General features: G+C 64.5%; 44 protein-coding genes (1 of these 44 running past the window's edge). 13 read left to right on the top strand and 31 right to left on the bottom strand.

The annotated features are described in order from the left end of the window. Together LPN03_RS06915 and LPN03_RS06910 are read left to right on the top strand one after the other, a co-directional pair. On the top strand, positions 1-444 hold the 3' portion of the coding sequence (locus tag LPN03_RS06915) for a putative transposase (RefSeq protein WP_262453673.1). The gene continues 825 nt to the left of window position 1, outside the view; only the last 444 of its 1,269 coding nucleotides appear in the window; its start codon lies beyond the left edge, outside the window; its stop codon occupies positions 442-444. Further along, the gene (locus LPN03_RS06910) at positions 438-1,406 is read left to right on the top strand and encodes a putative transposase (RefSeq protein ID WP_262453672.1); all 969 of its coding nucleotides are present in this window, start codon (positions 438-440) and stop codon (positions 1,404-1,406) included. Before LPN03_RS06915 ends, LPN03_RS06910 begins: the two co-directional genes overlap by 7 nt. A 76-nt stretch (positions 1,407-1,482) precedes the next feature. Here the strand turns inward: LPN03_RS06910 and LPN03_RS06905 are convergent, their stop codons facing one another. The 7 genes from LPN03_RS06905 to LPN03_RS06875 form a co-directional block, all read right to left on the bottom strand. Further along, on the bottom strand, positions 1,483-2,631 hold the full coding sequence (locus LPN03_RS06905) for a glycosyltransferase family 1 protein (protein ID WP_262453671.1): 1,149 nt from the start codon (positions 2,629-2,631) through the stop codon (positions 1,483-1,485). 60 nt (positions 2,632-2,691) lie between these two features. Further along, complete coding sequence (locus tag LPN03_RS06900; RefSeq protein WP_262453675.1) at positions 2,692-3,771, bottom strand: glycosyltransferase family A protein; 1,080 nt, start codon at positions 3,769-3,771, stop codon at positions 2,692-2,694. A 39-nt stretch (positions 3,772-3,810) separates the two neighbouring features. After that, positions 3,811-5,598 (bottom strand): ABC transporter ATP-binding protein, encoded by a 1,788-nt coding sequence (locus tag LPN03_RS06895; RefSeq protein WP_262453670.1) that lies wholly within the window; start codon positions 5,596-5,598, stop codon positions 3,811-3,813. A 174-nt stretch (positions 5,599-5,772) separates the two neighbouring features. Further along, positions 5,773-6,873, bottom strand: coding sequence for a glycosyltransferase family A protein (locus tag LPN03_RS06890; RefSeq protein WP_262453669.1), 1,101 nt, complete (start codon positions 6,871-6,873; stop codon positions 5,773-5,775). A 35-nt stretch (positions 6,874-6,908) separates the two neighbouring features. Beyond that, positions 6,909-7,712: a glycosyltransferase gene (locus tag LPN03_RS06885; RefSeq protein WP_262453668.1), complete on the bottom strand. Its 804-nt coding sequence runs from the start codon at positions 7,710-7,712 to the stop codon at positions 6,909-6,911. Between the two features lie 208 nt (positions 7,713-7,920). Then, positions 7,921-8,292, bottom strand: coding sequence for a DUF2304 domain-containing protein (locus tag LPN03_RS06880; protein ID WP_262453667.1), 372 nt, complete (start codon positions 8,290-8,292; stop codon positions 7,921-7,923). A gap of 4 nt (positions 8,293-8,296) precedes the next feature. After that, positions 8,297-8,935, bottom strand: a complete 639-nt coding sequence (locus LPN03_RS06875) for a glycosyltransferase family 2 protein (protein ID WP_262453666.1) — start codon at positions 8,933-8,935, stop codon at positions 8,297-8,299. Between the two features lie 130 nt (positions 8,936-9,065). On the opposite strand from LPN03_RS06875, the gene wecB reads away from it, so the two are divergent. Further along, on the top strand, positions 9,066-10,130 hold the full coding sequence (wecB, locus tag LPN03_RS06870; RefSeq protein ID WP_262453665.1) for a non-hydrolyzing UDP-N-acetylglucosamine 2-epimerase: 1,065 nt from the start codon (positions 9,066-9,068) through the stop codon (positions 10,128-10,130). 158 nt (positions 10,131-10,288) lie between these two features. Here wecB and LPN03_RS06865 read toward each other — a convergent pair whose 3' ends face one another. The 11 genes from LPN03_RS06865 to glf form a co-directional block, all read right to left on the bottom strand. After that, a complete protein-coding gene (locus LPN03_RS06865; protein WP_262453664.1) occupies positions 10,289-11,332 on the bottom strand; it encodes a D-glucuronyl C5-epimerase family protein in 1,044 nt (347 codons plus the stop codon). After that, positions 11,329-12,501 (bottom strand): glycosyltransferase family 4 protein, encoded by a 1,173-nt coding sequence (locus LPN03_RS06860; RefSeq protein ID WP_262453663.1) that lies wholly within the window; start codon positions 12,499-12,501, stop codon positions 11,329-11,331. The genes LPN03_RS06865 and LPN03_RS06860 overlap by 4 nt, the downstream gene beginning before the upstream one ends. After that, on the bottom strand, positions 12,501-13,493 hold the full coding sequence (locus LPN03_RS06855) for a Gfo/Idh/MocA family protein (RefSeq protein ID WP_262453662.1): 993 nt from the start codon (positions 13,491-13,493) through the stop codon (positions 12,501-12,503). Before LPN03_RS06855 ends, LPN03_RS06860 begins: the two co-directional genes overlap by 1 nt. 1 nt (position 13,494) lies before the next feature. Beyond that, positions 13,495-14,586 (bottom strand): DegT/DnrJ/EryC1/StrS family aminotransferase, encoded by a 1,092-nt coding sequence (locus LPN03_RS06850; RefSeq protein WP_262453661.1) that lies wholly within the window; start codon positions 14,584-14,586, stop codon positions 13,495-13,497. Continuing rightward, positions 14,583-15,179, bottom strand: coding sequence for an acyltransferase (locus LPN03_RS06845; RefSeq protein WP_262453660.1), 597 nt, complete (start codon positions 15,177-15,179; stop codon positions 14,583-14,585). The genes LPN03_RS06850 and LPN03_RS06845 overlap by 4 nt, the downstream gene beginning before the upstream one ends. Positions 15,180-15,221: 42 nt before the next feature. Beyond that, positions 15,222-16,511 carry a nucleotide sugar dehydrogenase gene (locus LPN03_RS06840; protein ID WP_262453659.1) on the bottom strand — a complete coding sequence of 430 codons (1,290 nt, stop codon included), beginning with the start codon at positions 16,509-16,511 and terminating at the stop codon, positions 15,222-15,224. A 145-nt stretch (positions 16,512-16,656) separates the two neighbouring features. After that, positions 16,657-18,756 (bottom strand): acyltransferase family protein, encoded by a 2,100-nt coding sequence (locus LPN03_RS06835; protein WP_262453658.1) that lies wholly within the window; start codon positions 18,754-18,756, stop codon positions 16,657-16,659. 9 nt (positions 18,757-18,765) lie between these two features. Further along, positions 18,766-19,494, bottom strand: coding sequence for an ABC transporter ATP-binding protein (locus LPN03_RS06830; protein ID WP_262453657.1), 729 nt, complete (start codon positions 19,492-19,494; stop codon positions 18,766-18,768). A gap of 1 nt (position 19,495) precedes the next feature. Beyond that, a complete protein-coding gene (locus LPN03_RS06825) occupies positions 19,496-20,428 on the bottom strand; it encodes an ABC transporter permease (protein WP_262453656.1) in 933 nt (310 codons plus the stop codon). Continuing rightward, a complete protein-coding gene (locus LPN03_RS06820) occupies positions 20,379-22,391 on the bottom strand; it encodes a glycosyltransferase (RefSeq protein ID WP_262453655.1) in 2,013 nt (670 codons plus the stop codon). Before LPN03_RS06820 ends, LPN03_RS06825 begins: the two co-directional genes overlap by 50 nt. Further along, positions 22,388-23,572: a UDP-galactopyranose mutase gene (glf, locus tag LPN03_RS06815; RefSeq protein ID WP_262453654.1), complete on the bottom strand. Its 1,185-nt coding sequence runs from the start codon at positions 23,570-23,572 to the stop codon at positions 22,388-22,390. Before glf ends, LPN03_RS06820 begins: the two co-directional genes overlap by 4 nt. Before the next feature lie 316 nt (positions 23,573-23,888). Here glf and LPN03_RS06810 point away from each other — a divergent pair, with 316 nt between their 5' ends. Next, positions 23,889-28,412, top strand: coding sequence for an FtsK/SpoIIIE domain-containing protein (locus LPN03_RS06810; protein ID WP_262453653.1), 4,524 nt, complete (start codon positions 23,889-23,891; stop codon positions 28,410-28,412). Between the two features lie 15 nt (positions 28,413-28,427). Here LPN03_RS06810 and LPN03_RS06805 read toward each other — a convergent pair whose 3' ends face one another. Next, the gene (locus LPN03_RS06805; RefSeq protein ID WP_262453652.1) at positions 28,428-28,850 is read right to left on the bottom strand and encodes a hypothetical protein; all 423 of its coding nucleotides are present in this window, start codon (positions 28,848-28,850) and stop codon (positions 28,428-28,430) included. A gap of 326 nt (positions 28,851-29,176) precedes the next feature. Between LPN03_RS06805 and LPN03_RS06800 the strand changes: the two genes are divergently transcribed. Next, positions 29,177-29,425 (top strand): WhiB family transcriptional regulator, encoded by a 249-nt coding sequence (locus LPN03_RS06800; protein WP_038469266.1) that lies wholly within the window; start codon positions 29,177-29,179, stop codon positions 29,423-29,425. A gap of 96 nt (positions 29,426-29,521) precedes the next feature. Here the strand turns inward: LPN03_RS06800 and LPN03_RS06795 are convergent, their stop codons facing one another. From LPN03_RS06795 to LPN03_RS06780, 4 genes are all read right to left on the bottom strand, one after another. After that, complete coding sequence (locus LPN03_RS06795; RefSeq protein ID WP_262453651.1) at positions 29,522-30,997, bottom strand: sensor histidine kinase; 1,476 nt, start codon at positions 30,995-30,997, stop codon at positions 29,522-29,524. A 71-nt stretch (positions 30,998-31,068) separates the two neighbouring features. After that, positions 31,069-35,949 carry an NAD-glutamate dehydrogenase gene (locus tag LPN03_RS06790; protein ID WP_262453650.1) on the bottom strand — a complete coding sequence of 1,627 codons (4,881 nt, stop codon included), beginning with the start codon at positions 35,947-35,949 and terminating at the stop codon, positions 31,069-31,071. 92 nt (positions 35,950-36,041) lie between these two features. Continuing rightward, positions 36,042-37,724 carry a CpaE family protein gene (locus LPN03_RS06785; RefSeq protein ID WP_262453649.1) on the bottom strand — a complete coding sequence of 561 codons (1,683 nt, stop codon included), beginning with the start codon at positions 37,722-37,724 and terminating at the stop codon, positions 36,042-36,044. Further along, complete coding sequence (locus LPN03_RS06780) at positions 37,721-38,362, bottom strand: hypothetical protein (protein ID WP_262453648.1); 642 nt, start codon at positions 38,360-38,362, stop codon at positions 37,721-37,723. The genes LPN03_RS06785 and LPN03_RS06780 overlap by 4 nt, the downstream gene beginning before the upstream one ends. A 250-nt stretch (positions 38,363-38,612) precedes the next feature. Here LPN03_RS06780 and LPN03_RS06775 point away from each other — a divergent pair, with 250 nt between their 5' ends. Further along, a complete protein-coding gene (locus LPN03_RS06775) occupies positions 38,613-38,846 on the top strand; it encodes a helix-turn-helix domain-containing protein (protein ID WP_165182133.1) in 234 nt (77 codons plus the stop codon). On the opposite strand, the gene LPN03_RS06770 is transcribed toward LPN03_RS06775, so the two are convergent. Beyond that, the gene (locus tag LPN03_RS06770; RefSeq protein WP_262453647.1) at positions 38,843-39,403 is read right to left on the bottom strand and encodes a hypothetical protein; all 561 of its coding nucleotides are present in this window, start codon (positions 39,401-39,403) and stop codon (positions 38,843-38,845) included. The two genes, LPN03_RS06775 and LPN03_RS06770, sit on opposite strands and share 4 nt — an antisense overlap. Positions 39,404-39,562: 159 nt before the next feature. Here LPN03_RS06770 and LPN03_RS06765 point away from each other — a divergent pair, with 159 nt between their 5' ends. Further along, positions 39,563-40,381: a LysM peptidoglycan-binding domain-containing protein gene (locus LPN03_RS06765; RefSeq protein ID WP_262453646.1), complete on the top strand. Its 819-nt coding sequence runs from the start codon at positions 39,563-39,565 to the stop codon at positions 40,379-40,381. Between the two features lie 116 nt (positions 40,382-40,497). Beyond that, positions 40,498-41,214, top strand: a complete 717-nt coding sequence (locus LPN03_RS06760) for an Rv3235 family protein (RefSeq protein WP_262453645.1) — start codon at positions 40,498-40,500, stop codon at positions 41,212-41,214. Here the strand turns inward: LPN03_RS06760 and secA are convergent. The 7 genes from secA to mtrA all read right to left on the bottom strand — a co-directional run bounded on the left by secA (position 41,211) and on the right by mtrA (position 51,647). Continuing rightward, on the bottom strand, positions 41,211-43,997 hold the full coding sequence (gene secA, locus LPN03_RS06755; RefSeq protein WP_262453644.1) for a preprotein translocase subunit SecA: 2,787 nt from the start codon (positions 43,995-43,997) through the stop codon (positions 41,211-41,213). The two genes, LPN03_RS06760 and secA, sit on opposite strands and share 4 nt — an antisense overlap. Before the next feature lie 115 nt (positions 43,998-44,112). Beyond that, entirely contained in the window at positions 44,113-45,354 is a 1,242-nt protein-coding gene (locus LPN03_RS06750) for a winged helix-turn-helix domain-containing protein (protein WP_262453643.1), read from the bottom strand. 66 nt (positions 45,355-45,420) lie between these two features. After that, positions 45,421-46,125, bottom strand: coding sequence for a ribosome hibernation-promoting factor, HPF/YfiA family (gene hpf / locus LPN03_RS06745; protein ID WP_262453642.1), 705 nt, complete (start codon positions 46,123-46,125; stop codon positions 45,421-45,423). Positions 46,126-46,252: 127 nt separating this feature from the next. Beyond that, the gene (locus tag LPN03_RS06740) at positions 46,253-47,164 is read right to left on the bottom strand and encodes a ComF family protein (RefSeq protein WP_262453641.1); all 912 of its coding nucleotides are present in this window, start codon (positions 47,162-47,164) and stop codon (positions 46,253-46,255) included. Positions 47,165-47,254: 90 nt separating this feature from the next. Beyond that, positions 47,255-49,000, bottom strand: a complete 1,746-nt coding sequence (locus tag LPN03_RS06735; protein WP_262453640.1) for an LpqB family beta-propeller domain-containing protein — start codon at positions 48,998-49,000, stop codon at positions 47,255-47,257. Next, positions 48,997-50,925: an MtrAB system histidine kinase MtrB gene (gene mtrB / locus LPN03_RS06730; protein WP_262453639.1), complete on the bottom strand. Its 1,929-nt coding sequence runs from the start codon at positions 50,923-50,925 to the stop codon at positions 48,997-48,999. Before mtrB ends, LPN03_RS06735 begins: the two co-directional genes overlap by 4 nt. Before the next feature lie 47 nt (positions 50,926-50,972). Continuing rightward, complete coding sequence (gene mtrA / locus LPN03_RS06725) at positions 50,973-51,647, bottom strand: MtrAB system response regulator MtrA (RefSeq protein ID WP_165182142.1); 675 nt, start codon at positions 51,645-51,647, stop codon at positions 50,973-50,975. 329 nt (positions 51,648-51,976) lie between these two features. Between mtrA and LPN03_RS06720 the strand changes: the two genes are divergently transcribed. The 5 genes from LPN03_RS06720 to LPN03_RS06700 form a co-directional block, all read left to right on the top strand. Continuing rightward, positions 51,977-53,620, top strand: a complete 1,644-nt coding sequence (locus LPN03_RS06720; protein WP_262453638.1) for a hypothetical protein — start codon at positions 51,977-51,979, stop codon at positions 53,618-53,620. A gap of 11 nt (positions 53,621-53,631) precedes the next feature. Next, on the top strand, positions 53,632-54,300 hold the full coding sequence (locus LPN03_RS06715; protein ID WP_262453637.1) for a DUF4129 domain-containing protein: 669 nt from the start codon (positions 53,632-53,634) through the stop codon (positions 54,298-54,300). After that, positions 54,297-55,562, top strand: a complete 1,266-nt coding sequence (locus tag LPN03_RS06710; protein ID WP_262453636.1) for a DUF4350 domain-containing protein — start codon at positions 54,297-54,299, stop codon at positions 55,560-55,562. The genes LPN03_RS06715 and LPN03_RS06710 overlap by 4 nt, the downstream gene beginning before the upstream one ends. Continuing rightward, complete coding sequence (locus LPN03_RS06705; protein ID WP_262453635.1) at positions 55,559-56,653, top strand: AAA family ATPase; 1,095 nt, start codon at positions 55,559-55,561, stop codon at positions 56,651-56,653. The genes LPN03_RS06710 and LPN03_RS06705 overlap by 4 nt, the downstream gene beginning before the upstream one ends. A gap of 3 nt (positions 56,654-56,656) precedes the next feature. Then, positions 56,657-57,671: DUF58 domain-containing protein (locus LPN03_RS06700; protein ID WP_262453634.1), on the top strand; the 1,015-nt coding region annotated here is incomplete at its 3' end.

Below are 57,671 nucleotides of genomic sequence, written 5' to 3'. Positions count from 1 at the left end.
GACCGGGCCCCGAAAGTCAAGACGATCCGCCGGAAGATCAGCCAGCTCGCGCAGGCCGGCAAAGCCGGCGAGCTTGTCGCGGCCCTGGCCAAACACCACCTCACATCCACCGGTCCGGGTGAGGAGGACCTGGCCGCGGTTCTTTATGTTGACGGGCATGTGCGCGCTTACCAGGGAGGCAGGAAGATCGGGAAGATCTACTCGACCCGGTTGAAGTTCCCGGTCCCGGCGACCGAGGAGACCTGGGTCACCGACACCCACGGATCCCCCGTTTTTGTCGTCATGGCCGAACCCGCCGCGTCCCTCGCTTCCGAGCTGCGCCGCCGCCTGCCGGAACTGCGCACAGCCGTCGGGGACGGGCGGCGCGTCCTCGTTGGTTTCGATAGGGGCGGCTGGTCACCGGATCTGTTCCAGCACATGGCAGAAAGGGGTTCGACGTGCTGACCTGGCGCAAAGGCGCCAGCAAAGACGTGGCAGAAAAGCTGTTCACGGAGGCCACCCACACCGACGAGCACGGGCAGGAGCGGAAATGGTCGGTCGCTGACACGGTCGTTGAGCTGCCCCTGGCCGCGACGAAGACGACCGGGGAAGTGTTCAACATCCGACAGGTCAGCCGGATCGTTGCGGCGACCGGTGGTGGCACACGGCAAATCCACATCCTCACCACCGACCGCGCCATGAGCGCCGGTGAGGCGGTGTACCGGATGGGGGCCAAGTGGCGGCAGGAAAACCAGTTCCGCCAATCCCTCCTGCACGCCGGGCCCGGTTCCCACGACAGCTATGCCAGCCGCATGGATGATGAGGACAGGATGGTGAAGAACCCGGCGAAAGCCAAGGCCTACCAACTCGTCGTCGCTGCCCGTGCCCGGCATGCGGAAGCCGCAGCCGTGGCCGATGCGAACCTGCTGGCCCTGAAAACCCCGCCGGAAGGTGCGGGTGAAGTCACGGTCACCAGCACCACGCACAACCACGTCATGGCACCGGTCTGGGAAGCAGAAAATGCTTTGATCGCCGCTGAGAAGACCCACAAAGCCATTCCCGCCAAGCTCCGCCTCGGGGACCCGAACCCGGGCCAGCAAGTCTTGGACACCGAGACGAAACTGATCCACCATGGCATCCGGATGGCCGCTTACAACACGGCGATGAGCATCGCGCGGGAAATCCGCACCAACACCGGCTACCGGCGCGCCACCCAGGAGGCCCACGCCCTCATGCGCCAGGCCCTCAACCAAACCGGCGACATCGACACGACCGAACCCGGCTACCTCACGATCACCCTCGAACCGCTACCAACCCCAACCAAAACCGCCGCCATCGCCGATCTGTGCGACCACGTCACCACCACCAAAACCCACTACCCAGGCACCGACCTCATCCTTCGCTACAAAATCAAGAACCACGCCTAACAACCCACTGCAATTACCTCACCACGTCCGGAGCCCTGGGGACATAATCGCTGATTACTGCGTCCCGGGCTGACTCTCAAGAGGCCCCAGGATCCAGTCCGGAAGCCACGATGGCGGCAATTGACGTATCCCAAAGCTTCACCTGCTGTTCGGCCGAAAGGGCTTGCGCGGCGGCGTCGGCAGCCAGCTTCCAGCGATCCACTAATTCAGGGGTCAATGACCGGATAGTCGCGGAGAGGGCTTCGCTTGAAAAATCGGCAGTCACCGTCCCGAATTTGTATTCACTCACCAGTGCCATCATGGCCGGTGATGGTCCGACTATGACACCCAGCCGGGCCTGGACGGCCTCAAAGAACTTATTGGGCAGTGCGTTGGCCAAATTGAAATTGGTGGGTGGCAGGAACACCAGGGACACGTCATAAGTCTGCAGGACTTCAATCAACTCCGAATACGGCACAGGTTCCCGGAATGAAACGCCCTTGATGCCGCGGGCGAGCTCCTTGAGCTCTGCAACGTAATCCGGTTCGTTCGGCATGACGATCATGTCCAAAGCGAGCCATTCAGGGGCGTCGCGCATTGCTTCGATAAGGTTTTCCAGCTTCCGGTAGCGCTGCCCGGCAGCACTGTGAATCATCCGGATGGAACCATCAACCTTGGTCGGACTGGCCTGCAGGTAGGGCGCGGCGTTGGTGACGACACCCGTCGGGACGCCAAAGTCACTGGTGTATTGGGCCGCTATTCCGGCCGACACTGTCGTCACAGACTTGGCGAGGGGAAGGTAAGTCTTGCAAAGCCAGCGCATGAAGGGCGCAACAAAAGTCCGCCACTTGAAATCGTCGTCCTTCTCCCTCGGGGCGAATTCGTGGAGGTCCGCGTGAACGCCAAGCCGCGGCTTCAGGTCGAGTGCCAGAGGCAAGGAATTGAGGTCATTTGCGAGGATCACATCAAATGTGCCGACGGGCAGGATCTTACGGGCCGCCTGAACGGCAGGAAGCCCTTCATAGACTCTCCTGAACTGCCGTGTGGCCAATCCCACCCTGTCCGTGGTCCATGCGCGACAGTCCTCGGGCAGGGCATAATGTTCGGCGGAACCCTCAGGGGCGTGACCATAACCGCAGGTGACCACGTGGTAGCTGTCCTTGAACAAGGTAACTTCCTTCAACACCCTGGGGTCGGAAGGGATCGCCGAAAAGGACAATATCAATAGCGACGGCTTCGAATGCATGGATTCATCTTTCAGGAACGAACTACAGGGACAGGGAAAAGGGTAATGTCCGCCTGGACGCTACGGAGTGGACCGAGCTCGAGCCACCAGGGCATGGAATTTCAGACGCAGTTGGTGGCGGAGGGCGCTGTCCCGCTTTGCGTTGTCAAGAATTCCGGGAGCAAGCAGTTTATGCCAGTAACTCGCAGCTGCGAATTCCTCCACGGCATTCTGAAAGCTTCCAGCATCAGCGCCGGGGGCGGAAACGGCCGCAATGAGGGACTGCTCCGCCATGGTCAACGGCCCGGCAAACGCAGGGGAAATCGCAACCACCTTGTCCATGAATTCCCTCACGGCAAGTCGGTCAGATTCGGGCCATCCCCATCCCGGACCACGCCGAACCAGCGCTCCTGCCAAGTGGATACGTACCAGCTTGGTGGCAATTGACTGCCGCTGGTCGGCTGAAAGTGCCTCAAGCCAGGCCTGCTGCAGCCCAGCCACAGCCTGAAACTCCTCCATGAGTGGCAGGAACTCCGCTGTGACGCGGTCCGAGGCATCTTCCCCCAACACATAATGAGGACCATCGGCGGGAAATTCAAGGCGTGCTCCGGAAAACCACAATGCCAGCCCGGGTGCCAGGTCCTCAGCGGTACGCAGGCCCTGCGTATAGGAAAATTCCATGGACCTGAGCAACTCGGTGGACCACAGCCCTCGCGGAGCCGTGGCATACGCCAATTGGTCCTTAACTGCGTCCAGCGAATGCCGTCTGAAAACGCGCGCCCTCGGTGTCCGCACGACGTCGCCGGTTTGCAGCTTGAGTGGTGCAATTACGCCGTCGGCTGCCGTGCCCTTGATGACGTCGAGCCAATGCTCCAGGGCGCCAGCTTCCAGATAGTCGTCAGAATCCAGCACTAAGACGTAGGGGGTCTTGCACTGGGCCAACCCCAAATTCTTCGGCCCCGACGGAGATGCCAGTCCGTCATCGAGCTGGAGGAAGGTAATGCTTCCGTCGGGCACGCCAAGTACATTGCTCCTAATGTCCTCGACCCCCACGTTGTGGCATACAACCACCACATGGACCAGTCCTTCCGTGGCCGGGCTCCAGCACGAACTCACGGCGCGCCCCAACGGCCGTTGGACATTGTGCACCGCGATGACCACTGTGACAACCGGGCTAGCCGGAGCAGCCGCTTGCGCCACTTAGTTGACCAATCCCGCCAGCGAGGCCTGCTCTGCGAAGTCCGGCACGGCGCTAATGAGTTCATCAAATGTTCCACTGGCTTGAACCTGCCCATTGGCCAGGAAGAATATTTGGTCCGCGTGGCGGATGGTGGAAAGCCTGTGGGCGACCAAAATGACGGTCACCTTGCCATGGAGATCCTGAATCGACTGGCTTATTGCTGCTTCTGTCGCTGAATCGAGGGCGCTGGTTGCCTCGTCCATGACCAACACTACGGGTTCGGCGTACAGTGCGCGGGCAATTCCCAGCCTCTGCCTTTGTCCACCCGACAGTGACAGGCCGCGTTCTCCCACCCGACGATCCACCCCGCCGTCGCGACTCTCCACAACATCGAGCATTTGAGCTTTTGCAAGCGAACTCTTGACCAATGCGCGATCGAATTCATTGGTCCAGGTCAGGGCAACATTCTGTGCCACTGTGGCATCAAACAGCGCCACCTCCTGTGGAACGTAGCCAACTCGGGACCGCCAGTCGCTCGCCATGGCTTCCAGGGGGACCCCCCCAATGCTGGCTACCCCTGCCGTTGGCTCGACCAAACCAAGAATCAGGTCAACCAGCGTGGATTTTCCAGCGCCTGAAGACCCAACAAACGCGACGGTCGACCCAAACGGGATGCTCAGCGTTACCCCCTTCAAGGCGTCTTCACCTTCGGGGGAATAGCGAAAGCTCACATTGTTCAAATCAAGACTCGCAGCGCCGGCGGGCAGCTTTTCCCCTGATCGGTCCGTGGTGTGCCGACCAGCAAACTTCTCCACGGATTTGATGTCCTTCACAACGACCTCAGCAAAGGGTGCACTCGAGGATGTCTGGGAAATAATGGACTGGAAGCGCTGGAGGGACGGAGCCATGCGGAAGCCCGCCAGAGCAAAGAGCGCAACGGACATCTCGGCCTGTGTCGCTCCGCCGGCCAAGTATCCAACCGCACCCACGACGGCGAATCCGCCGATCAGGGCTGCTTCCAGCACGTAACGGGGAACGATGCCCAAAAATTGGATGTTTGCCCGGGCCCGGGAAGTGTGGATGCGGTTTTCATGGACTACGTCAGCGACCTCGCCTGACTTGTTCCGCAACGTCACTTCCTTGAGTGCCGTCACCATTTCGGTGAGGAGTTGCGCCACCTTGAACGAGTAGTCGCGATTGACCCGTCCCGCGACAACCGACCTGCGTGAGACCGAAAAGTACAGCAGCAGGGCCACGAGACCCAAATAGATGATGGCGACTGCCGCGGTAAGTGGCTGCGCCACAGCAAGCACCACGACAACAACAACAAACGTAAGCACCTCTCCCGTGATGGTCAAGGCGGGCAAGAGGAATCCAGCGATGGTGTTGGCAATGCCAACGTCGGCGATTCGGACCAGGTCGGAGGAGTTCCGCCGGAGTCTTTCCACCCAGGGCGCCGCGAGATAGGCGTCAAATAGCTTGTCTCCCAGTTCCAGCTCAATCCGTGCGAGCTTGCGGGTGGCCCACCACTGCAGCACCAATGCAAAAACGCCCTTGAGCACAATGACGCCACAGACGACACCTACAACTACAAAGAGTCCCGTCCCGCTGATTTCCACCCCAATGACAGGAACGCGCCATGGTGATCCCGTCATCATGGGCGACAGCACCAATGCAAGGAGTCCCATGGCAAAAGCGTCAAAAAGGGCCAGGACGGCCACCAGGATCGAGTACAGCCGCAGGAAACCCCTGCTGGATTCCGGAAGAATGGTCAGAACGGTCTTGAAGGTCCCCCAAAGCGCCTTCATCGGCTGGCCCAAAATCCGGCGACCAGCCAGTCCGACTCAACAACGACTATTGACATTCCATCAAACCATTGAATGTTAATCACCCTTGCATTCTACCGGGAAGGCACAGCGTCCACTCGCCGGCGCCGCGGCCCTCACCTGCGATGTAGAACACTTCACGCTTCCGGCGGTACCTTATAACAGCGCTGAAGCTACCATGAAGCGTAGCGGCGATTCCGGTTTGAATTGTGAGCGCCTGTTGGAAGCCAGTAGTGTGGCCGGCGTTCCGAATTTCCTTCTCTGCCGCGCCAATTCCATCAACTCGCCGCCGCTGGCCGTTGAGCTCGTGATGGCTGCAAGCAGCCTGGAATCGGCCAACGACAGCGGCAGCACGGAATGTGGGGCCACGGCCACAAGGACCTTCACGACACCCGCCAAGGCCGTGTGATCCGCCTCCGTCCACGACTCCGCGTTCCGTGAGGCGGCAGCTGAAAATACATGGACCCTCAGCAATTTCGTGACCAGGGCAGACTGTGATGCGTCAGGAAGGCCTCCGAACCAGTCGGATGCCACGAGCTCGGTGGCAAAGGTAAAGTCATCCTCGAGGGGGCGAACTTCGCTTGTCACGCGATCGATTGCGTCGGCCCCCACCACGTAGTGGCCAGCCCTGCGTGCGTAGTCAATCCGTCCACCGCCAAAATACAGCTTGGCCGAGAACGCCTGATCCTCGCCCGTCCTGTACCCAGCAGTGAACCTGAGACCCAGACGCCGAATCTCCGCGACTTGCACCAGGCCCAGGGGCGCCGTGCGATAGCTGAGACGATCCTTGACCGGATCGAGTTTGCGGCTGCGCCCCACCCGGACCGGAGGAGTGCGCACCTTGGCCCCGTTGGCGTGGCGTTGTGGCGCCAAGACCGCCGCGGAATCATGGCGAAGGGCGATCTCAAGCCATTGGCGCAGCGCACCTGGCTCCAACATGTCGTCGCTGCCCATGACGCTGACGTAGGGCGCTGAGGCGGCGTCCAGCCCCGCGTTGAAGGGCCCTGCCGGGCTTGGAATGCCGTCACGGCAGCTCAAGTACCTGACCTGGTCCCGCAGGGGCTCCCGGATCTGCGCACGAATCTGACTCTCATCAATGTTGTGGCATACGACGTTGATCCGCACACCCCCAGCGGCGTTGAGGCCAAGGCCGGCTTGGGCCACCGACTGGATAGCGCGGTCGATGGGGCGCGAAACGCTATGGACCGCGATGATCAGGTCAACGGCGGGCTGGATGGACTCGAGAGGCAGGATCACCCCTGCAGGCTATCATCGACCATGTTGCCCGGGAGTTAGACGGCCGATCTATACAGCCCTTGCAGCACGGGTATCCACTTCTCGGCCGTATGGTTTTCCAAGACCCAGGCCCGGGCATTTTGCTTTTGGGAAGCTTCCCGGGGGTCCGCGAGCACATCGGCGACCTGCTGAACAATCTCGTCCACAGAACCCTGAAGGACCGGCGGGCGTCCGGCCGGCCCCTCCACTTGCGTCCCGGGGCAAACCACGACGGGTCCGATGGCCATCGCCTCAAGTTCGCTGATGCCCAGAAGCCCCGTTGCCTGGCCAACGACGACATCCGCACTAGCCAGCAGCTTGACGTATTCGTTGTGCGTCAGCCGGCCTCGCAGGCTGACTCCGGCATCGGCTGCCAGGGACGCTCCCGGCCCCCAATCCAGACCGACCAGCTCCACCTTGTCACCTTGGGCACGGTGCAGCGCCTCGGCTACGGCCACCTGCTGCTCGACGCCCTTGGATTCGTCCCAACGGGAGGCAAATAGCACGCGGCTGGTGGGCGCGTTGACGTTTGTGGGCGTCCAGGCTGGCAAGATGTCGGGGCGCAGGAGCGCCGCCATGTACTTCGCATCCGCCCTGGCAGCAAGGGCGTTCTCCGCTGTGTCGAGGTTTGTATAGAAGACGGCTTCAGCGCCGTCAATGGCCTTCTGGATTTGATTTCTGAACGTCGGCTCGAGCCACTGTTGGCGGATGTCGGTTCCATGAAGGTGAAGCAGGTATGGCCGTTTAGGCAGATACGAATGCTCCAGCAGAGCCACGGAGGTGGCGTAATGGACGTGGACGACGTCGCTGCGTACCAGCATGGCCAAGTGGCGGGCTACAAAGGGCGCCTGGCGCAACCTAGCCTGCAGGGAACCGCCAATGCCCCCTTCTGGACGGACTCGCTCCGGCGGCACGTAGCCCCACTCGAGCCCCTGTCGTTTGGCCTCAGCGACCAGGGTTTGGGCAACGTGGGCACAGTCGTTGAAGTGAGTGACCCTCGGTTCCGTCCCGGCCAATACCGGCGTCCGGCTATTTCCCGGGGCCATCGTGCTCGGCGGGAACGGCCCATGTCCTCGGCGCCTCATCCAACGCGATCCTCCGCGCCAACATGGTGAGGTCGTTTTCCATGTGGCGGAACCGTTGGTACGTCGTGGCCATGAAGACCAGGAAGCTGACAATCAGCGCGTACAGCACCAGGTCTGTCCCACGCCCAATTCCCAGCAGCCTGGCCAAGTGCGTCAGCGCAGCGGGGAAGAAAATGGAGAATGCCGCAACGCAGGCAAACAGCACCAGCATGATGCGCCGAATGGCCAGGTGCCGTGCATTGGAGCCACCTCGCATCAAGGCAACTGAAACAAGGATGACGGCGAGGACAAGAACTATTTGAACCAGAATCTGCACTTGCTCACCTAAAAAAGAGATCCGCAACGATGTTGACGGAGTTGAGTAGGGACTGCCCTTTCGAGCGGGAGTAGTCCGTGTAGATAATCACCACTGGCTGCTCCACCCAGCGCGGTTTCAATTCTGACAACTGCTGCACCAGCTCAGAGGCGTGGGCCATGCGGTTTTGCTTCAAATGCAACTGGCGGGCGACCATGGGGTGGAAGGCCCGCAGGCCATTGTGTGCGTCAGTGAGTGCCATGCCCGTGGACAAGCGGGACTGGATCGCCGCAACTTTGAGCACAAGGCGCTTTAAAGGGGAAAGTTTTGTGCGACCATCCAGAAACCTTGAGCCGAGCACCACCTCGGCTTCGCCGGAACGAATTCTGGCAACCATCGCCTTGGCATCTTCCACGCGATGCTGCCCATCGGCGTCGAAGGTGACGATCGCATCCACTTCAGGGTCGCCGACGGCGTATTCGACTCCAGTCTGCAGTGCCGCGCCCTGGCCAAGATTGACCGGGTGCTGAACGACGACGGCGCCCGCCTCGCGGGCGACGCGCTGGGATCCGTCGGTGCTGCCGTCATCAACACACACCACGTTGGGGAAGTCCGGCAGAAGACCACTAATGACGTTGCCGACGACAGTAACCTCGTTGTACATCGGTATGACTATCCAAGTGCGACTCACGGTTTCAGTATCCCACAGAAGCCACCTGCCGCGGGACCGCAGGCGGCTGTGGCGGAAGCCAATCCATGTGCATCCACGTTCCAGTTCCACATAAGCTGGAGCCATGCGAATTTTGAGTGTGGTGGGCGCGCGCCCACAGTTTGTCAAACTTGCCCCCATCGCGAAGGCCATGGAAGGCCGCGCGGAACACCTCATTGTCCACACAGGGCAACACTACGATGAGCTCATGTCAGATGTCTTCTTTCAGGACTTGGGAATCCCGGCCCCCGATTTTAACTTGGGTGTTGGCTCCGGCCGGCATGGAGAACAAACTGGGGCCATGCTCGCCGGACTGGAGAAAGTCTTCGAGACAGCGCGTCCGGACGTTGTATTGGTGTACGGCGACACCAACTCCACCCTGGCCGCCGCCATAGCCGCAGTGAAGATCCACATCCCGGTTGCACACCTGGAGGCCGGGCTTCGGTCATTCAATCGCCGCATGCCGGAGGAACATAACCGGGTGCTCACCGACCATGCGTCGGACTTGCTCCTCTCCCCCACGCAGGTAGGCATGGACCACCTGGCCAACGAGGGGCTCGCTGGGCGTTCAGTCATGGTTGGCGACGTCATGACGGATGTCCTGTACCGTGTCCGTGACGAACTCGCCAGCAACGATCAGCCGTTGCCGGCAGGCCTGAAAACGGACGGATACTACGTGTGTACCATCCACCGGCCGGACAACACGGACGACCCCCTCCGGCTAAAGGCAATTGTCGATTCTCTGGCCACCCTGGGAAGGCCGGTCCTGTTGTTGGCCCACCCCCGCTTGAAGGCGCTGGCTACATCGCACGGCATCGACCTCACCACCGGCTCCCTGGTGCTCAGCGATCCGCTGGCTTACCCGCAGCTCGTCAACGCGGTGGCAAACAGCGCTGGCGTGGTCACCGACTCCGGCGGTCTGCAAAAGGAAGCATTCCTCATGCGCGTCCCCTGCACCACCATCCGCCCGGAAACTGAATGGGTGGAAACCGTGGAACTGGGCTGGAACGTACTTGTCAACGACGATCTGTCGCAGCTGGCGGGCATCGTTGAACGTCCTGCCCCGGCCCCGACCGACGCCACACCCTACGGCGACGGCCATGCAGCCCAGCGCACTGTGGACGCCCTACTCGAGACTTTTGGGAAGTAGTTTCCCAGAAAAACCTCCAAGCCGTGGCGAGCTCATTCCTCAAACGGCGAGAGCCCCATATCTCGGCGTCGAGGCGCATTCCATGTGGGGCCCAGGGCCGCATCAATCACGGATGCGGCCCTGAGGGGCCGCTCCCCGCAGGGCTGCAGGGTGACAAGTCACGAACTTTGCTTGTTATGGTCCGCCTCAAGCAGATTGGCCTGCTCCATGAATTGGGCATCACCCGTTATGTCGCCCAAGGTCCGCAACTGGGCAGTGACACCTATGTGGTAGAAACCTGGTGCTCCCCAAGTCTTACGACCAAAGTACGTAGCCGCATACCAGCTGGGCATGCCGGGGTTTCGATAGGCACCGAATGAGTCCCTGATGCTGGTCGCGCCTACATCAAACAACCAGCGGGCGTGCTTGTCACCGGTCATTCGGTAATAGTCATAGAGTCCATAAAGGGCATAGATATGTCCGTTGACAACATGCGCATTGTGCTCGTCTTGCAGGGCAGGGTATTCCTCGTAATAGACAAATTTTCTTCCGTCTATCTGCTCAATATTCGTGAACCATCGGTTATCTTGGTTTTTCGCACTATCGAAAGACTTGACAGTGCTGGTGGCCAAGTCCTTCCAATACGTGTCATGGGTAACTTCAAATAAATTGACGAATGTTGATACCATCATTCCCTGCGCCATGCCTGAATACCATGGCACGCCCATACGTAGGTCTTTGACGTCGTGCCGAAACAGGTATGGGAACCACGTTGTACCGTCCTCGTCCTTGACTGAATTAGCGACCAGGTAGTTCGCGGTCGCAATGGTTCGCTCCAGATATTTCGGTTCCCGCGTTACCCGATAGGAGGAAATCATTTGATTCATAAACCAGGCCGAGGACACGGGATGATAGACAATGTCACCGTGCAATTTGGTTATGAGAACATCATCGGGACCAATTTCACCCCATGAGATGTCCTCGAGCGGGACCACGTGTGGACCGATATAGGGTGACTTGCCATCGCGGCTTAATTCATATCCGGTGTGGTTGAACTTTGGGCCCCAAATGGCGTCCCTAAAAACAAATAGTCCCCCACAAACAGCCATGATTGTCACCACGGCCACAACACCGAGTGCGATGCGCCGGCGGCGAATTATTCGGCGCCGCCTCAGCCTGCGGAACTGGGCCCCCTGCCGTATCGCCGGTGCCGGTGCAGTCATCCCTTAATCCTCAGTTCCAATATTGCCGCGGCAGCAACGCGCCCAGAGGCCTGCAGGGAGGCGTTGTCTGCAACCCATTGCACCCGGGACTCGCCAGACTGGGTGCCACCCCGGGTGTGGTCGGCCAGTACGGCAATCATGGCGTCAGCCACGGTTCGGGAATCATACTCCGCCGCGTGCCCTAGCCTGCCAGACTCGACGAGGGCGGCGCCGTCTCCCTGGCCCGCAAAGATGACAGGGGTTCCGCAGCCTGCTGCGGCATAGATCTTGGTCGGTTTGGCAAAGTCGTAGCCTTGGCCGGGCTTTATGCTCACCAGTGCGCCGTTGGCACCGCGAATCCATTGCGCGGCGTCGGCCGGCGGTACAACGCCGCCAAAGTGGACTGCGCCGGGGGCCTTGGCGGCCGCCAGTTCCTTCAGGTGGCCCTCGTCCGTACCTTGTCCAAAGAAGCGTATTTCGGCTTCAGGGAAGCGCTCGCGCACCAGTGGCAGGGCCTCGATGAATATCCCCGCCCCCTGCCACTCGCTCATGGTGCCCGTGTAAACGAAGTATGGTTTCGCTGCCGGACCCACCGGTCCGTCCGGTGAAAAAACTCCTGTGTCGACGCCGTTTCCGACCGTCTCAATGCGGCCGGCGGATACCTTGAATTGCGCCACTTGGCCGGCTACCTGTTCGGAGACGGCAATGACTTTGGCCGCGCGGCGCAGCACGAATCCTTCCATGGCACCCATGACCTTCTTGACGGCGCCGGACACCTCCATGGCTGACAGCGCCTCAGTCCACACGTCCGCGGCGTAGTAGACAAATGGACGCCGACGCAGCACAGACGACAGCGCCACTACAACGCCAGTGGTGGGCGGCGGTTCCGAAACAACGACGTCGGCCTTCACAGCCAGCAGCCGGAAAAATGCCGGAATGTCGAAGCTGAGATATTGCACGTACCCGCGCACGTTCCCGCCTGCATCCCGCAGGACGGGCCACCTGCTGAGCTTGTAGGCGGGCCTGAACACGCCAGAGCCCTTGGGCGCCCGGGTCGTGACAACCTCCACCTCCGCGCCCTGCTCCACCAGTCCATCCACCAGGGCTTTCAGCCGGAAGGCCGCCGCCCCCACTTCCGGAACAAACAACCGGGTGACGACGACGACCTTCAAGGGACTTTGCTTTGTCACTAAGACAGGATCCTCACAGGCTGCCCGGTGCGTGAGGATTCCAGCACAGCTTCCGCCACGACCAGGGTGTCCTGGCCTTCGGCCATGGTCACGACGTCGTTGCGCAGGCCCAGCACGGCGTCACGAAATGCCTCGTGTTCGGTGCGCAGCGGTTCCGGCTTGGCGATGGCCAGGCGCGTCACGTTGCCCTCGGAAACGCCCCGGAATGCAGCCATGGACTCCCACTGCGTGGCAACGGTGCCGTTTTCAAAGAATGTGAGGTCGGCCGTGACCGTGTCTGCAACGAACGCACCCTTTTCACCCGTGACAATGGTCAGGCGCTCCTTCATCGGGGACAGCCAGTTCACCAGGTGGTTGGTGATGATTCCGTTCTCCAGCTTGCCTGTGGCGGCAACCATATCCTCGTGGGGGCGGCCGCTGCGCGTGGTGGTCTGGGCAAAAATTGACTCAAAGCGGCTTTGGGCCAGCCAAGCAGTCAGGTCGATGTCGTGCGTGCCCAGGTCCTTGACAACGCCGACGTCGGCGATGCGGGCAGGGAACGGACCCTGCCGGCGGGTGGCGATCTGGTAGACCACACCCAGCTCGCCGTCAGCAATGCGCTTGCGAAGGGACTGAAGTGCGGGGTTAAAGCGCTCAATGTGCCCCACGGCGCCGACCAGACCCTTGGCGGCAAAGGCTTCCACCAGGCGCTGCCCTGCGGGAACGCTGGCCGCAATAGGCTTCTCCACCAACGTGTGGATGCCTGCCTCGGCCAGTGCCAGGCCGACCTCCTCATGCATGCCGGTGGGGACCGCCGCAACAGCCATGTCAATGCCGGCCGCGATGAGTTCCTGGACGCTGTGAAGGACCGGCAGGTCCTTGGCAACACCGTGGGGGTCACCAAATGCGTCGGCCACCGCCACCAGGTCCACGCCTTCGACTTCACGGATGACCCGGGCGTGGTGGCGGCCCATCATGCCCAGCCCGATGAGTCCTACGCGCAAGTTGGCCATCTCAGGCACCTGCCTTGACGATGGTGTTCACGGCGGTGACGATCCGCTCCAGGTCGTCCTGGGTCAACGATGGGTGAACCGGCAGCGAAAGCACTTCCTTGGCGGCAATTTCCGTGTTGGGCAGGTCCTCCGTGCGATTAAAGGACGGCAGCCGGTGGTTGGGGACCGGGTAGTACACGCCCGAGCCGATGTTGAACTCGGAACGCAGCCGCTCATGCAGTTCGTCACGGCCCTGGGCCACCCGGATGGTGTACTGGTGGTAAACGTGCTCGGCACCCTCGGCAACCTTGGGCGTTCCGACGCCCTCAAGGTTGGCGTTCAGGAACGCGGCATTGTCCTGGCGCTGCCTGGTCCAAGCCTCCACCTTAGTCAGCTGCACGCGGCCGATGGCGGCGTGCAGGTCCGTCATGCGGTTGTTGAAGCCCACCAGCTCGTTCTCATACTGCTTCTCCATGCCCTGGTTGCGCAGCAGGCGCAGCTTCCGCTCAACAGTGGCGTCCGACGTCGACACCATTCCGCCCTCACCGGAGGTCATGTTCTTTGTGGGGTAGAGGCTGAACATTCCGAATTTGCCGAAGGTGCCGACTTTTTTGCCGTTGACGGCTGCGCCATGGGCCTGGGCCGCGTCCTCGTACAGGTCGATCCCGTGCTTCTCGCACAGGGCCGCGAACGCCGCGGCGGCAAAGGGGTGGCCGTACAGGTGCACCGGCATGATGCCCTTGGTCTTGTCCGTGATCAGCGACTCCACATGGTCCACGTCCAGCGTGTAGTAGTCCAGCTCAATGTCGGCAAACACCGGGGTGGCACCCGTCAGTGCAACCGAGTTGCCAGTGGCCGCGAAGGTGAACGACGGAACGATGACCTCGTCGCCGGGGCCCACTCCGGAGGCCAGCAGGCCCAAATGCAGTCCGGAGGTACCGGAATTCACGGCAACGCTTGCGCGGCCGTCCAGGAGCACCTGGGAGAACTCCTGCTCAAACCCGGCAACCTCCTTGCCCTGCGCCAACATGCCCGAGGCGAGTACCGCATCTACAGCCGCGCGCTCCTCGTCTCCAATAATCGGTCGTGCTGCGGGAATGAAGTCCTGGCTCATGCGTTGTCCTCTGCCTCTTTCAGGAAGTTTCCATCTTCAATATATTTTGCCCCGGTCTCCGGGCACACCCAGAATCCACCGTCGGCCTTGAGCGGGAAGCCGGCCTTGCCGACCCAGCCCAGGCGGCGGGCGGGAACGCCTGCCATCAAGGCAAACGCGGGAACATCTTTGGTGACCACGGAACCGGCTGCGATGGTGGCCCACCGGCCCACGGTCAGCGGTGCAACACACACGGCCCGTGCGCCGATGGAAGCGCCGTCCTCAATTGTGACCCCAACGGGAGTCCAGTCGTGTGCACTTTTCAGTGAACCATCCGGACTGACGGAACGCGGGTACGTGTCATTGGTCAAAACGACTGCCGGGCCAATGAAAACGCCCTTGCCCAGCACTGCGGGTTCATAGACCAGCGCATAATTCTGGATCTTGGTGTTTTCGCCAATCTTCACGCCGGTGCCGACGTAGGCTCCACGGCCCACGATGCAGTTTTCACCGAGGACGGCGTCCTCGCGGACCTGGGCCAAGTGCCAAATTTTCGTGCCCTCGCCAAGAATGGCCTGCTCGGCCACATCGGCGCTGGGTGCTATGTACGTCATGCTGGATCTCCTGATCGCGGTCGGGTGCTGTGTGGTCCGGGCCTAGGCCTTGCCGATGACGCGATACACGACGCCTGGCCACTTGGCTTCGGTGCTGACACGGCGCCCGTCAATGAAGGCTTTAATGCCGGGCAGGTCCGCAGCTGAGAGCCCACGGTATTCGACGTGGTCTGCCTGCACCACGGCCGCATCCACGGACTCACCCAAGTGGTAGGGGACGAAGCCAAGCTTCTCCAGTTCCGCGTCCGTGTACATGGGGTCGTGGACCAGCGCAGTGCCGCCACGGCGGTTGATGGCTTCAACGGCGTCAAACACGCCGGAGAACGCTGATTCCTTCACTCCACCACGGTAGGCGGCGCCAAGCACGACGACGCGTGCCCCGGTCAGGTCGCCAAAGGCACCTTCCAGCAGGCCAATGGTGTAGTCGGGCATGTCCGCGTTGGCTGCGCGTGCGGCCCGGACCACAGTGGCTTCCGGGTCATTCCACAGGTAGAGGCGGGGGTAAACGGGGATGCAGTGGCCACCCACCGCGATGCCTGGCTGGTGGATGTGGCTGAACGGCTGGGAGTTGGACGCCTCAATGACCTGGTAGATGTCGATGCCCGTTTTAGCCGCAAAGCGGGCAAACTGGTTGGCCAGGCCAATGTTCACGTCACGGTAGGTGGTCTCGGCCAGTTTGGCCAGTTCCGAGGCCTCCGCGGAGCCGAGGTCCCAGACACCGTTGGCGCGTTTGAGGTCGGGGCGTTCGTCGAAGTCCAGCACGGACTCATAGAACTCAACAGCCTTGGCGGCACCGGCGTCGGACAGTCCGCCCACCAGCTTGGGGTACTTGCGCAAGTCCTCAAATACCCGGCCGGTCAGCACTCGCTCGGGTGAGAACACCAGGTGGAAGTCCTTGCCCTCAACCAACCCTGAAGCCGCCTCCAGAGCCGGCTTCCAGCGGGTTCGGGTGGTCCCTACCGGAAGCGTTGTCTCATAGGACACCAGTGTGCCGGGGGTCAGGTGCTTGCCGAGTTCGGCAGTGGCTGCGTCCATCCAGCCAAAGTCAGGCTCGGCGTCGGAATCAACGAACAGCGGCACTACCAGGACCACCGCGTCGGCGCCGGGAACCGCCTGGGCGTAGTCCGTCGTCGCACGCAGTTTGCCGGCGGGCACCAGCTCGGAGAGTTTTTCCTGCAGGTGCGCCTCACCGGGGAACGGCTCGGTACCGGCATTGACCAAATCCACCACGGCCTGGTTGACGTCCACGCCCACCACATTGTGGCCCTTCGAGGCGAACTGGACAGCCAGGGGGAGGCCGATCTTACCGAGGGCAATGACAGCAATCTTCACGTTTTAGTAGCCTAATCTTTCTTGGTTGGTCGCCCGCGGCGGCACGAACTTGCAGTCCTGACATCAGAATATCGGTCTTTCGGGCCGGACCCTTGCAGTTGAGACACAGGACACGATGAAACCGGGGATTGACAAGGGCCCCATTTCACAGTTTCTGCTCTATGAACGGCGCCAGCAACTTGGAAAACTCGCCGTTGAGATGGTCCGCGTCAAAGTAGACCGCAACGTTCCCAACCACCGCATAGCACCGGCCGGCATCGCAAAAATGGTCGGTCAAGTCGATCAGTTTTACCCGGGGCGAGTTCATAAGCCGCACCGCGGTTGCCATGGGGTCCGCCGGCTGTGCAACGGCCCGCGGAACGGCGCAACGCAACGGCTGTGACGGGTTGAGCACCACGCACTGAGGGTCCCGGACATAGCCATTGAGCGGAGGATCCGCCAAGACATACACCGTGCTTCCAGCGTCCGCCCAACGCCCCCAAAACTTCGGCAGGCCGGCCTCGTACTGAGCCTCCTGGCTCCGGCCGGAGCCGTCGTCGACTTTTTCCTTGCGGGAAAAGATGGAGTAGAAGACCTTGTCCGGCTTGTCCGAGGCAATCAGGCCGGCAATGGAGTGTGCTCCCGCCATGCATGAGGCATTCGCGGCAGGATCGTTCTTCCCGTGATAGCCGGCAAAGCTGACGTCGGCCACGGGGCATCCCCCCAGCAGCGCATACGTCAGTTTCCAGTGGTTCTTTTGTGCCAGCAGCAACAGGGCCGGCTTCCACTGCTCGGCGTGGGAATCGCCCGTGAGCCAGATATTTTGAGCGTTCTTGCGCCCGCCCGAGTAATCACAAACAGTGACGACCTTGACCCCTGCTGCTTTTCTGCCGGGATCGGGAGCGCATTCGGGCGCCGAGGCGTAGTAGCGGTTGGCCGGCCCCATGGCGGTGACTGCAGCCGGGCCCAAGGCATCAGTGCATGCCTTTTGGGCAGGCAGCGCAGCCGGCCCATGGCAGGGCCGACCCATTTGCTGGGCCTGAACCGCCTCTGCCCGATTTTCTTGCAGGGTGCCACCCCACGCCATGGAACCAGCCAGCAGGGCGAGCACTACCAAGCCGCCGCCCATGCTCAAAAAGGTTGCCCGCGGGCGCCCGCCCAGGATCTTCCAGGACTTGCCGCGGTCCTCCACGAGCACTTTGGTCAGCCACGCCAGGGGCACGCAGAGGGCAATGATGCCGATCTTTGCCCAGGAGTTCAGGGGCGCCAGGAGGACATAGGGTGCCACGACGATCATCGGCCAGTGCCAGAGGTAGATCGAGTACGACACGTCACCGACGAACTGGACCGGCTTCCAGGCGACCAGGGGGTGGAAGGGGACACGAGTCCGTCCGGTCCCGCTGGCGATGACCGCCGTTGCCCCGGTAACGGGCAGCACGGCCGCCCATCCGGGGAATTCCGTCTGGGGGCCGAACCACAATGCGGAGATGCCGATGGCCACCCAGCCCAGGATGGCGAGGACGTCTGCAAGAACCCGGGGCATGGACACCTTGGCGGCGGCAATGGCAAGGATCCCGCCTGCGGCAAACTCCCACACCCGTACTGGCGTGATGAAGTACGCAGGGTTGGGGTTGGCTGCGGTAAAGACGATGGAGTAGACCAGGCTTGCCAGGCCCAATATGGTGATTCCGGCCAGCATCGTCCGCCGTCGGGCACCTAGCCTCGTCCCGAGCCTGTAGAGGCCGAACAGCGCCAGGGGCCACAGGAAGTAGAACTGTTCCTCCACAGACAGGGACCAGTAGTGCTGGGCAATGGTTGCCTGGTTATTGATGGCCGAGTAGTCGATGGATTGGCCGGCAAGGGACCAATTTTCCACGTAAAAGGCACTTGCAATCACTTCGCGTGCTGTCGGCTGCCATTCGGAGTAGGGGACCCAGATGGCCACTGCGGCCCCGCCAATGGCGAGGACAATGAACGCGGCCGGCAGGAGTCGCTTGATCCGCCGGGCATAAAACCGGCCGAACGACAGGGCGGACGTCGCATAGATTTCCTTGGCCAGGTGCGATGTGATCAAAAACCCTGAGATGACGAAGAAGACGTCCACCCCGACATAGCCGCCGGTGAGCCGGTTCGGCCACAGGTGGGTCAGGACAACAAGGGTGACAGCCACAGCCCGCAGCGCCTGGATGTCAGGACGGAACCCTGCGGGCCGCCGTGTCCGCCGAGGTCTGGCCGACGCCGCAGCGTCTTTGGCAAGGATACTCACCAAGCTGGCCTACGCGCCGCGCAACTTGGCGACGGCCTCGTGAATGCCACCGTCAAAGGTCACTTCGCCGTGATCGAGCACCACTCCGCGGTCGCAAATACGTGCGACCAGATCCAAGTCATGGCTGACGACGACGAGCGTTCGTCCCTCTGCGGCCAACTCCTGGATTTTGGCGATGCACTTTTTCTGAAAAGGCTCGTCTCCAACAGCAAGGATTTCATCGACGAGAAATACCTCAGGGTTCGTGTGCACGGCTACAGAGAATGCCAGGCGCAGGTACATGCCGGAAGAATAGAACTTCACCTCGGTGTCAATGAACTGGCCGATTTCAGCAAAGTCGATGATCGATTCAAAGCGCTCGTCGATCTGCGCCTCCGTCATCCCAAGGATGGCTCCGTTGAGGTAGACGTTGTCCCGGCCGGAAAGGTCGTGGTGGAATCCGGCCCCAACTTCGATCAGGCCCGCCACTTTTCCGCGCGTGCGAACACTGCCGGTGTCAGGAATCATGACACCTGAAATGTGCTTGAGGAGCGTGGACTTGCCGGACCCGTTGAACCCCAGAAGGGCTACGGTCTCGCCTTGCTCCACCATCAAGTCCACGTCCTTGAGTGCGTGGAATTTCTCCGACAGATCGCCCTTGCGTCCCTTAATGAGCCAGATAAAGGCTTCCTTGAGGGAGCGTGTGTGGCGCAGCACAAATTGCTTACTGATGCCCTGAACTTCAATAGCGGTAGTCATTTTAGAGCTCCTGGGCAAAACGGCCCTCAAGGCGTCGGAAAGTCAGTTGGCCCCACAGGAGAACAGCGGCGGAGACAAGCAGGCCAACGGGAATCCACAGGGACAAAAGGTGCGGCGGGATGCCCGCGGTTCCGTCCGTCGTCGGGAGCCAGAACGCATAGTGAAAAGTTTCCACCGCGATGGTAATGGGGTTGACCTGGTAGATCGAATACCACATCTCGCCCAGCTTGTGCTGCACCATGGTCCAGGAATACATGACGGGCGACGCCCACGTGGCAATCATGAGGAGCATGTCCACAAAGTTCTCGGAGTCCCGGAAATACACGTTGGCCGCGCCGAACAGCAGCCCGAGGCCCGTTGAGAGCAGTGCGACGATGATGAACCCTGCCACTGCGGCAAGAAGCTGGAGCAGCGACGGGTGCCAGCCAGAAAAGAGGCAGGCAACCACCAAGATTAACAGCTGCGGGAAGAAATGGACCGCCGACACCCACACCGAGGCAACCGGGAACAGCTGGCGGGGAAGATATATCTTTTTTATCAATCCGCCATTGCCCACGATGGACCGGGACGCATTCCCCAGGGCTTCAGTAAAGAAGTTGATCAGTATGATGCCGGAGAACAAGTAAATGGCGTAGTTGGCCAAGCCTCCCTTGTTGGTGGGGCTTTGCTCCATTCCCAAGAACACGCCCAAGGCCAGGTAAAAGACCACGAACTGCACGCCGGGCTTGACGTAGGACCAAATGATGCCGAGTACCGAACCTCGATACCGCACCTTCAGTTCCTTGCGCACCAGCAGTTTTAGCAAGAAACGCTCACGGTAAACGTCGGCGAGGCCGCCGCTGGTGCCCGGGCGGACCAGTTCACCCTTCGTCGATTCCAAGAGTTTAGTTTTCACTTTTTTCGCTATGTTCGGCGAAGGTCTTCTCCCAAGCATCGATGGACGTGATGCCGGCGAGTGCTTGACGATATTCCTGCTTCAGGCGCGGCCATTCACGCAAAACTTCCCCGTGGACCTTGACGCTGTCCACCAGGAGCTTGCGCACAAGTTTGGGGTCGCGCTTGTACCAGGAGGCCGCGCTTCCCTCCGCGTTGCTGACAATTGCACTGTCGAACTGGGACATCCGCCACCACTTGTTGTCCTGGTGGGCCACCACGGCCTCCGGGTGCGACTGGCGCTGCTCAGTTACCGGCGTGGCGACCTGGCGGATGACATTCTTGGCAAGCCATGGCGCCAGCTTAATGAGGGACGGGACGCTGAAGCCCTTGCCCCTGCGCGGCAGCTTGGCGACGGCCACCCCGGGGAAGTCGTCGACGTCGGCCTTGAACTGCGTTTCCGTATAGGCGGCGGCCATGGCGCGGATTTCCGGAAGGCGGGTGGGCAGCATGCCGTGCAGGCCGTTGGGGCCCTTCAGGAGGTCCCGCAGGGCGTCAATGCGGCCCTGCACGGTGTAGTATTGCATGGAAATATTGTGTTTGAGATCCAGCTTCAGGGAGTTTTCCACCAGGCCGCCACCAAATTCATACGGGCTGTGCAGCAGCGCATAAATGAACCGGTTGCGGGTGTGGAAATATGACTGCCACCCGACCATGTCGTCCTTGTCGATCCAGGACACATGCCAAACCGCGGCACCCGGCAGGGTGACGGTGGGGTAGCCGGCAGCCTTCGCCCTGACACCGTATTCGGCGTCGTCCCACTTGATGAACACCGGCAGGGACAGGCCAATTTCGCGGATGACCTGGGTGGGGATCAGGCACATCCACCAGCCGTTGTAGTCCACGTCCACGCGCCGGTGCATCCATGCCGTCTCCCGCAGGGTCTGCTGGGAGAAGTTGTGGCGCATTTCCTGGTCAGGGTTGGGTTCGTCCGGGCCAATAATGTAAGGATTGACCACCTCACCGAAGGTGTGGAGCACATTGCGGTCGTGGAGGTCAAACATATGACCGCCCACCAGGGTGGGCTTTTTGCAGTAATCGGCGAACACGGACAGGCGGGTGATGCTTTCCGGCTCCACCACGACATCGTCATCGAGCAGCAGGACGTAGTCGCTGTCGTTCTTGACGGCCTCATACATGCCGCGGGCAAACCCGCCGGAGCCGCCCAGGTTGTCCTGGTTGATGATGCGCAATTTCCCACCCAAGGCAGCGGCGACCTCGTCGAATCCGGGCGCTTCCGCGACTTTCTGCGTCCCCTGGTCAACGACCAGGACTTCCTTGACCGCTGACAAGGCCTCGGGGTGGGCGCCGAGAATGCTGAGATTGTTGATGCAGTAATCTGTCTTGTTCAGCGTGGTGATCTCAACCGTGATGGTTCCCTCGGTCCGGGGTTCCTTGTCAGTCAGCCACTCTGCAGTTTCAACAGCAACGGGCTCGGTGCCAGCCGTGACGTCGAACCAATACCAGCCACCGTCACCGAAAGGGGCCAAGGAAAGGTCAAATACGCTTTCAGTGGACCCTGTTACCCTGGCGGTCTCGACGTGCTGCAGGGAGCCGCGGGCATTCGACTTGTATACAGACACCGTTCCCGGGCCCTTTGTCTGAACTCGCAGTCGAACCTCCCGCAATGGCGTCCATCGGCGCCAATAGCTGGCCGGGAAGGCATTGAAGTAGGTGGAAAAGGACAGCCTTTGGCCGGGACGCACGGACGTAGCCGTCCGGGAGACCACATCCTCAAATCGCGCGCTGTTGGCACCTTCGGTCGATTTTGCCGGCCTTTCCCGCCGTTCCCCGCGAACAGTGGTTGGTGCCTCGCCAAATGCCCCCGCGGATCCGCCTGCGTCGAGGTAAAGCGGGAGGGTTTCCTGGTCCTGGTCGCTCGGAAGGATGACCCGCTGAAGGGTGCGCCAGTTACGGGACTCTTCCGCCGCCGTCGTGCTTTCAGCCTTCACGTCTACGCTCACGCGTCAACTCCTCCGCTTTGCAGCTTCGCCCCGCCGGTGAAGTGCGGTTTGATTTTGTTGTCGAACATGCTCAGGGCCGAACCGATGGCCATGTGCATGTCAAGGTATTTGTAGGTGCCAAGGCGCCCGCCAAACAGCACGTCCGATTCCCCGTTGGCGAGGTCGCGGTAGGCCAGCAGTTTCTTGCGGTCGTCGCTGGTGTTGACAGGGTAGTACGGTTCGTCGCCCTTTTCGGCGAAACGGCTGAACTCGCGCATGATGACGGTCGCGTCTTTGGTGTATGTCCGTTCCGGATGGAAGTGGCGGAACTCGTGGATGCGGGTGTAGGCCACGTCCTCATCCGGGTAGTTCATGACCGAGCAGCCCTGGAAGTCCTCCACGGGGAGAACTTCCTGCTCCAGGTCAATGGTGCGCCAGGAGAGGTCGCCCTCGGCATAGTCAAAGTACCTGTCCACGGGGCCCGTGTAGATGACCGGCACCTGGCCCAGCACTGCCTTGCGGCTGAATTCACCGTCGTCGAAGAAGTCGGTGTTCAGCACCACCTCAATGTTCGGGTGGTCCGCCATGCGCTCAATCCATGCCGTGTAGCCGTCAACCGGCAGGCCCTCGTGGGTGTCGTTGAAGTAGCGGTTGTCATAGTTGTAGCGCACTGGCAGGCGGGAAATGATCGACGCCGGCAGGTCCTTGGGGTCCGTCTGCCACTGCTTGCCCGTGTAGTGCTTGATGAACGCCTCATAGAGGGGACGGCCAATGAGCTGGATGCCCTTGTCGTTCAGGTTCGACGGGTCGGTGCCCGCCAGCTCCCCCGCCTGTTCCTGGATCAGCTTGCGTGCTTCGCCCGGGCCCATGGCCGAGCGGAAAAATTGGTTGATGGTGCCCAGGTTGATGGGCATCTGGTACACCTCGCCCTTGTGGGAGGTGTAGACCTTGTGCTGGTAGTTGGTGAACTGGGTAAAGCGGTTCACATACTCCCAGACGCGTTCGTTGGAGGTGTGAAAAAGGTGGGCGCCGTAGCGGTGCACCTCGATGCCCGTCTGGGCCTCGTTCTCGCTGTAGGCGTTGCCGCCAATGTGGTGGCGGCGGTCCAGGACGGCCACCTTCAAGCCCAGCTCTTTTGCGGCCCGTTCTGCAATGGTCAGGCCAAAGAAACCCGAACCGACGACGACTAGGTCAGCGTTCACAAACTCTCCTGTGTAGTGGTTTGCGGGCACGGCGGTGCCACATCTACCTTTCTAGGTTACCTGAACGTTACGCGATCATTGCTTGCGGCCACCTATGACCCGGGGCACTTCACGGACTGATTGCCATGCCCGCAGGCCTGTCATTGCGCTGGTCGGAGCGCCATTTGTCCCTCCACAGCCCCCGCCGGTCGGCTGCTTGTTGACAATGCACGACGTCGGCGATTGCGGACACTTCCGTCCCGCCTAGGCTGAAAATCCAGAAGGCCGGTACCCGGCCGGTCATTGGCAGTGGGGCACGCACGGGAGGTGATGGGGAATGCAGCTGGAGGTCACCGCCGTGGCAGGCCCGGGGATGGCGCCATTTCCGGCGTTGGAGCTCAGCCTGTTTGTCCCGGAGGCTGTACCGTGGCGCCCGCCTCCGGGCGCTGGGGGCGGGCAGGCTGAGGCCACGGTCGGGATTCGGCAGGCCGCGAAGGGAGGCGCGCAGCCTGGCCGCGGGGCGTGGGAGGCACTGGCCGCGCGTTGGCCCGGCGCCAACTTCTCCGTGGCCGGGCGCCCCGTAGCCGGTCTGCGGCCGGGAAACCCTCCGCTGGTCGACGGCGCCGTCGTGGTGGTTCATCCGGGGCCCCTGGACCCGGAAGCTAAATCGCACGGCGAGACGGGGCGTGCGTCGGGTGGAGGTCTCCATGCCAGGGGCGCGCCTGCACTACTGGCCGTCCGGTCAGGGCCCGCGGCTGGAGCAATGTTCCCGCTGCAGCGGGGCAGCTACACGCTGGGGCGGGGGCGTTGCAGAATTCCCATCCCCGATCCCACCCTGTCCCGTTTCCACGGCACCCTGGACGTGGGAGAGTCCGCGATGACGTTGACGCCGGCGCGTGGCTCCACGGGGTTCAGGGTGGTCCGTGGCTGGGACCGCTGCCCCACGGCGGACGCAACGCCTGTCAAGGGAGCCGTTGACGTGCAGGTGGGAGACCTGGTCAGCTGCGGCATGACGGGCTTCGCCATCCTTTTGGACGTACCCGGGGGCATCCCGCCCGGACCGGAGGCAACACCTGCCACAGCTCGTCCGGAGGCGGCCGGCCACGTCCCGGGAATGTTTGCGCCGGAAACGCCCGTTGCGGGGGTGCCCGGCACGGGAGAACATGCAATGCCGCCAACCCGATGGCCCGGGCTGCTGGACCCTGGCGTACTGCGCCCCGTGTCCCTGGATGCTCCCGCCGGAATGTCTCGCGGGCGTTGGGCCATGGTCGCCGCAGGCCTGCTGCCCTTGGTGGTCGGGGTGTTGTTTGCCTGGCTGACCGGTTCGTGGATGTTTCTGGCCTTTGCGGGCATGGGCGCTGTCACGGTCTTGGTGCCCCTGCTCGGCGGGGCGAGGCACCGGCGGGACTTTTCGGCCGTGGTGGCGGATGCCGCCCGCCGTGATGCCGCCCGCCGGATGGCGGCGTTCCCGGGCGCTGACGAATTTTTGGCCACGGCACAGGCGGCCACTGCCGAGAACCCAGAAAGTGCGCCCCCTCCAGCGCCGGACTTGCCCGCAGTCAGGGGCATTGCCGTCCGGTTGGGCACGGCCACCCAGGCCACCAACGTTGTGCTGGTCCCGGCCAGCCCTGGATTCCTTGCGCCCGTTGCCAGCGGACTTCCTGTCGCTGTCCCCCTGCCCGGCGGGACTACCCATCTCCGTGGGGCGGCCCCTGCGCTTGCCTTGTTGCTGAACTTTGTCTTGATGCAGTTGGACGCCGCCGCAGTGCCCGTGGTGTTGCTTGGCGCCCCTGACCGAGTACCTCTGTGCGCCAGGTTTCTCCGGAACACAGTCCTGGCAACTACCTCTGAATCGGCCATTGAGGCCGTACAGGAATTGTGCCCGTCCGGCATTCGCGCCGAACAGTCGCCGCCACCTGACCCCACACCGAATGGAACCGAAAGCGGGCCGCCGTGCGTGCTGGTGGCGGTTGACATGTCCGCCACGGCCGTGGAAGCCACATGTCCGGGGCTTCGGATAGTGGCATTCACTGGCGGCATTGCGGCCGGCGTCCCTGCCGCTGCCACCCTGCGCGCGCAAGGGAACTGCGTGGTCGGTGCGGCGAATGGAGTGGCGTTTGTCCCTGACGGTGTTCCCGCCCTGCTCTTTGACCGGTATGCCAGGGCCAGGGCCCGTTCCGCAACGACCACAACTCCACGTCGCAATTCCCTGGAACCCTGCCGCGTGCCGCCCCTCTCCAATTGCACGCCGGAGGCGGTGGCGCGCCAATGGGCCGCCACGACAAACCGCCCGTTAGCCTCGGTTCCCATTGGGCAGTCCCCCGCCGGTCCTGAACTATTTGACTTCTCCCGCCACGGCCCGCACCTCCTGGTGGGCGGCACCACCGGCTCGGGAAAATCCGAATTCCTGCGCACCCTGGTGGGAAGCCTGGCAGCCACCCACTCGCCCGCCGACCTGCAATTCGTGTTTATCGATTTCAAGGGCGGGGCGGGATTGGGGGCCATGCAGAAGCTTCCCCATACGACATCCCTGGTGACGGATTTGGACGGCCACGGCATTGCACGCACCATCGCTTCACTCCGGGCCGAAATCCACAAAAGAGAGTCCATGTTGGGGCACGCCGAGGCAGCCGACAGCGATTCCTACCGGTCCGCTCACGCCGGCCGATACGCGGGAATGGCCCACCTGATGATTGTGGTGGACGAATTCCGAGTGTTGGTGGACCAGTTTCCAGACGCCATGGCGGAGCTGATGCGAATAGCTGCCGTAGGCCGCTCGCTGGGCATCCACCTGGTCATGGCCACCCAGCGCCCGCAGGGTGCCATCAATGCTGACATCCGAGCCAACGTCACCAGCTCTGTGTGCCTGCGGGTGCAAACCACTTTTGATTCCCAGGACGTCATCGGAACGGGTTCGGCTGCCACCATCAGCGTTGGCACACCAGGTCGCGCATACATTAGCCGGGCCGGCGCCCGTCCCACGCAGTTCCAATGCGCCACTCTTCGCCTTCCTGACAAGGAACCAGCCAGCCGTCCCGTGGCCCTTGCAACAGCGGACGTGTTGGGGCAGGGTGCCGGGCAGGCCGCCATCGGGCATGCGGATAGTGGCACCGCCGACCGTACCCCCGACAGCGACATCGCACCGGTGGCAGCGATGCTGACGGACGCGTGGGAGCTGTATCGAGCGGGGTCTGCCGCAGAAGACGGGCCGCCACCGGCCGCACCCGCCGTCGTGGCGCCTGACCTTCCTGCCGTGGTGGACGTGGCGGCCCAGGCCCCTTCCGCCCTTGCCGGACCGGACCTGGGCCAGGACGCCGCCATGGTTGCGGTGCCGGATGGCAGCGGGCCAGGGCTGGCGTTGGGAGTGGTGGATGTGCCCGAAGCCCAAACCGTCGAGCCCCTCCTGTGGTGCCCTGCCACGCATTCCCATGTGGCGTGCGTGGGCACACAGTCGGAAGCCTCCGCCGCGGTGGGGCTGCTTGCATGCCAATTCATCAGGGCACGTTCCACCGAACCCGGAACCGTTCCACATTTCGCTTACATCCTGGACGGCGATGGTTCCCTCCAGGCTTTCGCCGGGGACCCGGCGGTGGGCGGGTACGCCACGCCCCACCGGCTCCGCACCGCCGCCCGGCTGTTGCAGCGCCTGGCAGGATTGGCCGGTTCAGACTCCGCCTTCGTGGTGCTGTTCGCCTCCGATTGGGGACGCTGGCTGGCCGGATTCAGGTCAAGCCCCTGGCCATGGGCAGAGGACGCGATGACCGGATTGGTTCGCCACGGCGGGCGCAGGATCAGCGTGGTCCTTGGCGGCGACCGCGAACTCCTGACTGCACCGTTCATGGCTTCGATCCCCAACCGGTTGTTCCTCCCGCACCGGGCCAGCACGGAGTCCACGATTTTGTGGCCGAAGCTACCGCGGTTTGCACCGCTTCCAGGCCGGGCCGCCGTCTTTGGGCCCATCAACGCCGCAGCGTCAGGAGGGCTTCCCGACGATCCGCACACTGCCCAGCTTGGCCAGGCAGCCGCAACTTCGTCCCCTTCGTCCCGCCACCGGCTGCACGCTGGCCCGGTCAGTCACCAAGGAAATGTCCTGGAACCCCTTTTGAACGTCGCAACGGGCGCAATCACGGGACGGAGGGTTTCAGGAAATGCTTCCCACCGCGGACCACTGCCGCCCGAGCCGCCGATTGTGGTCTGCGACCTCCCGGAGGGGCTGACACTGGGCCAGGCCCGCGACACCATTCGCGGACTTCAGGCACAACGGGGCAGTAGCAGCGGCGGCGACAGGAACAGCGACGGCAATGGCGATGCCCACGGCAACCGCAACAGTTCACCGGCTACGTCCCAGTGCCAGGGCGAGGCTTCGTTGTTTGTGGGCCTCGGCGGCGACGGCCGCACTCCCATCAGCGTGAGAATCCGGGCTGGGACAGTCCTGCCGCTTTTTGGCGGGCCAGGTTCGGGGCGCTCGAGCTTTTTGCGGTCGGTTCGGGCCCTCAATGAGCCGGAACCGGATGTCGGGCTTGAGCAGCCGGGGCCGCCCATCGTGTGGGTGGACGACGCCATCACCCTGGACCCTGTCCGCCTTTCCGAGGTGGGTCGCCAGCTGGACCAGGGGGCCGTGGCCGTGGTTGCCCTTCCCAACCATCTGCCATCCCTGTCCCGCTTGCCCCTGGAATGGGGGCTGCGGAACATGGAGCACGGCATCATTCTCGGCCCGAAGAGGGCCCAGGACGGAGAAATGCTGGGGGTGCGCCTGGACACCCCTGGTTCAGAACCCGCGGGACGCGCAGTCCTTGTGGAGCGCGGCAACTTGGAGTGGTTCCAGTTCCCATTCGCCGACATCGGCCGGGCCGGGGAGTGAGATGACCATGTGCAACTACAGCACGGGGTGTTCGCCACCGGTCCGCAGCGAGAACGCCACCACCCTGGGCGTGAACAAATAGTAGATGCCGGCCAGCGCCGGCAGCAGCAAAAGCACGCCAACAGGAACCGCACCGCCAAATAGTGCCGGCATGGCCAGCGCCACCATCAGCAGCTGCCACACGAACGCCGCCGACCGCGTCCAGCGAAAACCCCTGTAGGCGTTGACGGAGACGGCGGCCAGGCCGGCTGCCAGGGCCAGTGTCAACACCACCAGGAACACGGAGCTTGCAAGCGACTGCGGCGGCTGGGAAAACGAACCAATGCCCAGCCAGAGGGCGGCCGCGGCCAGCTCAAGTGCTTCAAGCGCGACCACCGCCGCTATGACCACCACGCCAGGGGGCCGGGGTGGCCGCGAGCCGGATCCTGCGGGGGGCATGGCCCCTTTGGGAGGGACAGCCCCCTTGGATGGCACAGGGTCCCGCGGCTCGGGGGCGGGCTGGTTCTGCGGGTTCCGGGGAGGTCTTGACACAAGTGCACCCTACCGGAGATAGTCGGGGAACAGCCATGGGCGCCTTGGCGTTTGTGACGCATCGCTCACGTGTGGAGTGCAAATTATGCATCAATACCCCTTGTTTACAAAGAGTTAACATGACACGCTTAACTCAATGACCTAAAGGGGCCGAAGAGGCCCTTTTCTTATGTGGCCAAACGTGAAATATTTCACAAACAGCCTCCCGTTCTAATAAGGAGTGAGTGATCAGCATGGACTGGCGTAGTCGCGCAGCCTGCCTCGACAAGGACCCGGAATTGTTTTTCCCTGTAGGAAACACCGGGCCCGCTTTGTTGCAGATCGAGGAAGCAAAGAGCGTATGCCGTCGTTGCCCAGTCATCGACACTTGTCTAAAGTGGGCCATTGAGTCCGGCCAGGACGCCGGCGTCTGGGGTGGCTTGAGCGAGGACGAACGCCGCGCCATGAAGCGCCGCGCCGCCCGCGCCCGCCGCGCCAGCTAGCCCCTCGCGGCCGGCCCGCAGCAGCGGTTGTAAATCGCACCAGGAAATTGGTGCATTTCAACCGCAGCTGCGGGCCAGTTGCTTTAAGGGCGGCCTCTAATGCCGGCGGATCAACGCCATTTCCAGGAACACGGTGGTGCCCCCACCGTCACGCGGCGTCCACTCTATGGTGCCGCCCAGTTCGCTGGTGACCAGGGTGCGCACAATCTGCAGGCCAAGCCCCTCGGCGATGTGACCGGCAGGCAACCCCACCCCGTCGTCCTCGATCGTGACGGCCAGGGCATCGTCGCCGGCACCGTTCTTGTACCGCTTGGCCGTCATCCGGACTGTGCCTTCCCGGTCCTGCAAGCCATGCTCGACGGCGTTGGTCACCAGTTCGTTGATCACCAGTGCCAGCGGGGTGGCGAAATCGCTGGGCAGCTCGCCGAAGATTCCTTCACGCTCGGTGTGCACCTTCTGGGCCGGTGACGCCACCTCGGCGGAGAGCCGGAACTGGCGGTCGATCAACTCATCAAAGTCGACGTTTTGGGCCAGTCCCTGGGACAGCGTTTCATGCACCAGGGCGATCGTGGAGACGCGGCGCATGGCCTGCTCCAGCCCCTGCCGGCCTTCCTCGCTGTGCATGCGCCGGGACTGCATGCGCAACAGGGCCGCGACGGTTTGCAGATTGTTTTTCACGCGGTGGTGGATCTCACGGATGGTGGCATCCTTGGTCACCAGTTCCTGTTCCCGGCGCCGCAACTCAGACACATCGCGGCACAGCACCAGGGCCCCAAACCGTTCAGAGGCGTCGCGCAGCGGGATGGCCCGCAGGGACAGGCTGACTCCACGCGATTCAATTTCCGTCCGCCACGGCATGCGACCGGTCACCACCAGCGGCAGCGTTTCATCCACCATGCGCCTGTCCTTGAGCAGCCCGGTGGTGACTTCCGCCAGGGAGCGGCCCTCCAAGGACTCCCCGTCGCCCAGGCGCCGGAATGCCGATACGCCGTTCGGGCTGGCGTACTGGACGATTCCGTCCACATCCAGCCGCAGCACCCCGTCGCCCACACGCGGCGCGCCGCGGCGGGACCCAGTGGGCGAGGCAAAGTCGGGCCAGAGCCCCAGCGTGGCCATCTTCAGCAGGTCATAGGCGCACTGGCGGTATGTCAGCTCAAGACGGGAGGGCATCCGCGAGCTGGAGAGGTCCATGTGCGTGGTGATTACGGCCAGGGTGCGGCCGTTGCGGACCATGGGAATGGCCTCCACCCGCATGGCCATGTCGGCATTCCAGATGCCCGTCTCAGTGGACCGCTCTATGTTTTGGCTCCGCCAGGCGGAATTGACCAGGGGTTCCAGTTCGGGGCGGATGCTTTCGCCCACAAAGTCGGTGTGGAACATGGTGTGGCTGGTGGACGGGCGGACGTGCGCCAGCGCCACGTACCCTTTCTGGGGGTGTGGAAACCAGAGGGCCAGGTCGGCAAAGGCAAGATCGGCAATGAGCTGCCAGTCCCCCACCAGAAGGTGCAGCCATTCGGCATCCCCCGGTCCAAAATCAGCACCCTCCCTGATCATGTCGGCAAAGATGGCCACCCGCGGCTCCTCCTGTATTGGTTGCCGGTGCCCGCACCCCCCGTGGGGCGCGGGCACCGGCCGTGTAGTTGCTAGCGCCGAACGATCGAACGCAAGAGCCTCAATGCTACCGACAAGGAGGCCATGTCGTCCTGCTCAAGCTCATTCACCTCGGCAAACATCTTGGTGGCACGCGTGAGCTGTTCCTTGTTCTGTGCCTCCCAGCCTTCGATGCGGGCCATTGTGCCCGTCCCGTTTTCGGTGCTGTGCATGACGTTGCTGGCCATGTCCGCCGTGGTGGCGTACAGGTCATCCCGCAGGGCGGCACGGGCCAGTGCCTGCCAGCGGTCATTGCGTGGCAGTGCCGTGATCCGCTCCAGCAGGGCGTCCACGCCGTAGCGGTTGTACAGCGCGTAGTACACGCTGGCCACATCCTCCACAGGCTCGTCCACGCTGGCACTGACCTTGGCCACGTCCAGCAGGGGGAACGTTTCGAACAGTTCCGCCCACTGCAGCCCCAGTGCGTCGGGCATGTTGAACGACTTGGCACGGTCGCGCCACAACTGCACGCGGTCCACGTCCACGCCCTGGAAGAAGTCACCCATTCGGGCCCCCAGCGAGGAGACAACAGGCTTGAACTGGCCAATCACCTCGGCGATGGTGCGCTGGCCGGTGCTCTCGTTGACCAGCCACCGCAGGGCGCGGTCCAGCAGCCGGCGCATGTCCAGCTGCACCGTGCACCACTGCTCGGTGGGGAACGACGGCGGCAGCTCGCGCAGCGCCGCAGTCATGGCGTCGAAGTCGTAGATTTCGTGCAGGGCCACAAACGCCTTCGCAATCGCCACTTCGTCGGCCGAGGACTCCTCCATGGCGCGGAAGGCAAACGTGATCCCGCCCAGGTTCACCATGTCGTTGGCCACCACGGTGGCAATGATTTCCCGGCGCAGGGGGTGGGTGTCGAGTTCGGCGTCGAACCGTTCGGCAACCTGGGCCGGGAAGTACCGGCGCAGCGTCGACTTGAACCACGGATCATCGGCCAAGTCGCTGTCGCTGAGCGCCGTAGCGAGTTCCATCTTGGCGTAGGCGGCCAGCACGGCCAGCTCCGGCGAGGTGAGTCCCTGGCCGCCCAAGAGGCGCTCATGGAGTTCCTCATTCGTGGGCAGCGCCTCGATGCCCCTGTCCAGCTCGCCGTTCTTTTCCAGCCAGTCCATGAACCGTTCGTAGCTGGGGCTCCACTCCACCACGCGCTGGCGGTCGTTGAGCAGCAGCACGTTCTGGTCGATGTTGTCCTCGAGCACCAGGTGCCCTATTTCCTCGGTCATGGACATCAGGAACGCTGCGCGCTCGTTCGTCTCCAGCTTGCCGGCGGCCACCATGCGGTCCACGAAGATCTTGATGTTAACTTCATGGTCGGAGCAGTCAACACCCGCCGAGTTGTCAATGGCGTCGGTGTTTAGGATGACCCCGTGCAGTGCAGCCTCCACGCGGCCGTGCTGGGTCATGCCCAGGTTTCCGCCTTCACCGACCACCTTGACCCGCAGGTCCCGGCCGTCCACGCGGATGGCGTCATTGGCCTTGTCGCCCACTTCGGCATTGCTTTCCGTGCTGGCCTTGATGTACGTGCCGATTCCGCCGTTGTAAAGCAGGTCCGTGGGGGCCAGCAGCACGGCCCGCAGCAGTTCCGGCGGGCTCAGCTTGACGGTTCCCTCGGGCAGCCCCAAAACCACCCTGACCTGTTCGGATACGGGGATCGACTTGAGCGTGCGGGAGTAAATGCCGCCGCCTTCACTGATCAGTTCCTTGTTGTAGTCCTGCCAGGAGGACCGGGGCAGGTCATAAAGGCGCTGGCGCTCGTCAAAGGCAGCGCCCGGTTCCGGGTTCGGGTCCAGGAAGATATCCCGGTGGTCAAAAGCTGCCACGAGGTGCACGTGGCGGGTGCGCAGCAGGCCGTTTCCAAAAACGTCGCCTGACATGTCGCCAATCCCCACTGCCGTGAACTCCTCGGCCTGGGTGTCGACGTCGAACTCGCTGAAGTGGCGCTTGACGGACTCCCAGGCACCGCGGGCCGTGATGCCCATTTCCTTATGGTCGTAACCCACGGAGCCGCCGGAGGCGAAAGCGTCGCCAAGCCAGAAGCCATACTCTGCCGATATGGCGTTGGCTGTGTCGGAGAACGATGCCGTCCCCTTGTCAGCGGCCACCACCAGGTACGTGTCGTCCGAGTCATGTCGGACCACGTTCTCCGGCGGCACAACCACTTCGCCGTCGGCCGTGGCCACGAGGTTGTCGGTGACGTCAAGGAGGCCGCGGATGAAGGTCTTATAGCTTTCCTTGCCCTCCGTGATCCAGGCGCCCCTGTCAACGGCCGGGTTGGGCAGCTGCTTGGGGAAGAAGCCGCCTTTTGCGCCCGTGGGGACGATGACGGCGTTCTTGACGGTCTGGGCCTTGACCAGGCCCAGGACCTCGGTGCGGAAATCTTCGCGGCGGTCCGACCAGCGCAGGCCGCCGCGGGCCACCTTGCCAAAGCGCAGGTGGACGCCTTCAACGCGTGGGGAATACACCCAGATTTCAAACATTGGGCGTGGGAACGGCAATCCGTCGATCCCTGAGGGGTCGAGTTTGAGGCTGAGAAAGTCACGGCCGCGGTAGTAGTTGGTGCGCAGTGTCGATTCAAGCAGGTTGGCAATGGTGCGCAGGACACGGTCGGCGTCCAGTGTTGACACCTTTTCCAGAGCTTCAAGGAGGCCTCCGCGGACCTCGTCCAGACGACTGACGCGGGTCTCCTCCGCAACTGCCGGGTTGAAGCGGGTCTCAAACAGCTCCACCAACGCCCGGGTGACGGCGACGTTGTGGAGCAGGGTGTCGGCAATGAAGCCAAAGGAGTTGGTGTTTCCCATCTGGCGCAGGTACTTGGCATAGGCGCGAAGAATCACGATCTGGCGCCAGTCCATGCCCTCGGTCAGCACCAGCCGGTCAAAGAGGTCGGATTCGCTGGCCCCCGTCGTGGCTGCACCGAAGGCGTCGGTCAGCAGGCTGGCCGTGGCCAGCGGGTCCACGCCGGTCGGGTACTTCAAGCCCAGGTCGTAGAGGAAGAAGTCGCGTTTGTCGGCCGTCTCAATCTCAAACGGGCGTTCGTCAATGACCTCAATGCCGAGGTTGTGGAAGAACGGCAGGATGTTGCTCAAGCTCTGGGGGTGGGCCATGTACAGCTTGACGCGGGCATCGCCGTCGCGTCCGTCCTGGGAGGTGGCGGGCACGTAGACGTGCATGCCGGGCGCGCACTTGTCCGGGCTGGTCCCGGCCTCCACCACCAACTTGTAGTTGCTGTCAAAGTCCTCGAAGCGGGCAATGTCCTCGAGGGCGTCCTCCACTTCAAAGTCCACGCGGTAGCTGGCGGGGAAGGCGTCGGCCCACTTGGCGGCCAGCGGCTCGGCAGCGTCCAGGGGATAAGTTTCCCTAAGCACCTGGGCAATGCCTTCGGGCCAGGACCTGGCAGCCATGACGAGCCGCTGCTCCAGTTCTGCCGTCTGGAGGTTTTCCGGGACGTAGTAGTCCTTGGGCAGGCGGATCCGGAAAAACAGGCGGGCCAGCGCCGACTCGCTCATGCGGGCTTCAAAGTCGATGGAGACGGCGTTGAAGGTGCGGGTGAGTTCATCCTCAATGCGGCGGCGGACGGCCGTGGTGTAGCGGTCGCGGGGGATGTAGATCAGTGCCGACATGAAGCGGCCGTAGATGTCCGGGCGCAGGAACAGGCGGGTGCGGCGGCGTTCTGCCAGGCGCAGGATGCCGTTGGCGGTTTCAATGAGGTCTTCAACCTCAATTTGGAACAGTTCATCGCGCGGGTAAGTTTCCAGCACGGCAAAAAGGTCCTTGCCGGAGTGGGAATCGGGGGGGAAGCCAAAGTGGCGCAGGACAGCGTCGACCTTTTCACGCACCACGGGAATGTTGCGCACCGATCCGGTGTAGACGGCCGAGGAGAACAAGCCGATGAAGCGCTGCTCGCCGTTGACGTTGCCCTGGGAGTCGAAGGACTTGATGCCGATGTAGTCCAAGTAGGCGGCGCGGTGCACCGTGGAACGGGAGTTGGCTTTGGTGATGACCAGGACGCGCTTTTCGCGCGCCTTGCGCTGGCCGGTGGTGGTCAGGTGCTGCACGGTCGGGTGGCTGGAGCCGTCACGCAGCAAGCCCAGGCCGCTGCCTTCGCGGTTGACCAGCACGTCTTCGCCGTCCTGCTTGACCAGGTCGTATTCCCGGTAGCCCAGGAACGTGAAGTTGTCGGCATCCATCCAGTGCAGCAGGTCCTCGGCCTCACGGATGTCGTTCAGCGACTCCCCGGCCAGCTCGGTGGCCAGCACCTCGGCCCGGCTCAGCGCCTTCTCCCGCATGACGGGCCAGTCTTCGACGGCGGCGCGGACATTTGCCAGGACCTTTACCAGCCCTGCCACCAGGGCCGCCTTTTCGGCGTCGCCGGCCTTGTCAATCTCGACGGCGATCCAGGACTCGAGGTGGGCGGCGTTGTCACCTTCGGCAATCAGGTGCGCGATGCTGGGGAGCGTGGACGTGTCTCCGCTGGCCACGCCTGCGTGGGAAGGCACCTTGCTGACCCCTGCCAGGGAGTGGTCCGTCTTGTTACGCGAGACCACGAACATGGGGTGGGTCACCAGGCGGATGGCGTGGTTCTGGTGCACCAGTTCGGCGTTGACGGAGTCAACCAGGAACGGCATGTCGTCGGTGACAATGTAGACCATGCTGGCGTCGCGCTCGTCCAGCACCTCAACATTGACGGTTCCAGGGGCGCGCCCCTGGGCAAGCTCACGGTGCGTCAGGGCCCGGGCGTCAAGGACGGCAGGATCGTAGGCAGCGGTGTCCTCATCGGACAATTGCACGTAGTAGTCGGTGATGAACTGCCGGTCACCGGGGCTCAACCGGGAAGGGTCTTGTACAGACTCGGTCGTGGGTGAGTTAGACGACATAAAAAAACGCCTCCGTCAAAGAAGAAAAGGCCGCTTCTTTGCGGCCTCACCCAGAGCCTAGCCCGGATTTCCGGGCCCCGCTGTGGCGATTGTTACAGTGCTTTGCGAATCTGTTGGACGTGTGCACAAGAAATCTTTTGAATGGCCTGTCGCAACGGCGAGTCCGGGGACACCTCCAGCAGCAGCCGCCCTTCCAGCAGGGCCTTGTCCGTAGTTTCGGCATCCCAGGGCAGGAAGTGGCCAATGGGCTGCTGCGGGCCAAACCGCTCCCATGCCTGTTCCAGGGCCTTGGCAGGGGAACCGCCCACGGCCTTGCGCCGCACCTTGTTCAGAACCACCGAGATGGTGGCGCCCGACATTCCGCCGGGACCCTCGGCCAGCTCCGCAAGTGCCCGGATCAACCGAGGAATGCCGATGGCGTCGCCACTGCCCACTGCATAAATGGTGTCCGCCCGGGCCAGAACAGCCAAGGTGGCGGCATTGCGCCGGGGCGCAACCGTGTCGTAGCTCAGTTCCTCATCCGTCTCCAGGCAAAATCCGCAGTCGACCACCACCGCATCCACCAGGTCACGTGCGGTGTGCAGCACCCGTTCGACGGCGGCAGCCCTTAGCTCCGGCCACCGGTCGGCCCGGGTGAGGCCGGTCAGCAGCAAAAACGTGCCCCCGTCGAAGACCACCTCAGTGCAGATCTTGGACAGGCTCGCAGGGCTCAGCACCCCCTGGTCGGCAACGCGGCAGGCCTGTGCAAAGGAGGCGGACTCGTCCAACAGGCCCAGGCTGCCGGCCACTGAGGCACCGTAGCTGTCGGCATCCACCACCAGCACGCGGCGCCCTTGGGCGGCAAGTTCCGCGGCCAGGTTGAGGGCCAAAGTGGTTCGGCCGGGTGAGCCAATGGGCCCCCAAACGGCAATGGTCTCGGGCCGTGCCGACACCCCCGGTCCGGCATGGCCCTCCGGAGCTGCGGTTCCCGCCAGCGCCACCGTTGAAGCAGAGTGGCCGGGTTTAGGCGGGCGGTCGTGGCCGCGGGGGCGTCGCGCCAGCGGGTTCAGCCGGGTCGGTCCCCTACCGGGCCTTGCCAGCCCCCGGAGCACGGTGAAGCCTTTGGCCCATTTCAGATCCGGCGTTCCGGCGGCCGATGCACTCTTCTTTGCAGCTGGAAGTTCCTTTCCTGTGAACGCCCGCCGACCTGAGCCTCCCTGCGATGTCGGGTCCTGATCCGCAACGCCATCGGAGTCACTTCCACCTGAACCGCCAGCGGAGGCACCTACTCCTGAACCACCAGCACGACCGGACGGGACAGCGCTGCCCCGGGAGCCGGCGTCGTGCCCGGTGAAACTTCGATCATCGCCTTGCGGCATGGCTGTCGACGAAGCCGCGGCGCCGTCCGCAGCCAGGGGGACACTGTAGGCGGCCGACCGTGGATGACTGCGTGCCCTGACTGCTGCCAGCACGGCATCCACCACGGTATGGGCCGTCACGGCCCCCGTGACAGGCGAGGCACCAATTCCGCGGAGCCGGCCGGCCTCCTCCTGCGTGCCCGCCACGGCAACCACGCCCACCCCCACTGCCGTCAGGCGGTCCACCAAGGTTGCCGTCAGCCCCTCGGAACCCTCCGCAACCACTGCCACCTTGGCCAGCCCGCTCTGGCAGGCTGCAAGCAGGCCGGCCAATTCCGGGCAGCGGCGCACCACGGCGACGGCCCCGCGCTGGCGCTCCAGGGCGTCTATGGCGTGCCCGCCGGTGTCCCCCACCGTCACGACAGGCACGGCGTTCATTGCCCGGCTCCGGGATTCCACACAACGGCGACCTTTGCTTTGTTGGCCACGGCGCCCAATATCCGCGGCATCTGTGTGTCGCTGACCAGCACCAGCAGCTGGGTGGTCTTCCCGGAACCCAGGCCGCCGGAAGCCGTGTTCAAGGCCGCCACCTCGGTTCCCGGCAGCATCAGCACCGGCTCGTGATAGCCGTTGTGCTCGTCGGGCAGGGCCACCCACACGTCCACGTGCGAACCGACGACCACTTCTTTCGGCAAGGGCTCGGCCACCGTCAGAGAGGCGGGTTTGCGGTCAAGGGCATCCGTGCCGCCAATGCTGGAAACGGGCACCAGCTCTCCCTTAGGGACCAGGCGGACGGCCACCGCGTGGGCCGGGAGCTGGTTTCCCGGGTTGAGGTATTTTGCGTCAACGTCGCCCAGCCTGACCTGGACCACGCCAAAGGATTCCGGGCCCACGCTCTGCCCCACCACGAGTGAGTCACGCGCCACATACATGGGAACGGTCTTGTCCGCCCCACCCACCAGTGCCACAACGGAGGCCACGGATGCCAACACCAGCAGCACCCCCACCAACAGCCGCGGATCCTTCCACGACGGCTTGCCCAGCCGCGGCGCCTCCGCTTGTCCATCCATGCTCATGGCCCCCTCCCAGCAACAAAGGCCCACCTACAACAACGCCCCCAGGCGCGGATCAGCGGCAGGGCGCTTGCCCCGACGCGGAGTGGACCGCAGTGCTTCATTCTTACCGTCAATCCTTCCCACGGGATAGCCCCAAACACCAAATGGCGTAATTCTGTGGATAAACAGCGAAAACGGCACTATGGGGCTGAGCGAGAGCAAACAGTGGATAAACCATGCAAACCATGGCAAAAAGGAGGATACTGGGACCATGCCTAGATTCCTGACCTTGGCCGACGTGGCCGAACAACTTCAAATCTCTGCAGCGGCGTGCTACCAGCTGGTCCACAGCGGCGAGCTTCCGGCCTTCCAGATCGGCGGGCGGGGGCAGTGGCGCGTGGACGAGGCCAAGTTTGAACAGTTCATCGAAGACCGCCATTCTGCGGCACGTGCCATGCTCGCGTCCGAAAACGCCGCGCAGCCCGCCGCAAAACAACCCCGCTAGAACTCGTTGTCGGCCGAGGACATGATGGACACCATCGCCTCCACCGGTACCACCACGCGGCCCAGCTGATTATCGCGGGCCCGCGCCACGCCGTCGGCCAATTGCTGGACCACCACGAAATCCGCACCGACCTGGTCCAACACGCCACGCACCGTGGCCGGCTGGATTGAATCCAGTTCCAGGACCACCACCGCACGGTTGCGCGCCAGGATTCGCAGCGCCGCCGCCAGGGAGTGGCGCACCCTGCCCTGCTGGGACGCCCTCGCCGGCCCCAGCCCGGACACCCGCAACACCTTCGCCAGCGGCACCACCACCGAACGTCCGCCTTCCAACAGCAGCATCCACTGGCCCTCCACACGCTGGACCTGCCCATGATGGACGACGCCGTTGCGCAGCACCGCGCCAACCTTGCCGCCCAACGCCCCCCGCAGGGCATCGGCCAGCGACACCTGGGCCGCTTCCACCCTCGCCAATTCGTTGATCCTCAGCTCGAAGTCCTGCTGCTCGGCCGCGTGCCACTGTGCATCCAGGTCCCCAAACAACCCATCCCATCGCATGCCGCCACGCTAAGGGCACCGTTCCGTCCCGTCAAGCCGGACGCCGTCCACAATTATCGCCAGGGTATGGACAAACAGAAGAGAAGAGGGTCAAAATGATCTAGAACACATCAAACGTTGTCAAAGACGTTCAAATCACAGGAAACTTTCGGGGGAAACATGAAGAAGCAGCTGGGCGCCGACGCCGCCATGGCCGTGGCAATCCTTGTCTTGGGTGCATCGCTGGTCTTCGCGGGCAGCACGCTGCTGCGACACCGCCTTGCCGGCGGCGCCGGCCAGTTACGCATGGAAGAACTCATCGGAGCCCTGTCTGCCGGGGCCGGAATTGCCGTGGCGCTGTGGTGGCTGGCTGCCCTCTCCGGCGCACTGATATCGGCGGTTGCCCACGTGTCGGGCCGACCGCGGCTGGCAGCCGGCGCGGCGGCGTGGTCGCCGGCATTCATGCGGCGCCTGGTGGCTGCCGTACTGGGACTGAACCTGATGGCCGCGCCTATGGCCATGGCAGCGGGCGGCGGCACCGCCCCCGTTGACCCCACCTGGCGCGCCGGCACAGTGGCCGCCGCTCCTGCCATTCCCGGCGTGGCTGCCACGGCCGGCGGCGGTGCAGCGCCTGGTGACGTAAGTGCAGCGGCCGGCGGCGGCGCGGCCGTCAATCCGGCGTGGACACCGCACGGGCCGGCCACGGATCCCGGGCCCCTGGTCAGCCCGGCTCGGCGCCCTGCGGCCGGGCATCCCGCTGCCGGACGGCAGGTTGGCAATGTGCAGGACAAGTCAGTCCCGGAATCCGGGGCCGGCACGGTGGTTGTCCAGGGCGGGGACACCCTGTGGTCCATCGTTGCCACCTCGCTGGGCCCGGATGCCAGCGATGTGGAAGTGGCCGACGCCTGGCCGCGCTGGTACCAGGCCAACAGGGCAGTCATCGGCCCGGACCCCAACATCATCCTGCCGGGCCAGGTGCTCCTCACCCCGTTCAGCTGACCTGAGTTCAGCTGAACGGAAGGGGCGCGGACGCAATACTTCAAAAGCTAGGCCGGAGCACCTCACCAAAATTTTCAAGCAAGCGATTCACAACGCACTGTTCAAAGGGGAACTTCATGAGCACCATGGCCATTCCGGAAGAAACTGCCACCATTACGCCGCTGGTCCGGCGTCCGGCACCGGCTACGGCCGGGAACTCGGGCGCTGACACGGTGGGAACTGTCGTCAGGATGCCGCAGCGCCGCACGACGGCCACCGTTCCGGCCGGCACGACGGCCAGCCCTGCTGCCGCCGTGCCAGGCGCAGCGCCAGGCGCCGCCGTCAGGGGAGGCCGTCCGACAAGCGGCCAAGTAGGCAGCCAGGCGGTTACGGATCCGCGGGCCGACGCCACCGTCCTGGACCCCATGAAGTCGGAGCGGGCGCTGGTGGCGGAGATGACGCGCAAGATCGCACTGGCAACCCTTGAAGTGCTCAGCGGCGCCCGCTCGGTCCAACAGCTTGCCCGTTGGCTGGACACCAGGTGCTTCAGTGCCCTGACCACCCGGGCCAGGCTGCACGCCTCGGCCTGCGCCGCCCAGGACCGCCGCCTAAGCCACGACGGCGCCCCCGGCGCAACAGCCGGCGCAGCATCCGGCGGAGCCTGCGGAACTGCCGATAACGTCCGGACGCTGCACCGCCAGCCGATCGTCCACTCAATCCACTGCAGCCCCGTGTGCCCGGGCGTCTACGAAACGTCGGTCGTGATTGCCGACAGCACGCGATTCCGCGCCATTGCCATGCGCTTCGAGGAGTCTCGCGGCGCCTGGAAGGTTACGGCGCTTCAGATTGGCTAGCGCTTCTTCTTGCTCTTCTTCTTGTTGCCGGAGCGCTTGGCCGACGGCGGCAGGCCGTCCCCGCTGGAGCGCCGTTCCACATGGACTTCGGCGTCGCCCTGGGCGTCTGGGGCCGTGAACTGCAGCTGGGCAGGCTTGGCCGGGGCTTCCAGCCCGGGGGCCGTGATGTGCGGGGCGGCATGCACCGTCTCACCACCTGCGGCTTCGGAGGCGGCTCCGGAGACGCGGTCCATCAGTCCAGCGGGCGCCTCGGCCACCACCCCAACGGCGGTTTCGGGAGCATTTTCCACCTGGACTTCCAGGTTGAACAGGAAGCCAACGCTTTCCTCACGGATGGCAGCCATCATCGCCTGGAACATTTCAAAGCCCTCGCGCTGGTACTCCACCAACGGGTCGCGCTGGGCCATGGCCCGCAGGCCAATGCCTTCCTTGAGGTAGTCCATCTCGTAGAGGTGTTCCTGCCACTTGCGGCCCACCACGGAGAGCACCACGCGGCGTTCAAGCTCGCGCATGGTCTCCGAGCCCAGTGCCATTTCGCGTTCGCGGTAGGCCACCTGGGCGTCGGAGAGCAGCTCCGTCTTGAGCATTTCACCGGTGATGCGGCCGGGGCCGCCGGACTCCTCGGCAAGGTCGTCAACCGTAATGGCCACAGGGTAGATGGTGCGCAGGTTCGACCACAGCGAGGTGAAGTCCCAATCCCCGGGATGGCCCTCGTTGAGGGTGGCATCAATGATTTCATTGACGGTGTCTTCCAGGAAGTACTGGACCTTTTCGTGGAGGTCATCGCCTTCCAGGATGCGGCGGCGGTCCCCGTAGATGGCCTCGCGCTGGCGGTTCAGGACGTCGTCGTACTTCAGGACGTTTTTGCGCTGCTCGGCGTTGCGGCCCTCAACCTGGCCCTGTGCCGAGGCTATCGCCTTGGACACCAGCTTCGATTCCAGTGCGACGTCGTCCGGCATGGAGGAGCGTGACATGAGCCGCTCCGCGGCACCGGAGTTGAACAGGCGCATGAGGTCGTCGGTCAGGGACAGGTAGAAGCGGGACTCCCCCGGATCGCCCTGGCGCCCGGAACGGCCGCGCAGCTGGTTGTCGATGCGGCGGGATTCGTGGCGCTCGGTGCCCAGCACGTACAGGCCGCCGGCTTCCAGGACGGCTTCGTGCTCGTCCTTCACCGCCAGTTTGGCTGCTTCAAAGGCGTCATGCCAAGCTGACTCGTACTCATCCGGCGTTTCCTCAGGGTCCAGGCCCTGCGCTGCCAAGGTGGCCACGGCGTTGAATTCCGCGTTCCCGCCGAGCATGATGTCAGTGCCGCGCCCGGCCATGTTCGTGGCGACGGTGACCGCGCCGCGGCGCCCGGCCTGGGCCACAATGGCGGCCTCACGGGCGTGGTTCTTGGCGTTGAGGACCTCGTGCTTGACGCCCTTTTCCGCCAGTTTCTTGGAGAGGTACTCGCTCTTTTCCACGCTGGTGGTGCCCACCAGGACCGGCTGGCCGGTCTCGTGGCGGTTGGCAATGTCCTCAACGACGGCGTCGAACTTGACCACCTCGTTTTTGTAGACGAGGTCGGGCTGGTCGACACGGCGCATGGGCATGTTGGTGGGGATCGGGACCACTCCGAGGGAGTAGGTGCCCATGAATTCGCTGGCTTCGGTCTCGGCGGTGCCGGTCATGCCGGAGAGCTTCTCGTACAGGCGGAAGTAGTTCTGCAAGGTCACGGTGGCCAGGGTCTGGTTCTCCGCCTTGATTTCCACACCCTCCTTCGCCTCGATGGCCTGGTGCATGCCCTCGTTGTAGCGCCGGCCCGGCAGGATGCGCCCGGTGTGCTCGTCAACGATGAGGACCTCGCCGTCCATGATGACGTAGTCCTTGTCGCGCTTGAACAGTTCCTTGGCCTTGATGGCGTTGTTCAGGAAGCCGATCAGCGGCGTGTTCGCGGATTCGTAAAGGTTGGAAATGCCCAGGTAATCCTCGACCTTTTCAATGCCGCCTTCCAGGACGCCGACGGTGCGCTTCTTTTCATCGACCTCGTAGTCGTCGTCGTTGTCCAGGCGCAGCACCACCTTGGCGAATTCGCCGTACCATCGGTTGGCGTCGCCGGAGGCGGGGCCGGAAATGATCAGCGGCGTGCGGGCCTCGTCAATGAGGATGGAGTCAACCTCATCGACAATGGCAAAATGGTGGCCGCGCTGGACCAGTTCGTCCTTGCTCCAGGCCATGTTGTCGCGCAGGTAGTCAAAGCCAAACTCGTTGTTGGTGCCGTACGTGATGTCCGCGGCGTACTGGGCACGGCGCACTTCAGGGTCCTGGTTGGAGATGATGCAGCCGCTGGTCAGGCCCAGGAACCGGAAGACGCGCCCCATCAAATCGGATTGGTACTGGGCCAGGTAGTCATTCACCGTGACCACGTGGACGCCCTTGCCGCCAAGTGCATTCAGGTAGGCCGGCGCCGTGGCGACAAGGGTCTTGCCCTCACCAGTCTTCATTTCGGCAATGTTGCCCAGGTGCAGGGCCGCGCCGCCCATCAGCTGGACGCGGAAGTGCCGCAGGCCCAGGGTGCGCGAGGATGCCTCACGCACGGCGGCGAACGCCTCGGGCAGCAGGTTGTCGAGCGACTCGCCCTCCGTATGCCGAAGCTTCAGCTTGTCCGTTTCCTCACGCAGCTCCGCGTCGGTGAAAGTCTGGAAGGGCTCTTCCAGGGAATCAATGGCGTCAGCGAGCACGTTAAGTCGTTTGAGCGTCTTGCGATCGCCCGTACGAAGAACCCGCTCAAGAAGTGATGGCACGAAATTGCTCCCAATCTGTGGCTGCCTAAAAGTGGCGTGACCAGTCTACGTGAGAAGAGGCACACCAAACGTCCAGTTTTCCACGCCCGGCCGGGTATTGCCTGAATGCCAGCCGTCACGTTCCATCCGGCACGGCGGGCGCGCGCCCTCGTGTTTCCCGGCCCAGCTCAGCCGCCAGGTTCCCTTGGGGAAGCACGACGACGTCGGACAGTCCCAGCCAGCGTGCCATGAGCGCCAACTCGGCTGCGAGCTCGATGGCAGTGTCGGCCGGGGCGCCGGCCTCAGCATACGCGCCGCGAACCTCCAGCCGGCCGGCCTGCCGGTCCGCCTTCAGGTCCACCCGGGCGGCCATGGTTTCGCCCAGCAGAAACGGCAGCACGTAGTAGCCGAATTTTCGTTTGGGGGCCGGTGTGTAGATTTCCAGGCGGTAGTGGAAGCCAAAAAGCTGCTCGAGCCGTTTCCGTTCAAACACCAGGGAATCGAAGGGGCTCAGCAGCGCCCGGCCCCGGGCCCTGCGCGGGATTCGTGCTTCCGCATGCAGGTACGTGGGCGCATTCCAGCCGTCCACGGTGACGGCTTCAAGCACACCTTTGGAGACCAGCTGCTGCACTGAGCGTGCGGCTTCCCGTACCGGCAGGCGGAAGTAGTCGGCAAAACAACGCAGGGTGCCAATCCCGTGGGCGCGTGCGGCCGCCTCGATAAGCCGGTCCATGGCAGCGTCCTTGCCGCCGTCCGCCGATGCGTTCCTGCGATGGGCGGGGGGAAGAACCTTGTCCACAACCGAGTACCGGCGCTCAAACTGGTCATTCCTGGAAGCGGCACCCACCACGCCTGCCTCGAAGAGGCCCTCCAGGGTTCGCTTGACGGCGCTCCAGTTCCACCCCCACTCATCGTGGTTTTTTGTCTCAACATGGCCTATGCGGTCCTTGACCTGGCGGGCTGTCAGGGGGCGGCTATGTGCCAGGAGTTCGAGGATCCGGCCCTCCAGGGAGTCCCGCAGTGCCGGGTCGAGACTGCTGGCGCCCACCCATTTCCTGTTTTGCCACAAGAGCAGGTCGTGGAAATGTCCGGGCCGGATGAAGCTTGCCTCGTGGGCCCAGTACTCCATCATCTTGCGCGGGGCGGTGCCGGAAAGCGTGTCCAGGATGCTGCGGTCATAGTTGCCCAGCCGGGAGAAGAACGGCAGGAAGTGGCTCCGCGAGACGATGTTGACGGAATCGATCTGCACCAGCTGCAGTTGCTCAAAAGTCCGGCCCACCGCCCGCGCAGTGGCGGGTCGGGTGGGCCGGACTTCGGCGAGTCCCTGTGCGTTGAGTGCAATGCGCCGGGCCTGTGACAGGCTCAGGCGTGCAGCCATGCGTGGTGCTCCTTGGGATCGATTGCTGATGACGCGTGGTGGTCGGGGACGAGCCCCGCGACGACACTACACCCGGGCAGGCTCATCAGGTGAGCGGTAGGCTGAAATTTCCTCGGACCCTTCGTCCTGGTCGGCGTTGGCGTCGAGGGAAATCACCCCGTACGTCCACCCGCGGCGTCGGTACACCACGGACGGGATGCCGGTGGCCGAGTCGATGAAGAGGTAGAAGTCGTGCCCCACCAATTCCATGTTGTCCACTGCGTCGTCCAAGGTGAGCGCGGTGGCCGGGAACACCTTGCGGCGGATCAACACGGGCGAATCCCCCGCAGGGATGTCATTCTCGATTTCGTACGGGGACCTGTCCGCAACGACAGCCGGTTCGGTCTGCGCATAGATGGGCTCGGTGCTGCTGACCGGGGCGAGGGACCCCGTGGCGGTGTTGACGGCCACGGGGGCGTGGCGGCCGTGGTGGACCTTCTTCCTGTCCTTGGCCCTGCGCAGCCGCTCCAACAGCTTGCCATAGGCGAGGTCAAAAGCAGCGAACTTGTCCGAAGCAGCCGCCTCGGCGCGGATCACCGGGCCCCTGCCCAGCACGGTGAGCTCCACCGTGAGGGGGGAATCTGCAGTACGGGACTTGGTCTCCTTGGAAACCTTGACATCGACACGCTGGACCTTGTTGGCCAGCTGCTCGATCTTCGTGAGCTTTTCGCCGGCGTATTCGCGGAAACGGTCTGAAACACTCAGGTTGCGACCGCTGATCATGAACTCCATGGTGCCCTCCAAATAACTTCGGTGACACGGCGGCCGGCTAGCAATCCACGTTACGTTCCTGGCCGCCGACGGGTGGTTTCCCCTTGGAAGAGGTACCCGTTCACTCACGTTAGTTCACTGAATCCGTTTATTCATCTTTTGTGCACAAACTATTTTCGGCGAGTCCTCCACCGGGGCCTTCCACCGTGTCACGACCGGGGGCCCCGGCTGCTGCCAGCACCAGGGCGCCGATCACGCGGGCCCCGCATCTTTCCAATGTTTGGGCGGCTTCGCGGACGGTGGAGCCTGTGGTCAGGACGTCATCAACAACCACCACGAACGCCCCGTCAAGGTTCGCTGCCGGCCGAATCCCCCACGGCAGCCATGCCCGAAGGCGCATGCTGTTGCGGACGTTGCGCCGGCGGGCGGCCCGCCCCAAGCCCTTTTGGTGGTGCCGCCGCCATGGCGGCCGTGCCTTGGCCGCGAGGGCGGGCACGACGACGACGCCAGCCGGAATCCGCTGCTCCCGCTGGACGGCGCGCAGCAGCATGGCCACGGGATCGTAGCCGCGCCGCCGCCAGCCGCTTCCCGTGCTCGGGACAGGAACCAGCACCAGGTCCCGGCCGGCGGCCTCGGGCAGCAGCCCGGGCAGGCTGTCCATCCCCCGCGCCAAGCAGCGTCCCAGCACGGAGGCAAGTTCCGTGCGGCCGTGGTTCTTGAACGCCAGGATCGTGGCAGCCAGGACGTCGCGGTACTCACCCGCGGCCACCACGGGCAGCAGCACTTGCCCGAAGACGCTGACCAGCGCATCCGCGGAATCCTCGGCTCGACAGGGCGTGCGCGTATGCAGCCGCAGCAGCCGCGCGCAGCCGGGGCACAGGGCGGCATCCTCGCGACCGCAGGAAACGCATTCGGCCGGCATCACCAAGTAAAGAAAGTCGCGCCACGCCGCTTCCGCCCAGAGCCAGGCCCGCGCCCACCGGCGGGCGGGCAGCTCCCTGTGCCGGCCGCCGTCGAACGCCGGCTCCCGGCCCTGCTCCTCCGCCACCGCTCCGCCCATGGTTCAAGCATGGGCCGGACGGCCGCCGTCGTGCCGGCCAAAGTCACCAACTGTGGAAAGCCGCAGCGCCGGCACCGCCTGTGGAGGGAGCTAGCCGGCGTAGGCTGCCTGGCGCAGCGACTTGACGGACGGTTCCCACCTGTTGCCCACATTGTTGAAGACGCCTTCGGAGGTCTGGGCGTGGACATTGCGCACCCCGGCCCCGGCACTGAGCCACTGGGCGCCGGCAATTGCGGGGAGCGGCACAGGGTCCAGGGCCAGGTCCAGGATCTGGATGGTGACCGGTGCCGAGACTGCCGGCGCCATGACGGCAACGCTGGACTCATCCACCCACACACCCACGGTCGGGTTGCCGGAATCGACCAGCGTTGCGGGCTGCGTCAGCTCCTTGGGCACGTCGCCGGAGGTGAAAATGCCGGTGATCGACACGCGGGTCACCCCGTCAGCATCCGAAATGACCAACGCGCGCGTGCCGTCCCGGGACACCCGCAAGGTGGTCACATGCCGCCCCGCCAGCCACGGCACCGTGAGCACCACGGGCTGGGTTTCCTTGGCGCCGGGATTGGCGTTGACGGCCATGACGGTCCCGGAACCATCACCCGTTGCCGTCCACAACCATCCGTTCGGGGCAAAGGAGGGCGGGGTCAGGGCCGTGCCAACGGCAGCCACCGCCGGCACCTGCCCCGGCGACACCTTGTAAACCTGGCCACCTCCGCCGGCGAGGAAGGCAAATTCATTCCCGGAGTAGGCAATGGCGGGGGCGGAAGGCCCCAAATTCGCAATGGACGCCAGGGCGGCAATTGGCGAAACCTTGCTGCCGTCGAACTTGACCAGCTCGTTCTTGGACAGCGCCACCTGGGTTGGCGGCACCGCCGGATCCAAGATCATTGGTGCCACGACGTCGGAGGAACCACCCATGTCCACTTCCCGCTCGTCGGCCAGGAACTGCAGGTCGGTCACCGTGCTGAGGGCCTTCTGCAACGTCAGGAGCAGCTGTGCCCGCATCTGCTGGCGCTGGCGCACGCTGGTGGCCAAGAGCGGTTGAGCCGTGAGCCCCACCTTGGCAATGCCGTTGTTGACGGGCACGGAATCGCGTTCCAGGGCTATCCCGTTGGGAAAGGCACTGACCACGGCGCCCTTGAGGTACGGCGCAGGACCGGCCAGCATGGCGCGCACAATGGCCGTGGCGGTCTTGGGCGCCCGCCCGGCCAGCCACCTGACATCCGGCACGCCCCGGGTGAACGAGGGGTCGTAAAAGTACAGCGACACCGGGCTGAACAAGGCCTGGAACGTGGAGGGTGAGAGGACCACGCCGTCGGGCGCCTTGGCGATGCGCCACTCGCCGTCCACCTGGGCCAGGGACATGTCAAGGGTCTCCGTGGTGCCGGCGTCCGCCGGGGTGAGAACGCCGTTGGCATCCACCGTGGATGCCACGTCAAAGGTGACCTTGTACGTGCCCTTGTCCGCGCCGGGCGCCACGGAAAACGCGTTCTTGTACACCAGCGTCCGCTTGTCCGGGGCCCACGACTGGGCCAGCCCCGCGGTCAGGTACTGCCGAGCCACCTGGTAGTCATCGCTAATGCCGGTCCCGGACTCAATGAAACCGCGGATGATGCTTTCCGGGGATGCGCCCGCCACAGGGGCAAACTGCTGGAAGCTGACGTTGATGTTGTTGCTGTGGGGCAGCACCGGATCGCTCTTTCCCACCGGGCCCCGGGTGGGAATGGCCGCGCAGCCTGCCGCCACAAAAAGTACGACGACGGCCATCACCAGGGCGGCCAGCAGGACTTTGGCCCGTGCCCGCGATGGCACCGACGCTGCGTTGGACGCTCTCATGGGAGCTCCGTCCGTGCGGGGCTGCCAGCTGCCGGCGGTTCGCCGTGGAGGGCGGGGCTGATGCCGCCGAGCGCGCCCACCACGCCCATGGCGCCGGTGTTGGTCAGGATCGGCCCCGTGTTCAGGTTCAGGGACGCCGCCCCGGCACCGCTGTCCGGAGGGAGCGGGACCGGGGAATGCGTCAGCACGCCGCCGCGCTTGCGGGGCAGGGTCAGCCTGAAGCAGGAGCCCTTGCCGGGCACACCCCAGGCCTCCAGCCAGCCGCCGTGCAACCGGGCGTCTTCCGTGGCGATGGACAGGCCCAGCCCGCTGCCACCGGTGGTGCGGGCGCGGGCGGGATCGGCGCGCCAGAACCGGTCAAAGACGTGGCCCAGAGCATCCGGGGACATGCCAACTCCATAGTCGCGCACAGCCACGGCCACGGCGTGGTCGTCGGCCGAGACAAAGATTTTCACCGGCTTGCCCTCGCTGTGTTCCACGGCGTTGAGCACCAGGTTGCGCAGGATCCTGTCGATCCGGCGGGCATCCATTTCCACGACGCACTTGTGGCTGCGCAGCCGGGTGACCACGGAAAGTTCGGAGTGGTTGGCGTCCGCCACGGGGGCTGCAACGTCTATGACGGAGTGGATGACGGAGAAAATGTCCAGCGACTCGACATCAAGGTCCGCAACGCCGGCGTCAAAGCGGGAAATTTCCAGCAGGTCGGCGAGCAGCAGTTCAAAACGCTCCACCTGGTGGAACAGCAGCTCCGAGGAGCGCTTGTTGACGGGGTCGAATCCGTCGCGGGCGTCGAACAGGACTTCGGCGGCCATGCGCACCGTGGTCAGCGGCGTTCGCAACTCATGGGAGACGTCGGAGACAAAGCGCTGCTGCATCTCCGAGAGGGTGGCCAGGGCGTTGATCTGGTCCTGCAGGGACGTGGCCATCTTGTTGAAGGACGTGGCCAGCCGCGCCATCTCGTCCTCGCCGACCACCTGCATGCGCTCCTCGAGTTCGCCGGCCGCCAGCTTTTCCGACACGGCGGCCGCCTGGCTGACTGGCTTGACCACTGTGCGCGTCACATACCAGGCAATGGCACCGATCAAAAGCAGCAGGATGGCGCCTGCCAGCCACAACACGGACTGGATGTAGTTGAGGGTGAGCTGGGCGCTGTTGAGGTCATAGATCATGTACAGCTCGTACTTGGTCTGCAGCAGTTCCACCTGGTTGCCCACCACGACGGCGGGATGGGAACCAGATGATCCGACGGGCAGGCTGATCGACTGCCAAAACTGTCCAGTGTCGTTGGCCTGCACTGCTGCACGCAGCGTATCCGGGATGATGGCGGAGGTGACGCCGCCCGAATCGGAGGAGATGACGGCCAGTTTGCTGGTCTGGCCGGGAATCTTGACCAGGAGGTACTTGCGGTTGTCGTCGGCGGCGCCCACGGCGAGCAGGCCGAGGGTGTCCTTGACATAGGACGACACGCGGGGCTGGTCACTGACACTGGCGTTGGAAAAATTGTCCTGGACCTGCGTGGCGCCGCGGGCCGAATCCTGCTGTGCCTGGGCCAGGCGTTCCTTGAACAGCCCGCTGGAGATCTGCCCCGCCAGGTATCCGCCCACGCCCACCACGGCAACGGACGCGATGACCAGCGTGGTGAAGACGGTTCGGAACTGCAGCGAGGTGCGCCAGCGCCGGGCCAGCGTGCGGCCGACTTTCCGGGCGGCACGCCACAGGGCCTTGCCGGCCACTGTCAGGACGTGGAGGATCTGCGCGCCCGGGGAGGCCACCACGCGGCCGTCTGGAGACCCGGCCCCCTCCAGGGCGCCGGCAACGGCGGAAGCCGCAGGGCCGTCGTCGTCCGTGGCCTGTGGGGCGGGCGCGCCAGCCTGGCCGGACGGGCCGGAATTCCTGTTCACTGCGGTCCTGCCACTGGTTTCCATGGTTGTTCCTGGACTAAATTATGCCCCCGGAGGGAGCGGCGCGCAGCCTATTGGCCGGCCTTGTAACCCACGCCACGGACCGTCAGGACCACCTCGGGAGCTTCGGGGTCGCGTTCGATCTTGGACCGCAGCCGCTGGACGTGCACATTGACCAAGCGGGTGTCGGCGGCGTGGCGGTAGCCCCACACCTGCTCCAAGAGCAGTTCGCGGGTGAAGACCTGCCAGGGCTTGCGCGCCAGGGCAACCAGGAGGTCGAATTCCAGGGGGGTCAGCAGCACCCGCTCCCCCGCCCGGCGCACGGCATGGCCGGCCACGTCGATGGTGATCTCGCCGATGACCAGGGTTTCCGGAGCCTTGACGTCACCGGGGCGCAGCCGGGCGCGCACGCGCGCCACCAGCTCGGCGGGCTTGAACGGCTTGGCCACGTAGTCATCCGCGCCGGATTCCAGGCCGCGCACCACGTCCGAGGTGTCCGACTTGGCCGTCAGCATGACAATGGGCACGTCCGACTCCGCCCGGATCAACCGGCAAATTTCAATGCCGTCAATGCCGGGCAGCATGAGGTCCAGGAGCACAAGGTCCGGCTTGTTGGTGCGGAATGTCTCCAGCGCCTTGGCCCCGTCGGCACAATAGACAGCTTCAAAACCGTCATTGCGCAGCACAATGCCGATCATCTCTGCCAGGGCTTCGTCGTCGTCCACCACTAAAATGCGTGCCTTCATACCTCTATATTTGCCTATTCCCGGCCGAAAGTCGCTTTTCGCCATTCCGCGGCGCGGGAGGGCGGCGGCCTGGGACCTCATGGGACCACCACGGGAGCGCTGCAGGGATGTCCGGCGTGGCGCCCGGCGTGGCGTTCGGCGCGGCGTTCGGCGCCACAACACTTCACGGCTGGCGCGGTGAATCCCATGGGAAATTCAGTTCTTCCCGATAGGGTTTGTACAAGGACGCCGCCACCGGCGCCCGGTCCGCCCCGGCCCTTAAGCGCCGGGCGGTCCGGGACCCGTTGGGCAGCGGCCCACTTGACGGGGGACACACTCAGGGGAGCACCATGACGCAGGAACCGCAGGAGCCGCAGCAACCGCCAGGGCAGCAGCCGCAGCCGCAGTGGGGGCAGTACGCGCCCCAGCAGCCGCCGGCACAGCCGCCGCAGCCGCAATGGGGCCAGTACGCGCCGCAGCAGCAGCCGCAACCGCAGCCCCAGTGGGGCCAGTACGCGCAGCCCCAGGGCTACGGGCAGCCCGGATACCAGCAGCCCGGATCCCAGCAGCCAGGGTACGGGCAGTATGTGGCACCGCCGAAGCCGGGCGTCATCCCGCTGCGCCCCCTCCGCCTGGGCGAGGTTCTTGACGGGGCGTTCCAGGCAGCGCGCCGCAACGGGAAGGCCATGTTTGGTTCCGCCCTGATATTCCAAGCCATCTCCGCCGCGCTGTCCCTGCTGATCATTGCCTTTGGCTTTGGCCAATTGGGCCTGCGCCTGATGGACGGCAGTTTCTTCACCGGCTCGTCCTCGGGCGGGCCCACCCCTGAGCAACTCGATTCGCTCCTCACCACCGGAATCGGAACAATTGCGGGGCTGATTGCGGTTTCCTTCGTGACAGCGCTGGCCCAGATGGTGCTTGAGGGGGCACTGGTGATTCCCGTGGTGCGGGCAGTGCTCAACCGCAAGACCGGATTTGGCCAGATGTGGCGGCTGGCCGGTCCGCGCGTCGGATCGCTGCTCCTGCTTGCCCTGATGTACGCCGTGGTGGCCGCCGTCGCCGTCGGAATCTACATCGGCCTGCTCGTGGCCCTTGTGGTCGGGGTGGTCAACATGAACAGCGAAACAGGCCCCCTTCAGGCGCTGGGGCTGGGCGTCCTGCTGAGCCTGCCGTTTGTGGCCGCTGCCGTGTGGGTCAGCGTCAAGGTGATCCTGGCTCCGGCCGCCATCGTCAGCGAGAACCTGCCGGCCTTTGCCGCGGTGAGGCGTTCCTGGCGGCTGACGTCCCACAACTGGTGGCGCACCTTCGGCATCACGGCGCTGGCCGCCATCATTGCCTCCTTCATTGGCGGCGTTGTCACCGCGCCAGTCGGCATCATCCTCGGCATGCTCACTCCCGTCATGGCCCCCAACCCCACTCCCGACCAGCTGCTCACCACCACCCTGATTGTCCAGGGCATCTCCGCGTTCGTCGGCGCCCTGGTGGGGGCCATCACCATGGCCTTCCAAAGCGGCGTGATGGCCCTGATCTATGTGGACCTGCGGATGCGCCGGGACGGCTTTGGGCTGGCGCTGCTCAAGGAGTCGGAATCAGGCACGGACGACGGCGGGATCCCCGGCCGCGATTGGACGGTCCCGGCAGGCGCCGTGCAAGGGGCCCCGACCGGTGTGCCTTACGCGGGGACAGGGTCCGGTGCGCCCGGCGGCCCGTCCGACCCAGGCGGCCAGTGGCCCCAGCAGTCCCCCGGCCAGCAGTGGCCCGGACAGCAGGCGCCCGCGCAGCAGTGGCCCGGACAGCAGTGGCCCGGACAGCAGGCGCCAGGCCCTCAGGCACCCGGCCCCCAGGCACCCGCCCAACCTGAGCAACCCACGGTGTGGCCCAGCGATTACCCGGCCGTGATGTATCCGCCAGCCCAATATCCCCCGGCCCAGTATCCACAGCCGCCATACCAACCGGGCCAGCCGCCGAACCAGCCGCCATACCAGGGCTTGTAGGCGCACCCCGCATGATTTTTTCCGCCCTGGCCCCGTACGCCGCCGTCGTGGATGTCCCCGTCACCCCCGGGGCAGATGAGGCGCGCCGCTGGGCGCAGGAGGAACTCGCCAAAAAGGTGTACCAGGATGCCAAGCCCGGCCTGGCACAGACCATCCTCGGCTGGCTGAAACAGGCACTGGGCGACTTCCTGAACGGCATGGGTTCCGTGCACGGGGATGCCGCCCTGTTGCTGCTTGTCGGCCTGGCGCTGGTGGTGGCGATTGCCGCCGTCGTCATTGTCCGGCCGCGGCTCAACCGGCGGAAGCGCGCTGCGCGGGACATCTTTGCGGGTGCGGCGGCGCTCACGGCCGCCCAGCACCGGGAACTGGCCGCGTCCGCCGCGTCGCGTGGCGATTTCGGCACGGCCGTGAGCGAACAATTCCGCGCCATGGTGCGTGCGGGTGAGGAACGCGGGGTGTGCCCGCCGTCGCCCGGACGGACAGCGGCCGAGGTGGCGGCTGACCTCGAACGGGCGTTTCCGGCCCACGGCCCGGCCCTGTCCCGCGCGGCCGGAACCTTCAACGAAGTCCGGTACGGCCATGCCGAACCCCACGCCTCCATGTACCAGGAGCTGGTGGCCCTGGACAGGGACCTGGCCGCCTCGGCCCCCGTGTACGCCGACGGACTGGCGGCGCTGTGAGCGCCCCGGCGACACAGGCGCAGTCCGGCGCCGGCGTTTTCACGGCCGACGGCGGCACTCCGGCCGAGCGGTTGCGTGCCGGTTGGCGCAAGCACCGATTTTGGCTCCTGGCCGGCACGCTTTTTGTAGCCGTGACCGTGGTCGGCCTGGTGGTGGGCACCTCCGGCGGGCAGGCGGCCGGCCCCCTCGCTGTTACGAACCCGGCCCCGTCCGGCGGGCAGGCCGCCGCGACCGTGTTGCGCAACCACGGCGTCACCGTTTCAGCCACTGACTCGCTGGCCGCCACACTGGACGCGCTTGAGGCCAACGGCCCGGGCTCCAGCACGGTGCTGCTGTACGACCCAAATTCACTGCTCAAGCCTGAGCAGGTGGCCCGCCTCGCCGGGTCGGCCGCCGATTCAGGGGCAAAGCTGGTGGCCATTGCACCCGGGCCTTTGGCGGCCAAACGCCTGAGCCCGGACATCAACAGCGCCGGATCCGTTGCCGCCGGCGGCCCGGCCGTCGCGGCGAACTGTGCCAATCCGGATGCCCAGGCCGCCGCATTCCTGGGCTCCCCGGCCGTAGAGGGATTCTCCGGCGGGTCCGGCACGTCCCCCCTCCGCATCTACACGGGGACGGAAAACTGCTTTGCGCCCAGTGGCAAGCCAGGGGCGCCTGGCATCCTGGCCCTTAATGCGGCCGCCGACGTGGCTGTCCTGGGCGATCCCGGCGTGGTGAGCAACCAGGCCCTGGCCAGCCAGGGAAATGCCGCCCTGGTGTTCCGCCTGCTCGGCAGCAGGGACAAGCTGCTCTGGTACACCCCCACGCTGAAGGACGTTCCCGTCGCCGCGCAGCCGCCCAGCCTGGCCGAGCTGACGCCCCAGTGGATCCTGCCGGCGTCGGCCTGGCTGCTGCTGGTAGCCGTGGTGGGCATGTTCTGGCGCGGCCGGCGCACCGGCCCCCTGGTCACTGAACCCCTGCCGGTGCTGGTCAAGGCCTCCGAAACCGTCACGGGGCGGGCGCGGCTGTACCAGGACGCCAAAGCTGTTGACACTGCGGCACGCACCCTCCAGCACGCCACGCTGACACGGCTGGCCCGGGAACTTCGCCTCGGCGCGTCCGCCGAGCTGGCGGCCGTGGTGGATGCGGCCGCCGCCCGCACCGGGCGCCCACGCCAGGAGCTGGCCGGGCTGCTGGTCCTGTCCAGCCCCCGCAACGAACAAGAGATGTTAACCATGGCTGCTCAACTGGCTGCCCTAGAGGAAGAAATCGCGCAACGATGAGCACACCCTACCCGGACGCCCCCTCCCCCGCCCAGCAGTACCCGGACGGACCCGGCGTCCAGCCCGCGGCGCCCCAGGCGGCACCCGCAACGCCGGCTGCGGCACCCGCGCCGCCGGCTGCAGCGCCAACCCAGGCGCCGCCGTCGGGCCCGGCCGCCGCCCTGCTGCAGGTCCGCGCCGAGGTGGCCAAGGCCGTCGTCGGGCAGGACTCCACGGTGACGGGGATGATGATTGCGCTGCTGGCCGGCGGGCATGTGCTGCTGGAGGGCGTGCCCGGCGTGGCCAAGACGCTGCTGGTGCGGGCCCTGTCGCAGGCGCTGAGCCTGGACACCAAGCGGGTGCAGTTCACGCCCGACCTGATGCCCGGCGACGTCACCGGCTCCCTGGTATACGACTCCCACACCTCGGAATTCACCTTCCGGGAGGGTCCCGTGTTCACGAACATCCTGCTGGCCGATGAAATTAACAGGACGCCGCCCAAGACGCAGGCCTCGCTGCTGGAGGCCATGGAGGAACACCAGGTCTCCGTGGACGGCGTCTCCCGGAAGCTGCCCGCGCCGTTCATGGTGGCCGCCACGCAAAACCCCGTGGAATACGAAGGCACCTACCCCCTGCCGGAGGCCCAGCTGGACCGCTTCCTGCTGAAGCTGACCATGGAATTGCCTGCCCGCGATGAGGAAATTGAGGTGATCCGCCGGCACAGCCTGGGCTTCGACCCGCAGGATCTGCGCGCCGCCGGGGTCAGGTCCGTGGCCGGCGCCGCCGACCTGGCACAGGCCCGCGCGGCCGTGTCGCGCGTGGACGTTGCCGCCGAAGTCCTGGCCTACATTGTGGACGTTGCGCGCGCCACCCGGCAGGCGCCGTCGTTCCAGCTGGGCGTTTCGCCCCGCGGCGCCACAGCCCTGCTCAAGTGCGCGCGCGCCTACGCGTGGCTGTGCGGGCGCAGCTTTGTCACCCCCGACGACGTCAAGGCGCTGGCGCTCCCCGCGCTGCGCCACCGCGTGGCCCTGCGCCCCGAGGCCGAGATGGACGGGGTGGCCGTGGACGGCATCCTGATGTCCATCCTGGCCACGGTCCCGGTGCCGCGCTAGCCCATGGCGATTTCCGGCAGGTTCTTCCTTCTGGCACTGCTGGCGGTGGTGCCCATCATTGCCGTGCCCGCGGCCGCCACGTGGCTGCTTGCCCTCGGCGTGCTGCTGCTGGTCCTGGTGGCGGACCTGCTGTTCGCGGCTTCCCCGCGCAGTGTGTCCCTGCGCCGCGAACTGCCCGCGGGCGTGCGCCTGAGTGAGGGCACGACGGCGGTGCTCCGGCTGGCGAACCATTCTCGCCGGCTGCTGCGGGCCCGGGTGAGGGACGGCTGGCAGCCCTCCGCCGGGGCCGCCAATGCCGTCCAGGACATACGGATCCCGGCCGGGGAACGGAGGTCCATGACGGTCTCACTGCTGCCTGCCCGGCGGGGTGACCTGCGCGCCGAACATGTCACGATCCGCTCCTTTGGCCCGCTGGGCATGGCCGCACGGCAAGCCACCATTACGGCCCCGGGCACGCTGCGGGTGCTGCCGCCGTTTCATTCCAAGCGCCACCTGCCGTCCAAGCTGCGCAAGCTCCGTGAGCTGGACGGCAAGGCAGCTGTGCAAATCCGCGGCGCCGGCACCGAATTTGATTCGCTCCGGGACTACGTGCGTGGCGACGACGTCCGCTCCATCGATTGGCGCGCCACGGCCCGGCGCCGCGACGTGGTGGTGCGCACCTGGCGGCCGGAACGGGACCGGCGCGTGGTCATTGTGCTGGACACCTCGCGCACCTCCGCGGCCCGGATCGAGGACGAACCGCAGCTGGACACCGGCATCGAGGCGTCCCTGCTGTTGGCCGTGCTGGCCGAACGCGGCGGCGACCGGGTCAGCCTCATTGCCTACGACCGGCGGGTCCGCACCCGCGTCTCCTCCTCGGGCAAGGGCAACATGCTCGGCGCCATGGTGCAGGGGCTGGCGCCGCTGCAGCCGGAGCTGATCGAGCTGGACGCTGCGGGCGTGCCGGGCCAGGTGCGGGCCGTGACGGCGCACCGTGCTCTGGTGGTGCTGGTGACGTCCCTGGACGCGGGCGCGGCGG

The sequence above is a fragment of the Arthrobacter sp. A2-55 genome (genome assembly GCF_025548615.1).
Classification (GTDB): Bacteria; Actinomycetota; Actinomycetes; order Actinomycetales; family Micrococcaceae; genus Specibacter; species Specibacter silviterrae.
Note: the sequence above shows the minus strand (reverse complement) of the source record. Positions and strands in the feature narration are given on the sequence as shown.

What these genes read in the sequence shown, in the direction of transcription:
- LPN03_RS06800 (WP_038469266.1), top strand. Translation starts at nt 29,177, where the DNA reads ATGGACTGGCGTAGTCGCGCAGCCTGCCTCGACAAGGACCCGGAATTG.
- wecB (WP_262453665.1), top strand. Translation starts at nt 9,066, where the DNA reads ATGCGAATTTTGAGTGTGGTGGGCGCGCGCCCACAGTTTGTCAAACTT.
- LPN03_RS06830 (WP_262453657.1), bottom strand. Translation starts at nt 19,494, where the DNA reads ATGACTACCGCTATTGAAGTTCAGGGCATCAGTAAGCAATTTGTGCTG.
- LPN03_RS06705 (WP_262453635.1), top strand. Translation starts at nt 55,559, where the DNA reads ATGAGCACACCCTACCCGGACGCCCCCTCCCCCGCCCAGCAGTACCCG.
- LPN03_RS06845 (WP_262453660.1), bottom strand. Translation starts at nt 15,179, where the DNA reads ATGACGTACATAGCACCCAGCGCCGATGTGGCCGAGCAGGCCATTCTT.
- LPN03_RS06790 (WP_262453650.1), bottom strand. Translation starts at nt 35,949, where the DNA reads ATGTCGTCTAACTCACCCACGACCGAGTCTGTACAAGACCCTTCCCGG.
- LPN03_RS06855 (WP_262453662.1), bottom strand. Translation starts at nt 13,493, where the DNA reads ATGGCCAACTTGCGCGTAGGACTCATCGGGCTGGGCATGATGGGCCGC.
- LPN03_RS06775 (WP_165182133.1), top strand. Translation starts at nt 38,613, where the DNA reads ATGCCTAGATTCCTGACCTTGGCCGACGTGGCCGAACAACTTCAAATC.
- LPN03_RS06825 (WP_262453656.1), bottom strand. Translation starts at nt 20,428, where the DNA reads ATGCTTGGGAGAAGACCTTCGCCGAACATAGCGAAAAAAGTGAAAACT.
- LPN03_RS06735 (WP_262453640.1), bottom strand. Translation starts at nt 49,000, where the DNA reads ATGAGAGCGTCCAACGCAGCGTCGGTGCCATCGCGGGCACGGGCCAAA.
- LPN03_RS06720 (WP_262453638.1), top strand. Translation starts at nt 51,977, where the DNA reads ATGACGCAGGAACCGCAGGAGCCGCAGCAACCGCCAGGGCAGCAGCCG.
- LPN03_RS06905 (WP_262453671.1), bottom strand. Translation starts at nt 2,631, where the DNA reads ATGCATTCGAAGCCGTCGCTATTGATATTGTCCTTTTCGGCGATCCCT.
- LPN03_RS06895 (WP_262453670.1), bottom strand. Translation starts at nt 5,598, where the DNA reads ATGAAGGCGCTTTGGGGGACCTTCAAGACCGTTCTGACCATTCTTCCG.
- LPN03_RS06805 (WP_262453652.1), bottom strand. Translation starts at nt 28,850, where the DNA reads ATGCCCCCCGCAGGATCCGGCTCGCGGCCACCCCGGCCCCCTGGCGTG.
- mtrB (WP_262453639.1), bottom strand. Translation starts at nt 50,925, where the DNA reads ATGGAAACCAGTGGCAGGACCGCAGTGAACAGGAATTCCGGCCCGTCC.
- LPN03_RS06715 (WP_262453637.1), top strand. Translation starts at nt 53,632, where the DNA reads ATGATTTTTTCCGCCCTGGCCCCGTACGCCGCCGTCGTGGATGTCCCC.
- LPN03_RS06785 (WP_262453649.1), bottom strand. Translation starts at nt 37,724, where the DNA reads ATGAACGCCGTGCCTGTCGTGACGGTGGGGGACACCGGCGGGCACGCC.
- LPN03_RS06765 (WP_262453646.1), top strand. Translation starts at nt 39,563, where the DNA reads ATGAAGAAGCAGCTGGGCGCCGACGCCGCCATGGCCGTGGCAATCCTT.
- LPN03_RS06770 (WP_262453647.1), bottom strand. Translation starts at nt 39,403, where the DNA reads ATGCGATGGGATGGGTTGTTTGGGGACCTGGATGCACAGTGGCACGCG.
- hpf (WP_262453642.1), bottom strand. Translation starts at nt 46,125, where the DNA reads ATGGAGTTCATGATCAGCGGTCGCAACCTGAGTGTTTCAGACCGTTTC.
- LPN03_RS06750 (WP_262453643.1), bottom strand. Translation starts at nt 45,354, where the DNA reads ATGGCTGCACGCCTGAGCCTGTCACAGGCCCGGCGCATTGCACTCAAC.
- LPN03_RS06760 (WP_262453645.1), top strand. Translation starts at nt 40,498, where the DNA reads ATGAGCACCATGGCCATTCCGGAAGAAACTGCCACCATTACGCCGCTG.
- LPN03_RS06740 (WP_262453641.1), bottom strand. Translation starts at nt 47,164, where the DNA reads ATGGGCGGAGCGGTGGCGGAGGAGCAGGGCCGGGAGCCGGCGTTCGAC.
- LPN03_RS06780 (WP_262453648.1), bottom strand. Translation starts at nt 38,362, where the DNA reads ATGAGCATGGATGGACAAGCGGAGGCGCCGCGGCTGGGCAAGCCGTCG.
- LPN03_RS06885 (WP_262453668.1), bottom strand. Translation starts at nt 7,712, where the DNA reads ATGCTGGTACGCAGCGACGTCGTCCACGTCCATTACGCCACCTCCGTG.
- LPN03_RS06810 (WP_262453653.1), top strand. Translation starts at nt 23,889, where the DNA reads ATGCAGCTGGAGGTCACCGCCGTGGCAGGCCCGGGGATGGCGCCATTT.
- mtrA (WP_165182142.1), bottom strand. Translation starts at nt 51,647, where the DNA reads ATGAAGGCACGCATTTTAGTGGTGGACGACGACGAAGCCCTGGCAGAG.
- LPN03_RS06865 (WP_262453664.1), bottom strand. Translation starts at nt 11,332, where the DNA reads ATGACTGCACCGGCACCGGCGATACGGCAGGGGGCCCAGTTCCGCAGG.
- LPN03_RS06875 (WP_262453666.1), bottom strand. Translation starts at nt 8,935, where the DNA reads ATGTACAACGAGGTTACTGTCGTCGGCAACGTCATTAGTGGTCTTCTG.
- LPN03_RS06850 (WP_262453661.1), bottom strand. Translation starts at nt 14,586, where the DNA reads ATGAGCCAGGACTTCATTCCCGCAGCACGACCGATTATTGGAGACGAG.